The 56,420-nt window shown below is 70.3% G+C and carries 54 protein-coding genes and 1 pseudogene; 19 read left to right on the top strand and 36 right to left on the bottom strand.

Translation table 11 applies throughout. The features are described from left to right. Window positions 1-33 precede the first annotated feature (33 nt). Window positions 34-1,152: a molecular chaperone DnaJ gene (gene dnaJ / locus LWF15_RS27005; RefSeq protein ID WP_232813756.1), complete on the bottom strand. Its 1,119-nt coding sequence runs from the start codon at window positions 1,150-1,152 to the stop codon at window positions 34-36. Window positions 1,153-1,245: 93 nt separating this feature from the next. Next, on the bottom strand, window positions 1,246-2,265 hold the full coding sequence (hrcA, locus tag LWF15_RS27000) for a heat-inducible transcriptional repressor HrcA (RefSeq protein ID WP_232813755.1): 1,020 nt from the start codon (window positions 2,263-2,265) through the stop codon (window positions 1,246-1,248). 190 nt (window positions 2,266-2,455) lie between these two features. Here hrcA and LWF15_RS26995 point away from each other — a divergent pair, with 190 nt between their 5' ends. After that, window positions 2,456-3,376, top strand: a complete 921-nt coding sequence (locus LWF15_RS26995) for a DUF3097 domain-containing protein (RefSeq protein ID WP_269810890.1) — start codon at window positions 2,456-2,458, stop codon at window positions 3,374-3,376. Between the two features lie 55 nt (window positions 3,377-3,431). Continuing rightward, window positions 3,432-4,100 (top strand): DUF4870 domain-containing protein, encoded by a 669-nt coding sequence (locus LWF15_RS26990; protein ID WP_232813753.1) that lies wholly within the window; start codon window positions 3,432-3,434, stop codon window positions 4,098-4,100. A 63-nt stretch (window positions 4,101-4,163) separates the two neighbouring features. Here LWF15_RS26990 and hemW read toward each other — a convergent pair whose 3' ends face one another. Genes hemW through lepA form a run of 3 tightly spaced genes read right to left on the bottom strand, consistent with a single transcriptional unit; the run spans window position 4,164 to window position 7,926 of the window. Beyond that, entirely contained in the window at window positions 4,164-5,396 is a 1,233-nt protein-coding gene (gene hemW, locus LWF15_RS26985) for a radical SAM family heme chaperone HemW (protein WP_232813752.1), read from the bottom strand. 3 nt (window positions 5,397-5,399) lie between these two features. After that, window positions 5,400-6,071, bottom strand: a complete 672-nt coding sequence (locus LWF15_RS26980; protein WP_232813751.1) for an MOSC domain-containing protein — start codon at window positions 6,069-6,071, stop codon at window positions 5,400-5,402. 10 nt (window positions 6,072-6,081) lie between these two features. Further along, window positions 6,082-7,926 (bottom strand): translation elongation factor 4, encoded by a 1,845-nt coding sequence (gene lepA / locus LWF15_RS26975; protein ID WP_232813750.1) that lies wholly within the window; start codon window positions 7,924-7,926, stop codon window positions 6,082-6,084. 223 nt (window positions 7,927-8,149) lie between these two features. Between lepA and rpsT the strand changes: the two genes are divergently transcribed. Then, window positions 8,150-8,416, top strand: a complete 267-nt coding sequence (rpsT, locus tag LWF15_RS26970; protein ID WP_232813749.1) for a 30S ribosomal protein S20 — start codon at window positions 8,150-8,152, stop codon at window positions 8,414-8,416. Window positions 8,417-8,534: 118 nt separating this feature from the next. Here the strand turns inward: rpsT and LWF15_RS37835 are convergent, their stop codons facing one another. The 7 genes from LWF15_RS37835 to LWF15_RS37830 form a co-directional block, all read right to left on the bottom strand. Further along, window positions 8,535-9,095, bottom strand: a complete 561-nt coding sequence (locus LWF15_RS37835) for a Clp protease N-terminal domain-containing protein (protein WP_232813748.1) — start codon at window positions 9,093-9,095, stop codon at window positions 8,535-8,537. Between the two features lie 18 nt (window positions 9,096-9,113). Next, complete coding sequence (locus LWF15_RS26960) at window positions 9,114-9,332, bottom strand: helix-turn-helix domain-containing protein (RefSeq protein ID WP_232813747.1); 219 nt, start codon at window positions 9,330-9,332, stop codon at window positions 9,114-9,116. A 66-nt stretch (window positions 9,333-9,398) separates the two neighbouring features. Next, window positions 9,399-10,418 carry a DNA polymerase III subunit delta gene (gene holA / locus LWF15_RS26955; protein WP_232813746.1) on the bottom strand — a complete coding sequence of 340 codons (1,020 nt, stop codon included), beginning with the start codon at window positions 10,416-10,418 and terminating at the stop codon, window positions 9,399-9,401. 201 nt (window positions 10,419-10,619) lie between these two features. Next, window positions 10,620-12,494 (bottom strand): ComEC/Rec2 family competence protein, encoded by a 1,875-nt coding sequence (locus tag LWF15_RS26950; RefSeq protein ID WP_232813745.1) that lies wholly within the window; start codon window positions 12,492-12,494, stop codon window positions 10,620-10,622. A gap of 1,138 nt (window positions 12,495-13,632) precedes the next feature. Then, on the bottom strand, window positions 13,633-14,376 hold the full coding sequence (locus tag LWF15_RS26945) for a helix-hairpin-helix domain-containing protein (RefSeq protein WP_232813744.1): 744 nt from the start codon (window positions 14,374-14,376) through the stop codon (window positions 13,633-13,635). 209 nt (window positions 14,377-14,585) lie between these two features. After that, window positions 14,586-15,494: a DegV family protein gene (locus tag LWF15_RS26940; protein WP_232813743.1), complete on the bottom strand. Its 909-nt coding sequence runs from the start codon at window positions 15,492-15,494 to the stop codon at window positions 14,586-14,588. A gap of 50 nt (window positions 15,495-15,544) precedes the next feature. After that, a complete protein-coding gene (locus LWF15_RS37830; RefSeq protein ID WP_232813742.1) occupies window positions 15,545-16,684 on the bottom strand; it encodes a GGDEF domain-containing protein in 1,140 nt (379 codons plus the stop codon). 140 nt (window positions 16,685-16,824) lie between these two features. On the opposite strand from LWF15_RS37830, the gene LWF15_RS26930 reads away from it, so the two are divergent. After that, on the top strand, window positions 16,825-18,966 hold the full coding sequence (locus LWF15_RS26930) for a RecQ family ATP-dependent DNA helicase (protein ID WP_232813741.1): 2,142 nt from the start codon (window positions 16,825-16,827) through the stop codon (window positions 18,964-18,966). Between the two features lie 399 nt (window positions 18,967-19,365). On the opposite strand, the gene LWF15_RS26925 is transcribed toward LWF15_RS26930, so the two are convergent. Further along, on the bottom strand, window positions 19,366-19,812 hold the full coding sequence (locus tag LWF15_RS26925) for a hypothetical protein (RefSeq protein WP_232813740.1): 447 nt from the start codon (window positions 19,810-19,812) through the stop codon (window positions 19,366-19,368). Between the two features lie 416 nt (window positions 19,813-20,228). Here LWF15_RS26925 and LWF15_RS26920 point away from each other — a divergent pair, with 416 nt between their 5' ends. Beyond that, on the top strand, window positions 20,229-21,185 hold the full coding sequence (locus LWF15_RS26920) for a helix-turn-helix domain-containing protein (RefSeq protein WP_232813739.1): 957 nt from the start codon (window positions 20,229-20,231) through the stop codon (window positions 21,183-21,185). Then, window positions 21,136-21,345, top strand: a complete 210-nt coding sequence (locus LWF15_RS37825; RefSeq protein ID WP_232813738.1) for a DUF397 domain-containing protein — start codon at window positions 21,136-21,138, stop codon at window positions 21,343-21,345. Before LWF15_RS26920 ends, LWF15_RS37825 begins: the two co-directional genes overlap by 50 nt. Window positions 21,346-21,606: 261 nt before the next feature. On the opposite strand, the gene def is transcribed toward LWF15_RS37825, so the two are convergent. The 3 genes and pseudogenes from def to LWF15_RS38250 form a co-directional block, all read right to left on the bottom strand. Beyond that, the gene (gene def, locus LWF15_RS26910; protein ID WP_232813737.1) at window positions 21,607-22,122 is read right to left on the bottom strand and encodes a peptide deformylase; all 516 of its coding nucleotides are present in this window, start codon (window positions 22,120-22,122) and stop codon (window positions 21,607-21,609) included. Window positions 22,123-22,135: 13 nt separating this feature from the next. Next, on the bottom strand, window positions 22,136-22,345 hold the full coding sequence (locus tag LWF15_RS38255) for a hypervirulence associated TUDOR domain-containing protein (RefSeq protein ID WP_352396647.1): 210 nt from the start codon (window positions 22,343-22,345) through the stop codon (window positions 22,136-22,138). A 39-nt stretch (window positions 22,346-22,384) separates the two neighbouring features. Next, window positions 22,385-22,774, bottom strand: a pseudogene (locus LWF15_RS38250) (DNA polymerase ligase N-terminal domain-containing protein); the annotation flags it as partial. 1 nt (window position 22,775) lies between these two features. Here LWF15_RS38250 and LWF15_RS26900 point away from each other — a divergent pair. After that, entirely contained in the window at window positions 22,776-22,997 is a 222-nt protein-coding gene (locus tag LWF15_RS26900; protein WP_232813735.1) for an RNA-binding S4 domain-containing protein, read from the top strand. Between the two features lie 2 nt (window positions 22,998-22,999). On the opposite strand, the gene LWF15_RS26895 is transcribed toward LWF15_RS26900, so the two are convergent. From LWF15_RS26895 to LWF15_RS26845, 11 genes are all read right to left on the bottom strand, one after another. After that, complete coding sequence (locus LWF15_RS26895; protein WP_232813734.1) at window positions 23,000-23,734, bottom strand: SprT-like domain-containing protein; 735 nt, start codon at window positions 23,732-23,734, stop codon at window positions 23,000-23,002. Between the two features lie 180 nt (window positions 23,735-23,914). After that, the gene (locus tag LWF15_RS26890) at window positions 23,915-24,946 is read right to left on the bottom strand and encodes a glycoside hydrolase family 26 protein (RefSeq protein ID WP_232813733.1); all 1,032 of its coding nucleotides are present in this window, start codon (window positions 24,944-24,946) and stop codon (window positions 23,915-23,917) included. Window positions 24,947-25,055: 109 nt separating this feature from the next. Further along, the gene (locus LWF15_RS26885; RefSeq protein WP_232813732.1) at window positions 25,056-26,369 is read right to left on the bottom strand and encodes a glycoside hydrolase family 15 protein; all 1,314 of its coding nucleotides are present in this window, start codon (window positions 26,367-26,369) and stop codon (window positions 25,056-25,058) included. Between the two features lie 187 nt (window positions 26,370-26,556). Then, the gene (locus LWF15_RS26880) at window positions 26,557-27,366 is read right to left on the bottom strand and encodes an SDR family oxidoreductase (protein ID WP_232813731.1); all 810 of its coding nucleotides are present in this window, start codon (window positions 27,364-27,366) and stop codon (window positions 26,557-26,559) included. A gap of 76 nt (window positions 27,367-27,442) precedes the next feature. Then, window positions 27,443-28,156 carry a DUF3618 domain-containing protein gene (locus tag LWF15_RS26875; RefSeq protein WP_232813730.1) on the bottom strand — a complete coding sequence of 238 codons (714 nt, stop codon included), beginning with the start codon at window positions 28,154-28,156 and terminating at the stop codon, window positions 27,443-27,445. Next, on the bottom strand, window positions 28,153-28,584 hold the full coding sequence (locus tag LWF15_RS26870) for a phage holin family protein (RefSeq protein ID WP_232813729.1): 432 nt from the start codon (window positions 28,582-28,584) through the stop codon (window positions 28,153-28,155). Before LWF15_RS26870 ends, LWF15_RS26875 begins: the two co-directional genes overlap by 4 nt. Beyond that, window positions 28,581-29,261, bottom strand: coding sequence for a hypothetical protein (locus LWF15_RS26865; RefSeq protein ID WP_232813728.1), 681 nt, complete (start codon window positions 29,259-29,261; stop codon window positions 28,581-28,583). Before LWF15_RS26865 ends, LWF15_RS26870 begins: the two co-directional genes overlap by 4 nt. Before the next feature lie 255 nt (window positions 29,262-29,516). Next, a complete protein-coding gene (locus LWF15_RS26860) occupies window positions 29,517-31,022 on the bottom strand; it encodes a SulP family inorganic anion transporter (RefSeq protein ID WP_232813727.1) in 1,506 nt (501 codons plus the stop codon). Between the two features lie 113 nt (window positions 31,023-31,135). Further along, entirely contained in the window at window positions 31,136-32,389 is a 1,254-nt protein-coding gene (locus LWF15_RS26855) for an MATE family efflux transporter (RefSeq protein WP_232813726.1), read from the bottom strand. Between the two features lie 310 nt (window positions 32,390-32,699). Beyond that, on the bottom strand, window positions 32,700-33,449 hold the full coding sequence (locus LWF15_RS26850) for a DedA family protein (RefSeq protein WP_232813725.1): 750 nt from the start codon (window positions 33,447-33,449) through the stop codon (window positions 32,700-32,702). An 82-nt stretch (window positions 33,450-33,531) separates the two neighbouring features. Next, window positions 33,532-34,062 (bottom strand): GNAT family N-acetyltransferase, encoded by a 531-nt coding sequence (locus tag LWF15_RS26845; RefSeq protein WP_232813724.1) that lies wholly within the window; start codon window positions 34,060-34,062, stop codon window positions 33,532-33,534. Window positions 34,063-34,221: 159 nt separating this feature from the next. Here LWF15_RS26845 and LWF15_RS26840 point away from each other — a divergent pair, with 159 nt between their 5' ends. The 4 genes from LWF15_RS26840 to LWF15_RS26825 all read left to right on the top strand — a co-directional run bounded on the left by LWF15_RS26840 (window position 34,222) and on the right by LWF15_RS26825 (window position 37,174). Continuing rightward, the gene (locus LWF15_RS26840; RefSeq protein WP_232813723.1) at window positions 34,222-34,614 is read left to right on the top strand and encodes a GntR family transcriptional regulator; all 393 of its coding nucleotides are present in this window, start codon (window positions 34,222-34,224) and stop codon (window positions 34,612-34,614) included. Beyond that, entirely contained in the window at window positions 34,611-35,510 is a 900-nt protein-coding gene (locus LWF15_RS26835) for an ABC transporter ATP-binding protein (RefSeq protein WP_232813722.1), read from the top strand. The genes LWF15_RS26840 and LWF15_RS26835 overlap by 4 nt, the downstream gene beginning before the upstream one ends. Then, window positions 35,507-36,547, top strand: coding sequence for an ABC transporter permease (locus tag LWF15_RS26830; protein ID WP_232813721.1), 1,041 nt, complete (start codon window positions 35,507-35,509; stop codon window positions 36,545-36,547). Before LWF15_RS26835 ends, LWF15_RS26830 begins: the two co-directional genes overlap by 4 nt. Before the next feature lie 90 nt (window positions 36,548-36,637). Beyond that, window positions 36,638-37,174 (top strand): type II toxin-antitoxin system PemK/MazF family toxin, encoded by a 537-nt coding sequence (locus LWF15_RS26825; RefSeq protein ID WP_232813720.1) that lies wholly within the window; start codon window positions 36,638-36,640, stop codon window positions 37,172-37,174. On the opposite strand, the gene LWF15_RS26820 is transcribed toward LWF15_RS26825, so the two are convergent. Beyond that, the gene (locus LWF15_RS26820) at window positions 37,161-38,657 is read right to left on the bottom strand and encodes an MFS transporter (RefSeq protein WP_232813719.1); all 1,497 of its coding nucleotides are present in this window, start codon (window positions 38,655-38,657) and stop codon (window positions 37,161-37,163) included. The two genes, LWF15_RS26825 and LWF15_RS26820, sit on opposite strands and share 14 nt — an antisense overlap. A gap of 159 nt (window positions 38,658-38,816) precedes the next feature. Here LWF15_RS26820 and LWF15_RS26815 point away from each other — a divergent pair, with 159 nt between their 5' ends. The 3 genes from LWF15_RS26815 to LWF15_RS26805 all read left to right on the top strand — a co-directional run bounded on the left by LWF15_RS26815 (window position 38,817) and on the right by LWF15_RS26805 (window position 41,829). Beyond that, window positions 38,817-39,440, top strand: coding sequence for a TetR/AcrR family transcriptional regulator (locus tag LWF15_RS26815; protein ID WP_232813718.1), 624 nt, complete (start codon window positions 38,817-38,819; stop codon window positions 39,438-39,440). 9 nt (window positions 39,441-39,449) lie between these two features. Continuing rightward, window positions 39,450-40,367, top strand: a complete 918-nt coding sequence (locus tag LWF15_RS26810) for a threonine/serine dehydratase (RefSeq protein ID WP_232813717.1) — start codon at window positions 39,450-39,452, stop codon at window positions 40,365-40,367. Between the two features lie 130 nt (window positions 40,368-40,497). Further along, window positions 40,498-41,829, top strand: coding sequence for an alpha/beta hydrolase family protein (locus tag LWF15_RS26805; protein WP_232813716.1), 1,332 nt, complete (start codon window positions 40,498-40,500; stop codon window positions 41,827-41,829). Here LWF15_RS26805 and LWF15_RS26800 read toward each other — a convergent pair. Next, window positions 41,798-42,913 carry an acyltransferase family protein gene (locus LWF15_RS26800; RefSeq protein ID WP_232813715.1) on the bottom strand — a complete coding sequence of 372 codons (1,116 nt, stop codon included), beginning with the start codon at window positions 42,911-42,913 and terminating at the stop codon, window positions 41,798-41,800. The two genes, LWF15_RS26805 and LWF15_RS26800, sit on opposite strands and share 32 nt — an antisense overlap. Window positions 42,914-43,120: 207 nt before the next feature. Between LWF15_RS26800 and LWF15_RS26795 the strand changes: the two genes are divergently transcribed. After that, the gene (locus LWF15_RS26795; RefSeq protein WP_232813714.1) at window positions 43,121-44,083 is read left to right on the top strand and encodes an ATP-dependent DNA ligase; all 963 of its coding nucleotides are present in this window, start codon (window positions 43,121-43,123) and stop codon (window positions 44,081-44,083) included. A gap of 6 nt (window positions 44,084-44,089) precedes the next feature. Here the strand turns inward: LWF15_RS26795 and LWF15_RS26790 are convergent, their stop codons facing one another. From LWF15_RS26790 to LWF15_RS26780, 3 genes are all read right to left on the bottom strand, one after another. Further along, a complete protein-coding gene (locus LWF15_RS26790) occupies window positions 44,090-44,473 on the bottom strand; it encodes a VOC family protein (RefSeq protein WP_232813713.1) in 384 nt (127 codons plus the stop codon). Between the two features lie 27 nt (window positions 44,474-44,500). Further along, on the bottom strand, window positions 44,501-45,478 hold the full coding sequence (locus tag LWF15_RS26785; protein WP_232813712.1) for a dihydrodipicolinate synthase family protein: 978 nt from the start codon (window positions 45,476-45,478) through the stop codon (window positions 44,501-44,503). Window positions 45,479-45,819: 341 nt separating this feature from the next. Beyond that, a complete protein-coding gene (locus LWF15_RS26780) occupies window positions 45,820-46,608 on the bottom strand; it encodes a Rossmann-fold NAD(P)-binding domain-containing protein (RefSeq protein ID WP_232813711.1) in 789 nt (262 codons plus the stop codon). Between the two features lie 163 nt (window positions 46,609-46,771). Here LWF15_RS26780 and xylB point away from each other — a divergent pair, with 163 nt between their 5' ends. Next, window positions 46,772-48,178 (top strand): xylulokinase, encoded by a 1,407-nt coding sequence (xylB, locus tag LWF15_RS26775; protein ID WP_408624107.1) that lies wholly within the window; start codon window positions 46,772-46,774, stop codon window positions 48,176-48,178. A 67-nt stretch (window positions 48,179-48,245) separates the two neighbouring features. Here the strand turns inward: xylB and LWF15_RS26770 are convergent, their stop codons facing one another. After that, complete coding sequence (locus LWF15_RS26770; RefSeq protein ID WP_232813709.1) at window positions 48,246-49,751, bottom strand: mannitol dehydrogenase family protein; 1,506 nt, start codon at window positions 49,749-49,751, stop codon at window positions 48,246-48,248. A gap of 276 nt (window positions 49,752-50,027) precedes the next feature. Between LWF15_RS26770 and LWF15_RS26765 the strand changes: the two genes are divergently transcribed. After that, the gene (locus LWF15_RS26765; protein WP_232813708.1) at window positions 50,028-51,293 is read left to right on the top strand and encodes an ATP-binding protein; all 1,266 of its coding nucleotides are present in this window, start codon (window positions 50,028-50,030) and stop codon (window positions 51,291-51,293) included. Between the two features lie 11 nt (window positions 51,294-51,304). Further along, window positions 51,305-52,927, top strand: a complete 1,623-nt coding sequence (locus LWF15_RS26760; protein ID WP_232813707.1) for a hypothetical protein — start codon at window positions 51,305-51,307, stop codon at window positions 52,925-52,927. Window positions 52,928-52,932: 5 nt separating this feature from the next. Here LWF15_RS26760 and LWF15_RS26755 read toward each other — a convergent pair whose 3' ends face one another. The 3 genes from LWF15_RS26755 to LWF15_RS26745 are packed head-to-tail and all read right to left on the bottom strand — an operon-like array spanning window position 52,933 to window position 55,581. After that, window positions 52,933-53,643, bottom strand: a complete 711-nt coding sequence (locus tag LWF15_RS26755) for a phosphoribosyltransferase (RefSeq protein ID WP_232813706.1) — start codon at window positions 53,641-53,643, stop codon at window positions 52,933-52,935. Next, complete coding sequence (locus LWF15_RS26750) at window positions 53,640-54,314, bottom strand: dienelactone hydrolase family protein (RefSeq protein ID WP_232813705.1); 675 nt, start codon at window positions 54,312-54,314, stop codon at window positions 53,640-53,642. The genes LWF15_RS26755 and LWF15_RS26750 overlap by 4 nt, the downstream gene beginning before the upstream one ends. A gap of 1 nt (window position 54,315) precedes the next feature. Further along, a complete protein-coding gene (locus LWF15_RS26745; RefSeq protein ID WP_232813704.1) occupies window positions 54,316-55,581 on the bottom strand; it encodes an erythromycin esterase family protein in 1,266 nt (421 codons plus the stop codon). A 132-nt stretch (window positions 55,582-55,713) separates the two neighbouring features. Between LWF15_RS26745 and LWF15_RS26740 the strand changes: the two genes are divergently transcribed. Then, window positions 55,714-56,247 carry a GNAT family N-acetyltransferase gene (locus LWF15_RS26740; protein ID WP_269810895.1) on the top strand — a complete coding sequence of 178 codons (534 nt, stop codon included), beginning with the start codon at window positions 55,714-55,716 and terminating at the stop codon, window positions 56,245-56,247. The last annotated feature ends 173 nt before the right edge of the window (window positions 56,248-56,420 follow it).

The following is a 56,420-nucleotide window of genomic DNA, read 5'->3' as shown; positions in this document are numbered from 1 at the left end:
TGCTTACAGACGTCCTTGGGTTCAGTTCTGGACTCAGCGGCCGGAGAAGCGGTCGCGCAGCTTCGAGAACACACTGGTGTGCACCGGAGTCATCCGGCCTGCCGGACGGTCCTCGCCACGCAGCTTGGCGAACTGACGCAGCAGCTCTTCCTGCTGCTCGTCGAGCTTCGTGGGGGTGACCACCGCCAGGTGCACCACCAGATCGCCCCGGCCCCCGCCGCGAAGGTGGGTGACCCCCAGCCCGCGCATGGTGGTGGCCTCGCCGGCCTGGGCGCCGGAACGGACCTCGAAGCTCTCCACCCCGTCCAGGGTCTCCAGCTCGATCGTCGTGCCCAGGGCGGCCGCCGTCATCGGCACCTCGACGGTGCAGTGGATGTCGTCGCCGCGCCGGGTGAAGACCGCGTGCTGACGCTCCACGATCTCGACGTACAGGTCACCGGCCGGGCCACCGCCGGGCCCGATCTCGGCCTGGCCGGAGAGCTGGATGCGGGTGCCGGTCTCGACCCCGGCGGGCACCTTGATGGTCAGGCTGCGGCGCGAGCGCACCCGGCCCTCGCCGGAGCACTCCAGGCAGGGGCTGGGGATCACGGTGCCGAAGCCCTGGCAGGCGACGCAGGCCTGGGTGGTCATCACCTGGCCGAGGAACGAGCGGGCCACCCGCTGGGTCTGGCCCCGGCCCTTGCACACGTCGCAGATCTGCGGCTGGGTGCCCGGCTGGCAGCAGCTGCCGGAACAGACCGGGCAGACCACGGCGGTGTCCAGCTGCAGCTCGCGCTGGCCGCCGAAGGCCGCCTCGGACAGGTCGATCTCGATCCGGATCAGCGCGTCCTGGCCGCGACGCTGACGCGGCAGCGGACCCCGCGCGGCGCCCCCGGCGGCACCTCCGAAGAAGGTCTCGAAGATGTCGGTGAAGCCGAACCCGGCGCCGAAGCCACCGGCCCCGTTCGGGTCGCCGCCGTTGTCGTACGCCTGGCGTTTCTCCGGGCTGGAGAGGACCTCGTAGGCGCGCCCGACCTCCTTGAACCGTTCCGAGGCCTCCTCGCTCGGGTTCACGTCGGGGTGCAGCTGGCGGGCCAGCTTCCGGTACGCCTTCTTGATCTCCTCGGGGCTGGCCGTCCGGGAAACCCCGAGCACCTCGTAGTAATCGCTCACGGCGGTGATGTTCTCTCCAGGTCGGTGCAATGAAGGGTGCGGTCAGGTTTCAGGATTCGCGGCGGGTCGGGCCGGCCCGGCTCCCAGCATGGGTCACGATGCCAGGATCCGGGAGACGTAGCGGGCCACCGCGCGCACGGCCGCCATCGTGTTGGGGTAGTCCATCCGGGTCGGGCCGAGCACGCCCAGGCGCGCCACGACCTCCCCCTGCGAGGCGTAACCGCTGGAGACCACCGAAGCTTCCATCAGCCCGATGTGCGCGGTCTCGCGGCCGATCAGCACGCCCACGCCACCGGCGCCGTCGGCCATCTCGGTGAGCAGCTTGAGCAGCACGACGTGCTCCTCGATGGCCTCCAGGACCGGGCCGATGGTCTGCACGAAGTCGGTGCCCGAGCGCGCCAGGTTGGCCGTGCCGGCCAGCACGATGCGCTCTTCGCGCTCGATGTCGAGCGAGTCCTCGAGGGCCTCGATCACGGCCCTGACCAGGGCCGTCTCGTCCGGCGCGAACATCTCGGGCAGGGCCGCGACCAGGTCGCTGACCTCGGTCAGGCGGCGGCCGGCGACGGCCTGGTTGAGCCGGCTGCGCAGGCTCGACAGGGTGGCCTCGGAGACCTCGCCGGCCTGCGGCACCATCCGCTGCTCGACCCGGCCGGTGTTGGTGATCAGGATGACCAGCAGCCGGTTGCCCTCCAGGGCCACCAGCTCGACGTGACGCACCGTGGAGCGGCTCAGCGACGGGTACTGCACCACCGCGACCTGGCGGGTCAGCTGGGCCAGCAGGCGGGTGGTGCGGGTCACCACGTCGTCCAGGTCGACGGCGCCGTCGAGGAGCGTCTGGATCGCCCGCTTCTCGGCCTGCGACAGCGGCTTGACCCCGCTGAGCCGGTCGACGAACATCCGGTAGCCCTTGTCGGTGGGCACCCGCCCGGCGCTGGTGTGCGGCTGGGCGATGTACCCCTCGTCCTCCAGCGCGGCCATGTCGTTGCGGATGGTGGCCGGCGACACCCCCAGCGAGTGCCGTTCCACCAGGGCGCGCGAGCCGACCGGCTCCCGCGTCTCCACGTAGTCCTCGACGATGGCGCGCAGCACGGCGAGCTTGCGTTCCTCGCTCATGCCACCCCACGTCTCAGTCACGATCCATGGCGTTGCGCCGGGTCTCCGGGTGATCGGAAGACCCTGGCACTCACGCCGCCGGAGTGCCAGTTTACGGCCCTCCGGGCACCGATGTGTGTCCCCGGCGGGTCGGCTAGGTCTCTCGGCGGACGCTGGCTACGGTCGCGCCATGGTTCCCAGTCTGCCCAGGATGCCCGGTTCGGCACGTGGCCCACAGGGCGCGGGAGCGCCTCCGGGCGATCGTTACGCTGGCGACGTGCTCGCCCGTGCGCGCCAGAAACCGCAGCTCAGGACGGAGCCGGCCGAGCCCGGGCTGGTGGTGGAGGACGTCGAGACAGGGTTCGTCGGGGCTGTGGTGCGCACCGAGAAGAGCGGCGGCATGCACCTGGTCGTGCTGGAGGACCGGAAGGGCCGCACCCGTTCCTTCCCCCTCGGCCCGGGCTTCTGGGTGGACGGAGTGGCGGTGCAACTGGTTCCGCCACGGGTCGGTGGTTCAACTGCTGCCACCGGTCCGGTCCGGCCGGTGAACCTGCGCAGCGCCTCGGGATCGGTGGCGGTGACCGACCACCGGGCCCGGGTGGCGCGGGCCTCGCGGATCCTGGTCGAGGGCAAGCACGACGCCGAGCTGGTGGAGAAGATCTGGGGCCACGACCTGCGGGTCGAGGGCGTGGTGGTGGTGCCGCTGCACGGGGTCGACGACCTGGCCGCGGCGGTCGCGGACTTCGGGCCCGGACCGGGCCGGCGGCTCGGGATCCTGGTCGACCACCTGGTGGCCGGCAGCAAGGAGTGGCACGAGGCGGCCGCGGTGACCCGGGTGGCCGGAGCGCGTGAGCACGTGCTGGTGGTCGGGCACCCGTTCGTCGACGTGTGGCAGGCGGTCCGGCCGAAGTGCCTGGGCATCCCCGCCTGGCCGGTGATCCCCCGCGGCCGGCCCTGGAAGGAGGGCGTGCTGCAGGCGCTGGGCTGGCCGCACGCCGACCAGGCCGACGTGGCCGAGGGCTGGCAGCGCATCCTGGCCTCGGTGAACAGCTTCGCCGACCTGGAGCCGGACCTGCTCGGCCGGGTCGAGGAACTGATCGACTTCGTGACCGCCGACGAGCAGGATCGTTGAGCAGGGCTGAGACGTTCAATCTGTGCAGCCGTGTCGACAGGGGAAGGGGCCGGCCATGAGCCAGGAGAACGAGCCGACGCAGTACACATCGATCATCCCTGGTCAGGAAGATCTCGACCGGCCCTCGAGCATGGGCGGGCAGAACCCGTGGGCGCAGCAGGCCCGGCAGTACGAGCAGAACCCCTCGCCCGACGACGACTTCCTGCAGGGGCGCTACCGCAGCACGCCGCCCCCGGAGCCTGAGCAGTCCCAGCCCTCGCCCCAGCCCTCGCCTCAGCCCTCGCCCCAGCCCTCGCCCCAGCCCTCGCCTCAGCCCTCGCCCCAGCCTCAGTCCACCTGGAACCCGCCGAGCCAGCCTCCGGTGACCAGTCCGCCGGCCGGCTCGCTCACCCAGAAAGAGACGAACCAGTGGGCGGCCGGGGCCCACGCCGGCGGCCTGCTGGCCTGGATCCCGGTCGTGCCGCTGATTCCGGCGGTCGCGATCTACGCCGTGTACAAGGACCGCAGCCCGTACATCAAGGAGCAGGCCCTGGAGGCGATCAACTTCCAGATCTGCATCCTGATCGCCTACGTCCTGGCCTCGCTGATCGACCGCCTGCCCGTCCTCGGCGGCTTCACCACGCTGGTCTGGGCAGTCTCGGCCGTGTTCGCCGTCATCGGCGCCGTGGCGGCGTTGCGCGGTGATCGCTACCGGTACCCGTTCACCCGCCGTTTCGTGAGCTGACCAACCAACTAAGGACGCCTGTGAGCGGCAGAGGCTCACAGGCGTCCTTAGTTGGAAATCAGTTCAGGGAAGCAGAGCCCGCACCACAGCGTCGGCCAGCAACCGCCCCCGCCGGGTCAGCACCACGGTGCCCTGGCCGGCCGGTTCCGGTTCGACCAGCCCGTCGGCCAGCACCTCGGCCAGAACGATGCCCGGGTCTCCGTGCAGCCCAGCTTCTTTCAGGGGAAGCCCTTCGCGCAGGCGGGAGCGCAGCAGCACTTCTTCCAGCTGGCGGGCCTGTGCGTCGAGCACCTCACGCCCCTGGGCCGGACTCTCCCCTGCCTCGATCCGCGCCGCGTAAGCAGTGGGGTGCCGCACGTTCCACCAACGCACTCCCCCGACGTGGGAATGCGCGCCAGGACCGACACCCCACCAGTCGTCTCCCCGCCAGTAAGCCAGGTTGTGCTGGCAGGCATCGGCCGGGGTACGCGCCCAGTTGCTCACCTCGTACCAGGTCAGCCCGGCGGCCGAGATCAGCTCGTCGGCCAGCTCGTACTTGTCGGCCTCGTCGTCGTCATCCGGCGCCTTCACCTCACCGCGCCGCACCCGGGCCGCCAGCCGCGTGCCGGCTTCGACCACCAGGGCGTAGGCCGAAAGATGGTCCGGCTCGCAGGCCAGCGCCGCCTCCAGGCTCGCCCGCCAGTCGCTCAGGCTCTCGCCCGGCGTGCCGTAGATCAGGTCCAGACTGACCGACAGCCCCACATCCCGGGCCCAGCGCACGACATCCGGAATGCGTTTGGGATCGTGCGTACGGTCGAGCACGGCCAGCACGTGGCGCACCTGTGACTGCATGCCGAACGAGACCCGCGTTACCCCGGCCTGAGCCAGCGCTGCCAGCGAATCGGGCGTTACGGAGTCTGGATTCGCCTCCACGGTGACCTCGGCGCCCGGCACCAGCCCGAAGTTGTCGCGTACCCCAGAGATCAGCAACGCCAGATCACTGGCCGGCAGGAGAGTAGGCGTACCCCCGCCGACGAACACGGTGGAGACCGGTCGCTCGGCTACCCCGGCCCGGGAAAGCACCGAGGAAGCGAACGAGAGCTCTTGTACAGCGGTTCCGGCGTACGCAGCCTGACTTGCCCCACCGCCCAGCTCTTTCGCGGTGTAGGTGTTGAAATCGCAGTAACCGCAGCGCACCGCACAGAACGGCACGTGCAGGTAGACCCCGAAAGCTCGCTCTGCAGCACCGACCGCGGCCGAGGCGGGGAGGGCACCGTCGAGCGGAGCGGGCTCACCGTCGGGAGGGGGACCGGCCATTGCTCAACCTCGTCTGATTGCTCGTTGGGCCACCCGACGGATGGCCGGATCCAGTTCCAGCCCGAGCGCCGCGAATGCATCGATGAGCGTGCCCATCCGCGCCGGATCGGCCCCGGTGAGAAAATCGCCCACCACGATCCCGTGCTCCGGCCGGAACAGCACCCGCACCTCGTCACCCGCCGAGACTGCACCGGTCTGAAGCACTTTCAGGTACGCACCCGGACGGTTGGCGACACTGAAGCGCCGGACCCAGCCCCGCTCGTCCATACGTTCTGCGAAAGTACGGCAGGGGGTGCGCGGCATCGTCACCTCGACCACCACGTCCTCGCCGATCGACCAACGCTCGCCGATCTCGGCGCCGGTCACGTCGATGCCGTGGGTGCGCAGGTTCTCACCGAACAGACCGGGCTTGATCTCCCGGTCCAGCTCGGCCTCCCACCAGGCGACGTCCTCGTCGGCATAGGCGTAGACCGCCTTACCCGGCCCGCCGTGGTGCCGGCGGTCGACCTGGGTGTCTCCCACCAGCCCGAGCGGACCGACCTCGACCGGGCCGGCCACCGGACGTTTGTCGATGGCCGTCTGCTTCACCGCCTTGTTCCAGGGCAGGTCGCGCAGCTCGTACACCACCGAGACTGCGCTGACCCGGCCCCCGGCACCGTCGTGATCGGAATCCATCCGCCGACCGCTACTTCTTACGGTCTCCGGTCGGAGCGTCGCTGGACAGCGCGGCGATGAAGGCCTCCTGCGGAACCTCCACCCGGCCGACCATCTTCATCCGCTTCTTGCCTTCCTTCTGCTTCTCCAGCAGCTTGCGCTTGCGGCTGATGTCACCGCCGTAGCACTTGGCCAGCACGTCCTTCCGGATCGCGCTGATGTTCTCGCGGGCGATGATCCGGGCCCCGATCGCGGCCTGGATCGGCACCTCGAACTGCTGGCGCGGGATCAGCTTGCGCAGCTTGCCGGTCATCATCACGCCGTAGGAGTAGGCCTTGTCGGCGTGCACGATGGTGCTGAACGCGTCGACCGGCTCGCCCTGCAGCAGGATGTCGACCTTGACCAGCTTGGCCACCTGCTCGCCGTCGGTGTCGTAGTCGAGCGAGGCGTAGCCCTTGGTGCGGGACTTCAGCTGGTCGAAGAAGTCGAACACGATCTCGGCGAGCGGCAGCGTGTACCGCATCTCCACCCGGTCTTCCGACAGGTAGTCCATGCCGCGCAGCGAGCCGCGCCGTTCCTGGCACAGCTCCATGATCGAGCCGATGTACTCGGCCGGCGCCAGCATGGTGGCCCGCACGATCGGCTCGCGCACCTCGTTGACCTTGCCGCCGGGGAACTCGGACGGGTTGGTCACCGTGATCTCCGAGCCGTCCTCCATCGTCACCTGGTAGATGACGTTGGGGGCGGTGGAGATCAGGTCCAGCCCGAACTCGCGCTCCAGCCGCTCCCGGACGATCTCCAGGTGCAGCAGGCCGAGGAAGCCGCAGCGGAACCCGAAGCCCAGGGCCACCGACGACTCCGGCTCGTAGACCAGCGCGGCGTCGCTCAGCTTGAGCTTGTCCAGCGCCTCACGCAGCGGGCCGTAGTCGGAGCCGTCGATCGGGAACAGACCGGAGAACACCATCGGCAGCGGCTCGCGGTACCCCTCGAGCGCCTCGCTGGCCGGCTTGGCGTTGTTGGTGACGGTGTCGCCGACCTTCGACTGACGCACGTCCTTCACGCCGGTGATCAGGTAGCCCACCTCCCCCACGCCCAGGCCCCGGGTCGGCGTCGGCTCCGGGGAGCTGACGCCGATCTCGAGGAGCTCGTGGGTGGTCTTGGTGGACATCAGCGCGATCCGCTCACGCGGGTGCAGCTTGCCGTCGATCACCCGGACGTAGGTGACGACGCCGCGGTAGGTGTCGTACACCGAGTCGAAGATCATCGCCCGGGCCGGGGCGTCCGGGTCGCCGACCGGGGCCGGGACCTGCCGCACGATCTGGGCCAGCAGCGCGTCCACGCCGACCCCGGTCTTACCGGAGACCTTCAGGCAGTCCTCCGGCTCGCAGCCGATGAGCTTGGCCAGCTCCTCGGCGTACTTCTCGGGCTGGGCCGCGGGCAGGTCGATCTTGTTCAGCACCGGGATGATGGTGAGGTCGTTCTCCATCGCCAGGTACAGGTTGGCCAGGGTCTGCGCCTCGATCCCCTGGGCCGCGTCGACCAGCAGCACGGCGCCCTCGCAGGCGGCCAGCGACCGGGAGACCTCGTAGGTGAAGTCGACGTGACCGGGCGTGTCGATCATGTTCAGCGCGTAGGAGACACCGTCCTCCTCCCAGGGCATACGGACGGCCTGGGACTTGATCGTGATGCCGCGCTCGCGCTCGATGTCCATCCGGTCGAGGTACTGCGCGCGCATCTGCCGGGCCTCGACGACGCCGGTGAGCTGCAGCATCCGGTCGGCCAGGGTCGACTTACCGTGGTCGATGTGGGCGATGATGCTGAAGTTCCGGATGAGTTCCGGAGCGGTGGCGGACGGCTCGGGCGCCGTGTGGGCCATCGGAGACACTGCTGCGCTACCTCGATCGTGTGGCTCGACGGACTGCTCGGACTCTCCATGGTCCCATGTCCCCGGCCGGATCCGCGCATCGTCCCCCATCTGCCTGCTGGTTCGGGCGTTCCGGGATCGCTGGTAGCCTGGTAGGTCTGCGCATTGACCTAGTGCGCTGCCGGTGTGCCTACAGACCGTTGACCAGACTTAGACGATCGCGAGAGAAGATCAAGTGGCAAACATCAAGTCCCAGATGAAGCGCAACCTCACCAACGAGAAGCGCCGTCTGCGCAACAAGGCCGTGAACTCCCAGCTCCGCACCGCCGTCCGCAAGACCCGCGAGGCCGTGACCTCCGGTGACGTCGAGGCTGCGAAGGCCGCCCTGATCAGCGCCTCCAAGCAGCTGGACAAGGCCGCGAGCAAGGGCGTCATCCACAAGAACCAGGCCGCCAACCGCAAGTCGGCGCTGGCCCAGGCCGTCGCCAAGCTGGCTGCCTGATCTCTGCCTGAACGAAAGCCCGGCCCCCTTCGGGAGGCCGGGCTTTCGTGTTTTCAAGAACCGATTGAAGACGTTTGTGGGCCTGCGGTCCGGAACGTTGCGGTTCGTTCCGGGCGGGTCAGGCGCTTCGCCGGATCTCGGTGAGCACGAGTTCCGTGGCCGTCTCCTGGTCCAGCGCGACACCGGCCGCTCGCAGCACAGCGACCGCGGTGCTCTCGGGGCGGCCGAGGATGGCCAGCAGGATGTGTTCGGTACCGATGTAGTTGTGCCGCAGTGAAAGAGCGATCTTCAGGGAGTCCTCGAGGACCCGCTTCCCGCTGCGCTGGAACGGGATGTGCGAGGAGGGCAGGGGGAGCCCGAAGAGCCGGCGGCGACGCGGCTTCCGGTCCAGCGCGCCCGCCCCGAACAACGCCTCGGCCCGGCGGCGGACCTCGTCCAGGTCGATGCCGAGGGACTTCAGGGCCTCGGCATCGCCGGGCGCGTTCTTCTGGGCGACGAAGTCGCGAAGCACGGTCAGGTCGGCGCCGCTGCGGGTCAGGATCCGTTCCCCCACCGACGGGGTGGCGAGGATGCCGAGCAGGACGTGCTCGGCACCGACGTGGCCGTGCTCCAGGGTGCGGGCTTCGTCCTGGGCGGCGATGACCGAGGCTCGGGCGGCTTGTGTGAAGCGTTCGAACACGAGTTTCTCCTCAGAGTCTCAGATCCGGCGGGAGTGCTTCTTGTGGACGGCCTGCTTGGTCACACCGAGGCATTCGGCGATGTCGGCCCACGACCAGCCGAGCCGGCGGGCCTGCTCGACCTGCAGGTTCTCCAGTTGCTCGGACAGGCGGCGCAGAGCCGCGACGGCACGCAGCCCGACCGCCGGGTCGGCGTCCGTACCGCGAGTGACCAGGGCTTCCGGCGCGGGTTCGCTCATGGGGTCAACTATGGTTGACGATCTGCGATGCAGTCAACCCATGTTGACGATCTGGGTCGGTCCGGCCTACCGGCGGCTCTGGGCCACCGTCAGCACCAGGCGTTCGACGGCGTACACCGGGTCCCGGCCGCCGCCCTTCACTGCTGCGTCCGCCTCGGCCAGGGCCATGACCGCCTTGGCCAGCCCGCCCTCGTCCCACCCGTTCAGCTCACGCCGGGCCTTGTCGATCTGCCACGGCGCCATGCCCAGCGACTTGGCCATCGAGGCCGAGGCCCCCCGGCCGGCCGCGGACACCTTGGCCAGCCCCCGCACCTTCATCGCCACCGCGGCCACCAGCGGCACCGGGTCGGCCCCCGTGGCCAGCGCGTGCCGCAGCAGCACGAGCGCCTCCTCGGCGTGCCCGGCGACTGCCGCGTCGGCCACCTTGAAGCCCGTCACCTCGACCCGGCCGCCGAAGTAGCGCTCCACCGAGTCGACGTCGATCCGCGCCGTCTCGTCGTCGGACATCAGCTGCGAGCACGCCGCGGCCAGCTCGCGCAGGTCGTTGCCGACCGCGTCGATCAGCGCCCGGATCGCCGCCGGGGCGATCTTGCGCCCCCCACGCCGGAACTCCTCCGCCGCGAACTCGACCTTCTCGTCGTCACGGGTGATCGGCTGGCACTGAACCTCGGGCGCATTGATGGCCCGGGCGGCCTCCAGCAGAGGACGGGCCCGCAGCGCCCCGGAGTGCCGGATCACCACGCAGGCCTCCTGCGCCGGATCCTTGAGGTAGGCCGTGACGTCGGTGACCAGCGCCTCGTTCGCCTGCTCGACGTTCTCCAGCACCACCACCTTGCTGCCCCCGAACAACGAGGGACTGGTGGCCACGGAGAGCTTGCCGGACAGGTACCCGGCCGCCTCCATCCGCTCGACCTCGGTCTCCGGATCGGCGGCCCGGACCGCGGCCAGCACGTTGGCGACGGCCCGGTCGGCCAGCACCCCCTCGGCCCCGACGACCAGCAGGACGGGGGCCGGACGCACCTCGTCAGGGGTGACGATCGGGTTCTTCGCCTTGCCCGTCGACTTGCCCGCCGCCGACTTCGACACCGACTTCGACGCGCTCCGCGATCTCGAACCCGCTCCTGCTGCAGCCACGGATCTCACCATAGTCGCCACGCCCCGAGCCGATGCGACGCGAAAAGCTGGCTCAGTCCCTGGCCCGGCCTCGCACCACCAGCCCGGCCGCACCACCAGCGGAGCCCTGGACCACTGGAAACAACGCCGACCACACCGCTTCCGTCAACCACCTCAGCCCGAGGTGACCACCCGCAGCTCCCCCGGCCCGCCGGTGACCGCGATCTGCCCCTGGGTGTCGGTGCGGAAGGCCGCTGCTCCGATGCGTCTGAGCATGGCCAAAGCCGCTGGGGCCGGGTGGCCGTAGTCGTTGTCCGCCCCCACCCCGATCAGGGCGACCCGAGGGTGCAGGAAGCGGTACAGCTCCTCCTCCTGGTTCGCCGAGCCGTGGTGCGACAACACCACGACGTCCACCGGTTCCGTCATCCCCGGAACTGAAGTCAGTGTGCGCAGCAGAGACCGCTGGGCCTCCGGCTCGACGTCTCCGAGCGCTGCTATGCGTACCCCTCGCACCTCGGCCAGCATCACCACCGAGAGATTGTTGATCTGCTCCCCCTCCGGGTCCGATGCAGCGGCGATGCCCTGCCGCACCGCAGAGGCCGAGGGCGGGATGAGACGCCAGCGCACCTGCCACGGCGCGGCTCCCGCCGTTCCGCTGACGTCGGTGGAGACCGGAAGCACTCGGTCGGCCGACATCAGGCCCTTCACGTCGGCGGCCTGCGGGCCGGGCACGGGTACCGGGCTGACGAAGACGGGTGGACTGCCCCGCCCTTCGATCGCTCCTTCCAGACCTTCGGCGTGGTCGGCATGGAAGTGGGTGACCAGCACCAGGTCCAGGTGCCGCACGCCGAGCCGCCGGAGGCAGCGGTCGGCCAGGGTGGGGTCGGGACCGGCGTCGACCAGCACGGCCCGGTCGGGCCCGCTGCGGATAGCAGTGGCCGAGCCCTGGCCGACGTCGCACTGCACCACCAGCCAGTCGTCCGGCGCAGCGCCGACGAGAACCGGCATCCAGCGCGGCAGCACCAGGCAGGCAGCGATCAGCGGCGGCAGCATCGCGGCCGTTCGCCAGGCCCGGCGCATGAGCAGGCTGAGGCACAGCAGCGTCAGCGCGGCCAGCAGGGCAGCGCCGGGCACGCCATCGGGCCAGGGCAACGAGCCTGCCGGCACGTCCGCGGCCCGATGCGCCACCAGCGCTATCCATTGCGTGGCCAGACCACCGACCCAGGCCACCGCAGCCGCCGCATCGGGCCAGACCACCGACAACGCCGCCGCGGCGACGCCCGTGACGGTGGCCGGTGCGACCGCCGCGCCGACCAGCAGGTTGGCCGGGACCGAGACCAGGCTGACCACGGGGTCGAGCAGAACCGTCACCGGAGCCGTGGCAACCTGCGCGGCCAGCGGCACCGCAACGGCCAGCACGAGTGCCTGCAGCCGCCAGCGCTGGAGCCGGTGCAGCCAGACCGGAACCAGAAGCAGCAGGCCGGCCGTGGCCAGCACCGACAGAGCGAAGCCAAAGCTGCGGGCCAGCCAGGGATCGGCGCCGAGCAGGATCACTCCGGTGGCCGCGAGCATCGGGACGCCCGCACCACGCCGGGCCATCAACACCCCGGCCAGGCCGAGCAACCCCATCACCGCGGCTCGCACGACGCTCGGTTCCGGCCGGGCCAGGATCACGAAGCCGCCGATGACCAGGACGGTCACAACCACCTGCACCTGCCGACGCCCGCCGATCGCGCCCACGACCAGGAAGCAGGCCGCGCCGAGAATGGCCACGTTGCTACCACTTACCGCGGTCAGGTGGGTCAGTCCAGCAGCCTGCAGGTCTTCTTTCAGTTCCGGGTCAAGGTTGGAGGTGTCACCGACCACCAGTGCGGGAAGCAGACCACGAGCGTCGTCAGGCAGCCCGGCGCAGGCCTCCCGCAGCCCATCGCGCAGGTGCTCGGCGAGCCGCCAGGGCCAAGACCCCGGATCGGTGACGACCGGCGCGGACCGCGGGAAAGCCACCGCCGCCTCGGGTTGCCCAGGCTCGCCCGGCTCGAGCCTGCCCATGGCCGTGACCTGCTGCCCCGCAACCACTTCGCCCCATGCACCAGAGGCCAGCACCACGAGCAACGCATCACTCGACAGGGGGCGACCGCGAACCTCAAGGCGTTTCAGCCGAATCCGGACCACGAAAAGCTTTTCTCCACCAAATGACTCGCTAGCCACCTCCTTAGGGTCACCGGACACCTGACCGGAGAAACGCGCTGTCAGACCGGCCTCGGCAGCAACGGTGAGGGGATCCCGCTCCCGATCCAGCAACCGCAGGCCGGTAAGGGAGAGAACCGGCACAACGAGGGCCAGAATCAGCAGGAAGCCCGCCCCCAGGGCTACCGGCGGAGTCCGCGCCCGACTACGACCCGGCCCGCGGTGCCGGCCTGGCCAGTCACGGCAACCAGACCAGCCAGGCCCTACGGGCCTGCCACGTCTCTCGGGCCTGCAACGCCTTCCAAACTCGCCGCGCCCTCCAGATCCGCCACCCCCATTAAATGCGCCACACTCTCCAGGCTCACCACGTGAGTTACACCCACCGCATCCCTCAGGCCCACCGCCTTCCGAAGGCACGCCAGGCCCGCCGCGCCCAGCGGGATTGGTCATCCCATTGGGTCGACCAGGCCCTCTGAGGCCGCCTGGCCCACCGGCCCGCGAGGACCCGGCAGGCCTGGCAGGCCCGGCAGACCCGGCAGGTCTGAGCGACCCTCGCGGCCGCTCAGACCGCGCGTTGCCTGACGTTGCTCTTCGTCCGCGCCTGCGGCCAGCCCGAAAGTCCACTGAGGACGCAGCCAGGGTCATTCGCGTGGTTTGGTCAGCGCGGGGCAAGAAGGCCGGAGCAGGAGCAGGATCCAGAGCCGCGGCAGCACGCCGATCGCGAAGCACCGCAGCGAGCAGTCCAGTTGCTAACCCAAGGCCCAGCACGGCCGCGACCAGCAGAACCACGTGAGCCGGCAGCAGCAGCGCTGCCCACACCGTCAGCCAGGTCAGCCCGGCCCCAGGCAGTAGGCGCAGATCCGGATGTGGTCTGGGAACTCGGCGCCGCACGGCGGGGTCGCTGCTTCCACCGGCCCACTCCCGGATGTCGGCCCAGAAGCTCCGCTCCCCCGAAACCTCCGCCGTCGCGCTCACCCGCGCCACCCGTCCTTCATTGGATTCAGACCCGGACCAGAGGGCGCAGCTTTTCCATGGTCGCGTCGCCGATACCCGAGACTTCGTTCAGATCGTCGACCGTGGCGAATCTGCCGTTCGCCTGGCGCCATTCGACGATCCGCGCAGCCAGCACCGGCCCGACGCCCGGCAGCGCGTCCAGTTCGGTGACACTGGCCGTGTTCAAATCGATCTGCGCAGCAGAACCAGACCCGGCATTCCCGCCAGAGCCGGCGGACGCTTCCACCGAACCACCATCGGACGACTCAGCCGGAAGCTTCTGCCCGGGCTTGGGAACGAGGATCCGTTCCCCGTCAATAACTTTGCGGGCCAGGTTGATGCGGGCCAGATCAGCCCGGCCGGTCGCGCCGCCGGCCGCCTCGATCGCGTCCTGCACCCGGGCATCAGACCCCAGCGCGACTACGCCGGGTTCACGCACCTGACCCACCACATGCACACGCAAGGGCCCGGGGGACGGCGTTGAGTCCGCCACGGCAGTTACATCCGGAGCAGACGAAGGAACCGGCTGCGCAGCGGAAGTGGAAACCAGTGGCGCGCTTTCGTCGATCAGTGCTCCTTCCGAACCGCCGTCGGAGCGCAGAAGGAACACGACCACGACAGCCACCACCATGAGCGCCGCCACGGCCACAGCGATTGCCGCGCGCAGCGGAACCTCCCACCGGGCACCGCCCGGAACCCGGCCGCGGATCAGGCTCTCGCGCAGCTCACGCAGGGCCCGTTCCTCGTCCACGTCGTCGCCGGCGCTCGACCAGGTCTGCGGCCAGGGCTCGTGGCCGTGCTGGTCGTCGGCGCCGAGAACTCGCGCTCTGCGGCCTGTCTCACGCTCCGATCCCATGAATCGAAGCTAGGCGCCCATCTCAGCGAGGAGCCACCCAGAAGATCTGCCTGTGGACAAACCCCGGTTCGTACCGGTCAAGGCAGGCACGAAACCGCGGCAGATCAGCTGTCCAGGCCGCGGGCCACGACCACTCCCACGGCCCCGGGACCGACATGGGCGCCGATCACCGGGCCCACCTCCACGACCGGTACCTCGGCCAGGGAGGGCAGGTGTTCGCGCAGCCGTTCGGCCAGTTCGGTCGCCCGCTCCGGCGCAGACAAGTGATGAACAGCGATCCGGACGCCGCCGTCGTCCTCAAATTTGCTGGGATCCACCCCGTCCACCTCGCTCACCGCCAACTCGAGGAGCCTGGTCAGAGCACGCTGCGTGGTGCGGACGCGTTCGAGCGGCTCGAGCCGGCCGTCGGCCAGGGCCAGGACCGGTTTGATCGTGAGCGCGGACCCGAGCCAGGCCTTGGCCGCGCCGATCCGGCCTCCGCGGCGAAGGAACTCCAGGGTGTCCAGATAGATGTAGATCGAGCTGTTCAGCGAGCGACGGGCCGCGATCCGCGCCACGTCGGGCCCGTCGGCTCCCCCGGCAGCCGCCTCAGCGGCCGCCTGCACGCCGAACCCGAGTCCCATCCCCAGCGACCGGGAGTCGATCACGTCCACCTTCAAGCCACCCGCGGCCACCTCGGAGGCCGCCAGCCGGGCCGCGGCCACCGTCCCGGAGATGTCACCGGAGAGATGTACCGAGACCACTGCCGTGTGCCCGCGGGCCTGCAGACGCCGATACGTGTCGACGAAGACCTGGGGGGAGGGACGCGACGTGGTGACCGGCCGGTTCGCCCGCAGCGCGGCCACCACCTCGTCCGCCCCGAAGGTGATCTCGGTGTCCGAGCCGATGTCTTCGGGACGGGACACCCCACCCACGACGACCTGCAGCGGGACCACCGTTACACCTAGCTCTGCCGCCATCGGGGCCGGCAGGTAGGCGGTGGAATCGGTCACGACGGCTACGGAACCGGCCATGGTCGCCGAGGCTAGCGCGGATCTTGCCGAACCGGGACGCCGCCGGGCGATCAGGCCTCCGGTTCGGGCTTTCCGGCCTTCTCGGGCACGTCCGGCGCCGGCACGTTGGTCAGCGCCTCGTCCTCCTCAGCCATCCGCGCGGCGGCCCGGCGCTTCAGCGAGCGGCGCAGCGACAGGTCCTGGATGGCCCGCTCGAGCAGTCCTTCGAGGTCGTCGGCGTCCCAGGGCACCAGCGTGGCGATGCCCGCGCTGACCCGCCCCTGCCAGGTCTCCTTCGGCAGCTTCAGGGTCTCGGCCAGGTGCGCCCGGATCCGGCGCTCCATCTCCAGGGGCGAGGTTCCGGTGCCGGGGCCGATCATCACGAACTCGTCGCCGGCCCAGCGCGCCACCACGTCGGTCGCCCGGGTGGCCGATCCTAGTGCCTGCGCCACCGCGACCAGCACCTCGTCCCCGTCGCGGATCCCGTGTTCCTCGTTGATCCCGCGCAGCGTGTCCACGTCCACCACCAGCGCGTGCACCGCATGTCCCTGCCGGCGGGCCAGGTCGATCATCGGGCGGGCCACCAGTTCCAGCCCCTTGCGGTTGGCCACCCCGGTCAGCGGGTCCTTCACGGACTGCTCCATCACCTGCCGGTGCGCATCGACCAGGGCCATCGCCGCACTGGTGCGAGCCCTACGGACGGCTGCGGCCAGTACGCCGGCCGCGATCACCAGCAGCAGCACGTTCACCCAGCGCGCTGCCTCGTCGACGGTGAAGCCGCCCCTGGCGGCGGCGGTGGCGACGCACCCCACCCACAGTGCACCGCAGGCCGCCAGCACCGACCAGAACCAGTTCCGGGCAGAGACGACGCAGGCGGCCGCCGCGGCCACGATCAGTTCCGCGGCCGGCCAGTACTGGTCGATCAGCCCGGCCCGGGCGCAGGCCGCGCTCGCCGCCATGATCGGCACCACGGCGGCCGCGGTCTCCCGCCGCCAGCCGGGCAGCCGCCGGCTCGAGGCCATGAAGGCGATCAGCACGAACAGCAGGGCGCAGACGCCGTCGACGGCGATCAGCACCCCGCGGTACTGGATCTCCATGAACAGGCCGAGGACGGCGCTGACCGCATGGATGGCGGCGAAGCCGAGGCAGAGACGGGGCAGGCCGAGGCTGGTGGCGTCACCGGCTCTGGGCGCGAGGTAGGCAGGACTCACGAGGAGGGAATCGGCCGCGGGCGCACCCCGCTTGAGGTGACGTCCGTCCCACCGGTCCTGACCCACACGAACACCGGTTCATCCACAGGTGCGAGGTTCGGAGTTCAGAACTGTCGGAGGTGCGTGGCAGTCTCGGGTGCGTGACCACCACACCTACCGCCACCCGCAGCTCCGAGGTCCGCGCCCGTGCCGAAGAGGCACTGCGTGGGCTGGTCGGTTCGCCCCAGGCCCAGCTGCACGAAGACCAGTGGGTGGCGATCGAGGCGCTGGTGGTCGATCATCGGCGGGCCCTGGTGGTGCAGCGCACCGGCTGGGGTAAGTCCGCGGTCTACTTCGTGGCCACCGCGCTGCTGCGGGCGGCCGGGGCCGGGCCGACCATCATCATCTCCCCGCTGCTGGCGCTGATGCGCAACCAGATCGCCGCGGCCGAGCGGGCGGGCATCCGGGCGGTCACGGTCAACTCCTCCAACGCCGAGGAGTGGGCCGAGGTCTACCGGGCGATCGAGGCCGGCGAGGTCGACGTGCTGCTGGTCTCGCCCGAGCGCCTGAACAACCCGGACTTCCGCGAGCGCGCCCTCCCCCGGCTCACCGCGGCCACCGGCCTGGTGGTCATCGACGAGGCGCACTGCGTCTCCGACTGGGGCCACGACTTCCGGCCCGACTACCGGCGCATCCGCACCCTGCTGGCCGAACTGCCCGCGGGCATCCCGGTCCTGGCCACCACGGCAACGGCGAACCAACGAGTGACGTCCGACGTCGCCGAACAGTTGTCGGTCACCGGAACATCCACTCTGGACGACGTGCTGGTGCTGCGCGGCACGCTGGACCGGGCCTCGCTGCACCTGGCCGTGGTCGAGCTGGCCAACCCGGCGCAGCGTCTGGCCTGGCTGGCGGAGAATCTGCGCACGCTGCCGGGCTCGGGCATCATCTACTGCCTCACTGTGGCCGCCACCGAGCAGGTCGCCGAGCACCTGCGGGCGGCCGGGTACGAGGTCGCGGCCTACTCCGGTCAGACCGAAGAGACGCAGCGCCGGGCCGCCGAGGCCGATCTGCTGGGCAACCGGGTCAAGGCGCTGGTCGCCACCTCCGCCCTGGGCATGGGTTTCGACAAGCCGGATCTCGGCTTCGTGATCCACCTCGGGGCGCCGCCCTCGCCGATCGCCTACTACCAGCAGGTCGGGCGCGCCGGGCGCGGGCTGTCCCAGGCCACGGTGGTGCTGCTGCCCGGCCGCGAGGACCGCGAGGTCTGGAACTACTTCGCCGGCCTCGCCTTCCCGGCCGAGCACCAGGTGCGGGCCACGCTGGAGGCGCTGGCCGACCGCGAAGGGGCGATGTCCACCCAGTTGCTGGAGACCCGGGTCGACCTGAGCCGCACCCGGCTGGACATGATGCTCAAGGTGCTCGACGTGGACGGCGCGGTGCAGCGGGTGCGCGGCGGCTGGGTCAGCACCGGTAGGCCCTGGCAGTACGACGAAGACAGGTACGAACGGGTGCGGGCGGCCCGGCGGGCCGAGGAACAGTCGATGCTCGACTACGTCCACACCACCGGGTGCCGGATGCAGTTCCTCCGGCGCACCCTCGACGACGACGCGGCCGCTCCCTGCGGCCGGTGCGACCGCTGCGGCGGGGTTCAGCTCGACGTGAACGTGGCCGAGTCCGACGTGCAGTCGGCCGGTCAGGTGCTCGACCGTCCGGGAGTGCCGGTGGAGGCTCGCAAGCAGTGGCCCAACGGCCTGGCCGAGCTCGGCCTGTCCCTGAAGGGACGCATCGCTCCGGCCGAGCAGGCCGGGCCGGGGCGAGCGATCGCCGGTGTCACCGATCTCGGCTGGGGTGCGCAACTGCGGGAGCTCTTCGCCCCCGACACGCCCGACGGCGAGGTCCCGGTGCCGCTGCGGCACGCCATCGTGGCGGTGCTCGACCACTGGGAGATGCCCGAGCGGCCCCAGTGCATCGTGGTGATCGAGTCGTTGTCGCGGCCGCATCTGGTCCGCCACCTGGCCGAGGGCCTCTCCAAGTACCTCCGCCTGCCGATCGCCGCCCGCCTCGTGCCCGACCCGTCGATCCCGCCGGACGAGGGCACGGCCAACTCGGCCCAGCGTGTGCTCGCCGTGGCCAACCGGTACACCCTCGTCCCGGTCGAAGGCGCGCCTGGTCTAGAGGGACAGCCCGTCCTCCTGATCGACGACCGCACCGTCACCGGCTGGACGTTGACCGTGGTGGCCCGTCAGCTCCGCAAGGCCGGCGCCTCGGCGGTGTATCCGCTGGTGCTCGCGACCAACTGAAACGTGGCGCGGACTCCCGGGGGCGCCGGCGCTCGGCCCGCTTACAGAGTCGAAGCGGGCCGACGTGTGTCGGTGGGGTGCGGCTGCCCGCAGCTTGACGGCGGCTTTAGTGGTTGCGGTGGCTTGACGATCGGGCCCTGGCCGGGTTCCGAGCGAGGCCGGCCGCGTGTCGGGGCGACAGCGACTGGGCCCGACGCACGCCCTGTGCACAGACAAAGGCTCGGCCCTCGCCACCCCCGGGGAGAGGACGAACGCGCGGAGGGAAGCGCGTCGGCGAGGGCCGAGCCGATCAAGGGGTGTGGCCCTCCGGAAGACGACCGACACAGACGCGGCCCAGGGAACGGGCCGCTCAGCAGGGGGTGCTCCCTGGGCGAAAACCCGAGGCAGCACCACCGAAGTTCAGACCAACAGCACGACTTGCCGGCGGGAATCGTCTGTGAGGCGATAGCGGGCACTGCCCACCGTCAGCATCAACGCGCCCCGCTCCCAGGCCCAGGCCACGCTGCCCGCCACCATCGGCCGGGCCAGCAGAGAGCCGGCCACTGGAGCAACCACAGGAGCAGCCGCAGCGCCAGTCACGGCGTGATCAGCGGCACCGACCGAAGTTCCGATCGAAGTGCGGATCACCGGGCGGGAAGCAGCACCGGCCGGGCCGACTGCGGCGGAATCCATCGCATCGGACGGTCCAGCCAGCCACTCGGCGAACAACCGGCGTGACACAACGGACATCTCAACCAATTGATGCCTCAGATGCACGGTTTCACGCCGCACCTCGATCTCGGCGGGCGGCGCCGGCCAGCCACGACCGTTCAGCAGGTCGATCCGGAATCGACCGACCCATTCCATCGGGTCCACCCCGGACCAGGGATCAAGAATGCGCGGCCGACGATGCCCCGCGGCCACAGCACTCACCCCAGAAGTCGCATCAGGAACAGACCCCTGCCGCGGGAGTGCGCCGACGCCCGAAAGGTTTGGACGGGCGAAACTTCCTGCCCCCTGCGCCATTCCCGAATCACCGATCACACCAGGAACACGCGTCTCTGGACTTTCCACCGCCGAGCCCTCTCACGCGGACTGCACAACTCCCGACAGATCCCGGTTCTTCGAGATGACCTGCATCTAACTCCTTCGCCACCGAATTGACAACTATCAGAAGCGGTTTGCTGAAAAACTCGTGGCAAATCGCCGTCCGGCGATCGAACTCGTCAGTAGGTGATATTCAATTGCCTGACAAGAGGAATCAGATGGAAAGGTCTAGCGTCATGGCTGAACCGGCCGGAACCATCGGGATCGCCTTGCTGCGCCGCCACATCGGGCGGCATTTCGAGCGCCTGCGCGTGCAGGCCGGGCTCACCCAGGACCAGGCGGCCGAGCGGGTCGAGCTGAGCAAGTCCACGCTGATCCGGATGGAGAACGGCAACGACGGCGTGAAGTTCCGCGACGTGCAGGTCCGCCACATGCTCGACCAGTACAACGCCTCCGGCACCGACCGGGAGGTGCTGATGGCGCTGACCGCGGAGACCCGGCTGGGCCCGCGCAAGTCCTGGTGGCACGACTACACCGAGACCTCCCTGCCCCCGTGGTTCGCGATGTACGTCTCGCTGGAGGACTCGGCGGCGGTGATCCAGTACTACGAGCAGGAACTGGTGCCCGGTCTGCTGCAGACCAAGAGCTATGCCGAGCGGGTCATGCAGGTCCCACCCGGCTACGTCGACGAGGCCGAGGCCGCCCGCCGGGTGCAGGCCCGGATGGAACGGCAGAGTCTGCTCACCCGGCCGATGGCGCCGCGGCTGGAGGTGGCGATCTGCGAGGCCGTGCTGCACCGGCTGCTGGGCATGGGCGAGGAGGTCGCCCGGGAACAGCTCGAACACCTGCTCGACGTCACGCAGCGGATGAACGTGGAACTGCGCGTGGTGCCCTGGGAGACGGGAATGCACGGTGGTGTCGCGAGTGGTTCCTTCATTCTTCTGCATTTCCCCCGCGACCCGTTCACGGACGAGCCTCTGGAACCACCAATGGCGTATTCTGACTCGCTGACTGGCGCCATGTATCTCACGAAACCGGCCGAGGTGCACAGTTACCGACTGGTCTGGTCGGACGTTCTCAATAACGCGCTCGATCCTGGCGCCAGCCGTTCGGTACTGACCACCTTCCTGGAAGGATTGCACAGTGACGGAGAACCCCACTCCCGAATGGTTCAAGAGCAGCCGCAGCGGTAACGGCAACGCCTGTGTCGAGGTAGCCACGAACCTGCTGCCCAGCACCGGGCAGGTTCTCCTGCGGGACAGCAAGAACCCAGATGTCGCGCCGTTCGCCTTCACTCGGGCCGAGTGGGAGGCGTTCGTGGGCGGGGCCCGGGACGGCGAGTTCGACATCTGAGCACCACCGCTCTTCGAACCGTGAGGAGCTCCCGCTGATCCGGAGGCCGGCGCAACCACGTGAAGTTCGCCGGCCTCCGTCGTAGCCCGGCATCAAAAGCCGGAAAAGAATTGCTGGCCGGCTGACCGGAATTTCCATCCTTATGAAACGAACTGCGTATTCCCGGGCCCACTGCTTCTAGGCGTAGTCATCGCCGGGTGAACAGTTCCTGACGGCCGAGAGGGTTTTCACCTGGCATTAGTCGCGGACAGCGACGAACTCTCACACCGTCTCGACCTCTTGCCGGGCCCGCCGGCGCACGTCACCGCTCAGCCGGTCCAGGTAGACCTTCCCGATCACGTGGTCGCTCTCGTGCTGCAGACAGCGCGCGACCTCCCCCTCGCCGGTGATCTCGATCGGGGCCCCGGTCTGGTCCTGCCCGACCACGGTGGCCCGCCGGGCCCGGGCGGTCGGATAGCTGTGCCCGGAGACCGACAGACAGCCCTCGGGCCCGGTCTCCACCTCTTCGGACAGCTCGGTGATGCGCGGGTTGGCGACCACCGCCACCACGCCCTCGCAGTCCATCACGAAGAGCGCGTGACTGAGCCCGATCTGGTTCGCCGCCAGTCCCACCCCGCGGGCCTGGTACATCGACGCGAACATCAGCTCGACCGTCGCGGCCAGGGCCTCGTCGAACACCGTGACCGGGTCGGCCTTGGTGCGCAGGACCGGGTCGCCCAGCTGACGGACCGGAGCCGGCTTCGGGGCTCTTCTGGCTGTTGTCCTCCGCTTCGCCATCCCCGAATCGTACTCAGGAGCTCTTGGTCAGCGCCCCCGCCTTGTGCGCCGCCCGGTGGCCGCTCTTGTCGCTCTCGACCACGTACATCGGCTCGTCCTCGCTGGCCGTGAACTTCTGCTTGGCGAGCTGGAAGTCCTTCTTCTTGACCTCCTTCACCACGCCGTGGGTGGCGCCCTGCGGAGTGTTCCAGGAGACCTTGTCCCCCACCTTGATCTGCGACATTGCAGCAGCTTGGCCCGCCTGCGCAGCACCCGCGACCGGAGGCTGCTCCTTGGTGCGGTGCAGCAGCCAGTCGGTGTCGGTACGGATCAGCGCGTACCGGGACGAGCCGTCGCGCCCGTGCAGAACGAAGACGAACCGGCGGGGGTTGCGGTCTTCTTCTTCCCACCAGCCGATGTCGGCGATGAACTTGTTCTCGTCGGTGTAGGTGAGGTGGTCCAGATGGTGGTCCGGCACCGCCACGGCGAGGCGGTTGTGCCGCGGCGAGTCGGGCAGGCCGCGGGGCACGGCCCACGAGCGCAGCACCCCGTCCTGCTCCAGCCGCAGGTCGAAGTGCGGCCGGGGCACCCGATGGTCGTGCAGAACGAAGGACGGTCGGCGCACCGATGACTCCACCCTGCGATTTTGGGGCGTCCCCGGCTCACGCTGCATCATGTCCTGCGTGGTTGAAGTCGAGATCAGTGACGAGTACATCCCGCTCGGGTCGTTCCTCAAGCTTGCCGGGGCGATCGACAGCGGCGGGGACGCCAAGCTCATGATCGCCTCGGGCGACGTGGACGTGAACGGTGAGCCCGAGAGCCGCCGCGGCCGCAAGCTGCGCCCCGGCGACGTGGTGACCACTGCCTCCGGCAGCTGGACCATCACCCGGGGCTGAGCTCAGCAGCGTTCCACCTGGGCGAACGGGACCGTGAGCAGCTGCCGCCGGACCTGCACTTGGTAGCGGGTACGGCCGATCTTGATCACCTTCCCGGTGCTGCCCGAGTACTTGCCCGGGCAGATCAGCCGCACCCGGGTGCCGATCGGCAGCAGCGCCGCGGCCCGGCCGGTGACCGCCGGCTCGGGCAGCGCCCCCCGGGCGGCCACCGCCGGCTCGGGCCGGGCCGGCCGCACCCGCTGCTGCACCCAGCGCCGCTCGGCCACGTAGCTGGGGTGCATGGGCACCACCTCGCCGTTGCGCGTCCAGTCGAGCAACGCGCTCGGGTCGAAGGTGCGTGAGCACTCACCGCAGGACTGCACCCGGACCGGCTGACGGTGCCGGGTGATCGAGTGCCCCCGCGCGCAGGTGCCCTTCCACGGGCCCGGTGGACGCGGTGCGTCCACCGGGAGGGTCCGGGTGCCCGAGCAGCCGATCTGGCGGGCCTTGGCCTGCCAGACCTCGTCGTGCCCGTGGTGCGGGCCGACCAGTGCGTGGGCGATCTCGTGCAGCACGGTCTCGGTGACCTCGGCCCGGCTGTGCAGCTGGGCGAGGACCCGGCTGAGACCGATCTCGCGGGGTTCGGCCCGGCAGATGCCGGCCCGCGTCTTGGCGTTGTCGAACACGAGCCGCCAGCCGGAGAGCCCGTGATGCCGCATGAGCCCGACCGCGAGTGCCCGCGCCTGGATGAGCTCCACCCTTGCCGCTCCCTACCGACGATCCTCAAGGTGGAGATGAGACTAGGCGTACCCACCGACAACTTGGGCCTCGCCGGGCGATTCTGTGGAAAAGTTCTTCGGACGGCGAAGGTCACTGTCCGCCACCACTTTTCAACCGCAGGCAATCAGGCGTACAACGCCCTGCGAAACCCCGCAGGTCTACCGCGTGGAGCGGGCCAGCCGGATCGCGGATCTGACCTGCCGGCGATACTCAGCGCGAGCCTTCGGGTTCAGGCTGAGTGCACCGGCATGGGCCGGATCGGTGCTGTTGAAGTACGCCTCGTAGGCCAGGTTGGCCCGGTTCTCCCGGAAGAAACCGAACATCTTGCGCATGTAGTTGGCGTTGTCCCCGCCGCCGTTGCCCTTCCAGGCGTAGCCCGGGTACAGGCCCCACTCCGGCACGGTCAGCCGCTTGCCCTTGGCCTTGGCGAACCGGGCCCAGTAGCGCAGCCCCTGGTTGCCGTTGAGCTGCTTCTCCCAGCCGGCCTTGGTGGTCACCGCCGGGTATCCGTCGTAGCTGTCGATGCCCACGTAGTCCACGTACTTGCGCCCCGGCCAGGCCTTGGTGGCGTCGCTCAGCGCGTCGCCGATCCCCCGGTTCACCGACCAGTCCCAGCGCAGACCCGGGGCCTGCGACTCGGCCGAGTTGAACACGTGCCGCCAGCACTTCACGAAGTGCACCGGGTTGTAGGCCGCCCAGGCCACCCAGGTTCCGTTGAACTCCCAGGCCAGGCGCACGATCGTGCGGTCGGCCGAACCGGTCGCGGCGGCGTTGCGGCCGAACGTCTGCCAGTACTTGTTGTACTTGCCCCGGGCACAGGCGGCCAGGGTCCAGCCTCCGGTCTCGGGGAAGGGCGCGGTGCTGATCACCAGGGTCTGCGGCGCCCCCTTCCAGGTCTGCATCAGCCATTCCGGGTTGGAGATCTCGGTCCAGTTGGCCCGGCCGGCGTAGGTCAGGGCCACGTCGGAGGCCGCCCCCCGCTGCTCCCCGAAGTCGACCTGGGCCGAGGGCACGTAGTCGGGCATGTAGGCGCCGCTCGCCCAGGCCATGCCGGACTGCTTCTTCGGCAGCTTCGGCGGCGTGGCGGCGGTCGCCGACGTGGTCGTCCCGATCATGGTCAGGGTGGTGGCGGCGAGCATCGCGGCCCCCACCGCACCGACGGAACAGAGGACCGAGCGTCTGATTTTCACGACATCCCCAAAGCGCAGAGCGAGCAACGGCTTACCGTTCGTGACGGTAGCACTCCGCTCTGTAACTAAAGTGGCGGACGTGTCCCCCGGTCGGCTGAGTCACTGCTGGTCAAAGCAGGTCAGCAGTGAGCACTGTGACGGCGTCGGACCAGGCCAGCGGGGCCGGGCCGGCCGGGGCCCCAGCACTGGTCACCTTTTCCGCGATCGAGCCGTAGGCGGTGCGATGGTCGCGCAGCCAGTTCATCCGCCACGTAGCGCTACCGGTGTCGCCGATCGCCGCGCCGGTCAGGGCGAACAGGGCGGTCTGCGGCGTCCAGCTGATGCCGTCGTTGCGCCAGCCCACTCCCGGCGCCAGCCCACCGGCCGGTCGCGCCATCTCACGCCCAGCCTTACGCCAGGCCCGTACGACCGCTGGGGAGGCCTTGGCGGTGAAGGGAGGCAGCAGGAACGAGAGCGATGCGTCTGAGGCGTCCCCGCCCAGTTCCCGGGGGTAGCCGTGGGCACCGAACTCGGTGGCGATGCTCTTCTCCAGCCGATCGGCCCGGCGCTCAGCCGACCTCGCGGTAGTACGGGCGCCGAGCATGCCCTGCAACGCACTTGCCGACCGTAGGCCCAGGGCGATGGGGGCAGCAGTGCCCAGACTCAGCCGGTACATCGGCACCTCCCAGTAGTCCTGGGAGTGCGGAGGGAGGGCATCTGCCGTGTCGGTCAGGCGGAGCGCCGCGTCGGTAGAGGAATCGATCATGGGGCGCAGCGTGGTCAGAACCGCTTCGCGATCGGCCTCAGGCAACGACTCGACCAGCCGCAACGTCGCCCACAGCACCCAGCCGAGACCGTCCGACTGTTTGCCCCGGGCATCGGGCACCCCGGTCTCGTCCGGCAGGTAGCGCGCCTCGAAGACCCCGTCCGAGGGTTGCTGCCGCTGCACGAACTCCAGCACTCGCAGCGCGTCTTCCGGATGCCCCGAGACGGTGAGAGCTACGGCCACGAAGGCCGCGTCCCTGGGCCAGACGTACCGCCAGGCTCCCGGCCAGGCCGCCAGGGAGGCACCGTTGTCCAACAGGAGCGTGTGGATGTCCAGCAGCGCAGTCTCGACCATCTCCGCGTAGGGCCCGCCGGCCCCCGGAATCGTGCCTGACTCGACCCACTCCCTCTGCTGCGCGGCCAGCGCGGCTGACGCCGACGCGTCCTCTGTTGTGACTGTGGTTCTGGTCAGCAGCGCGGCCGAGTCGGGGGTAAGCACGCGGGTGCCGGGGTAGAAGTCGACCACCGATGGGTCGGTCTCGGGAGAGATGGGGATGCGAGTGCCGTCTGGTCCGATCCCCACCACCTGGGTAAGCAGGGGTGCCGCCAAGTTCGCGGATCGCTCCCGGCGCTGCTCCAGCCGCATGACCCCCGCGGCCAGCACGAGCATCACGGTCACCACCGTCACGATCCGCAGAGCTTTCTGGCTTGAGGACGCTCGTGGGCCTGGACCGTCGACGGCGGCGCCCGCCGCTGTGGTCCGGTCCCCGGCATCCGTGCCGGAGACAGGTTCGGAGGCAAGATCGACCGGGCTCACAAGCCCACTCTCCCAGGAACCACACCGCTGCTCAGCCCCAGGTCTCGACTCAAACGCGACGCCAGTCGTCCGCCTTGAGGTGCGATCCGCCCTGCGGGCCCATGTTGAGCATCCCGCCGTCCACCGACCAGGAGGCCCCCGTGACGTAACTGGCCGCCGGGGAGGCCAGGAAAGCAATCACCGCGGCCACCTCGTGGGGATCGCCCGGACGGCCCAGAGGAACCCCGGGACGACTGATCGTGTGCGGGTCCACGCCCTCGGTCCGGTTCATCGCCGTGGCGATCTCGCCGGGCGCCACGCTGTTGGCCGTGATCCCGTGTTCGCCGAGTTCCAGCGCAGCGGTCTTGATCAACGCCCCCAGCCCGGCCTTGGCCGCGTCGTAGGCCGCGGCCCCGACCCGCGGCTGATGCTCGTGCACGCTGGTGACGGCGATCAGGCGACCGCCCTCCCCGGCCTCGACCATCGCCCGCGCGGCGGTCTGCAGGCACACGAAGGCGCCGTCCAGGTCGACCGCGACCACCCGCCGCCAGGTGTCCAGCTCCATCTGCAGGAACGGCGAGGCCTGCCCCATCCCGGCGTTGTTGACGAACACCTGCAGCCCGCCGAGCCCGGCGATCAGCGCCTCGATCACCGCCGCACACGATCCGGGGTCACCGGTGTCCAGCCGGGCCAGCACCGCACGCCGGCCCCGGGCCTCGATCTGCGCCGCCACCCGGGCCGCCGCCGCCTCGTCGTCGAACCAGGTCAGCCCCACGTCCAGACCGGCCTCGGCGAGCGCCAGGGCGGTGGCCCGGCCGATCCCGGACTGCGCGCCGGTCACGATCGCGGTGCGCGGCCGGAAACCATTCGGTGCGCTCATCGTCAGCCTCCAAACACGTAAGGGCGGATCGTGCCGAATTCTGCACGATCCGCCCTGGCCACGACGTGGAGCTGAATCAGGAACGGGTTTCCTGCACCCGCTCCTTGGCCTGGACACCCTGGTCCTTGACGTCCTGCCCGGCCGAAGCGGCCTCGTCCTTCACCGTCTGGGCCGCCTCACCGGCGGTGGAGCGCACCGACTCGGCAGCCTCCTGGGCGCTCTCGCGCAGGTGCTGGCCGACTTCCTGGGCCACCTCGGAGGCCGGGCCGGTGAGGGTCGAGGCGTTCTCCTTCAGCGCCGCCACGGCCTCCTCCTCCTTGCGGGTGGCCGGCAGCAGCGAGCCCAGCAGCATGCCCGCGCCGAAGGCGATCAGGCCGGCGGCGAGCGGGTTGCCCTCGGTGCGGGCCTTCACCGCACCCGGGGCGGCCGCGATCGCCTCCTGCGAGGTGGCGGCGGCCGAGGCCACGGCCTCCTGCGACGACGAGGCCGCCGAGCCGACGGCGCTGCGGGCGTCCCCCAGGGTGGAGGACGCGCTGTTCCCGGCGCTCGAGGCGCTACCCATGACCTTCTCCTTCGCTGTGCCGGCGGTACCCATCACCCGGTCGCGGACGCTGCCCACGGCGTCGCGGGCCTTGTCCGCCTGACGCTTGGCGACATTGCTCGGCCGGACCGTCTCGGCGAGCGTGTTGACGTCGGTACTCAGTTCCTGGCGGGTGTTCTCGATCCGCGCCCGGATCTCTTCGGGGGTCTCGTTGCGCGGGGTCTCACTGCCGTAGGTCGGCTGGCTCATCGCACGTTCCCTTCGTTGCCCTTGACCGCATCCGGGATGCGCTTCACGCTGTCCGCGGTCCGGCCCAGGCCGGGCGCCGCCTTCACCTGGTTACGGCCCAGAACGCCCAGCACGGCGGCGATCACGGCGAGAACCACCGCCACGATCAGGCCGGACCAGCCACGGCCGATCTCGTTGCCCAGACCCCACCAGATCGCGATCAGCAGGAACACCACCGCGAGGTGGCCGACAACCCCTGCGGCACCGAGCATTCCGGCGCCCTTGCCCGACTGCTTCGCCGACTGCCGGAGCTCGGCCTTGGCGAGCTCGACCTCCTGGCGCATCAGGGTGGACAGGTCGCGGGTGATGTCGCCGAGCAGTTCACCGATCGACGGCGTCTCACCGGTGGGGGTGGGACGGGGCGCCTGGGCGTCGGGCGTGGTGGTCACAGCCCCTCCCGGCGATCAGCCGGGAAGCTGGTGCCCGGAACGGTCTCTTCGTAGCGCTCGTACGGCACCGGGTCGGCCAGCGGGTCGACGACCGACTCGGCCGGAGTGGGGTGCGGGTAGCCGGGCACCGGAGCCCCGGTGGTCCCGGCAACCGGAGCAGCCGGCGCGGGCGGGGTCGCGAACGACGGGCCGGTGGTGTAACCCGTTGCCGCAGAGGTGGACTGGGACTCGTTCTTGGCCTCGCTGATCGCCCCGCGGGTGAGCCGCCCGGCGATCAGGCCGGCCCCGGCCGCGATCGCCAGGAACGTGCCCGGACGGCGGCGGGCGAAGTCGGTTACCTCCTGGAGCACGCCTCCCGGGTCGCGCTGGTCCAGCCAGCCGGCCACGTCACTGGCCCGGCCGGAGGCCTCGCGCACCAGGTCGGAGGCGGGGCCCGCGTTGCCCCGGTCGGCCATCGAGGCCAGCTCGGTGCTCAGCGAGCGGATGCTCTCGGCCAGCCGCTCCTGCTGCGTGGCGGCCTGTCCCTGCAGCTCCTGACGGGTCTGCTCGTAGAGGTTCTTGGCCTGACCGGCGGCCTCCGAGGCCACGGTGGAGGCCTGCTCGGAGGCGACCGAGGCGACCCGGCGGCCGGCTTCGGTGGCGCCCTGCCCGACCTGGGCGGCCTGCTCCTTCGCCACACCGGGCGTGGACTCACTGGAAGACCCTGCAGAGTAATCGGATTCGGGGTAGGTGGTACGCGGGGGCGTACTGAACTGGTCGGCCATGTCAGCCTCACAAGGGGTTCGGTTCCTGAATTCCGAGCGGCTGGTCTGCACTCGCCGATGAGCCTCGCACCACAGATCCACCGCGCAACCGCACAGGTACCCACCAAACCGGCGGCAACCGGCCACCCGAAGGTGAAACCGGTTGCCGCGAAGTGGATCAGGAGTGGATCAGCCCAGTTTTCCGGCCAGTCTCAGGTGCATCGCCTCGCTGGTGGGATTCATCCCGACGATGGTGACCTCCTTGCCGCGGGCGGCGTACTTGGTCGAGATCGCGTCCATCGCCGCCACCGACGAGGCGTCCCAGATCTGGGCCGTGGTCAGGTCGATCACCACCCGCTGCGGGTCACCGGCGTAGTCGAACTGGTGCACGATGTCGTTGCTGGAGGCGAAGAACAGCTGCCCGTGCACCTGGTAGGTCTTCAGCGAGCCGTCCTCGCTGGTCTGCGCAGTCACCGTGACCAGGTGGGCCACCCGCCGGGCGAACAGCACGCTGGCCGCCAGCACCCCGATGATCACGCCGTAGGCCAGGTTGTTCGTGGCCACCGTGACGGCCACGGTGACCAGCATGACCAGGGTCTCGCTGCGCGGCATCCGGCGCAGGGTCGCCGGGGCCACGCTGTGCCAGTCGAAGGTGGTGGCCGAGACCACGACCATGACCGCCACCAGGGCCACCATCGGCATGTCGGCGACCACCGGGCCGAGCAGCAGCACCAGGACCAGCAGCCAGGCGCCGGCCATGAAGGTGCTCAGCCGGTGCCGTCCGCCGCTGTTGACGTTGATCATCGTCTGGCCGATCATCGCGCAGCCGCCCATGCCGCCGAACGCCCCGGCGGCCAGGTTGGCCACCCCCAGCCCGGCCGCCTCGCGGGTCTTGTCCGAGCCGGTGTCGGTGATGTCGTCGACCAGCTTGGCGGTCAGCAGCGTCTCCAGCAGGCCGACCAGGGCCAGGCCGAGCGAGAACGGCAGGATCAGGGTGAGGGTGTCCATCGTCCAGGGGATGTCCGGGATCCCCGGCAGCGGCAGGCCGTCGGGCAGCTTGCCCTCCTCCCCCACCGTCGGCACGTGCATCCCGAAGCCGATCGCCAGCGCGGTCACCACCACGATCGAGATCAGCGGGGCCGGCACCGCCTTGATGAACCGGGGGGCGAACACGATGATCACGATCGAGAGCACCAGCAGCGGGTAGACCAGGGCGGGCACGTCGAACAGGTGCGGCAGCTGGGCGCTGAAGATCAGGATGGCCAGCGCGTTGACGAAGCCGATCATCACGCTGCGCGGGATGAACCGCATCAGCCGGGCCACCCCGAGCAGGGCCAGCGCCACCTGGATCAGCCCGCCCAGCAGCACCGCGGCGATCACGAAGTCCAGCCCGTGCTCCTTGGCCAGCGGGGCGATCACCAGCGCGGTCGAGCCCGCCGCGGCGGTCACCATGGCCGGCCGGCCGCCGGTGAAGGCGATCACCACGGCCATCACGAACGAGGTGAACAGGCCCACCCGCGGGTCCAGCCCGGCCACGATCGAGAACGAGATCACCTCGGGGATCAGCGCGAACGCGGTGACCAGCCCGGCCAGCACCTCGACCCGCAGCACCGTCCAGGAACGCAGCCACTCGGGTCGGCGAACCCCCTCCGGGCCACTCACAGGGCCCGGCGGATCGGTCAGGACGGCACTCATGGTCAACCTTTCGGGAAGCTCAAAACCGAGCGTGACTCTAACGCGGCGGCACAGTTGGCTCTGGCCAAAGGGAAGTCACCGCCGAGTGAGCTGGCTCACCCGAACGTCAGGGATCAGAAATGGAGCGGCTGGGCCGGCACCTCGGCGCGCCGCCCGGATCCGCGTAGGAAGGATTCGCGCAGGAACAGGGCCCAGAGCGTGCCGGCCCCGATGACGTGGGCGGCGACCAGCCCCACGGCTGCTCCCCGCACACCGTGCAGCTGTGCCCCCAGCAGCCCGAGGCCGAGCAGGAGCAGGGCCTGCAGCAGGGCCACCTGACGCAGCAGGTCGCCGCACCGCCAGGCCCGCAGCGCCAGCCCCGGACCGGTGGCCAGGGCCAGCATCACCACGCCGACCACCGCGGGCTGGAGCACCGTGCGGGCGCCCTCCCAGGTCTCACCGGTGAGGTGCATGCCGACCGCGTCGGGCACGACCGAGATCGCCACCGCCCACAGCACGGCCACCACGGCCAGCCCCGTGCCGGTGAGCAGGGCCGGGCGGAGCAGCGAGCGCTCCTGCAGGGCCCGCAGCTCGAACCGGGCCGACAGCAGCGAGGCGGTGGCGGTGATCGCCACGTAGGCCGGGAGCAGGAACATCTGCGCGGCCCAGAGCGAGCCGACCGCGGACAGGCCGACCACCGCACCGATCAGGCAGTAGGCCAGGTAGAGGGCACCGAGGCCGAGCACGTGCTCGACGGCGGCCCGCACGCTCAGGTGCCGGTTCAGGGCGAACCACAGCCGGGCCCGGCCCACCGAGGGCAGCAGGCCGGTCATCAGGCAGCCCAGGGCCGCGGTGACCAGCGCCACGACGCCCCAGCCGAAGGTGATGGGAACCATCGAGTCGTGGTCGGCCGCGGCCAGCAGGCCGACCACCGTGAACTGGGCGGCGGCACCGGTCAGGCCGAGCATTAGGGCGGGGCCGGGGCGGCCGGCCGCGATGTAGACGAAACGCAGGGCGTCCTGCACGAGCAGGCCGGGCAGGGCCAGGCCGATGGCGAACACGGCCATGCCCAGGTCGCGCCCGGGCAGCAGCACGGCGGCCAGGCAGCACAGCAGACCGGTGACCAGGCCCAGCAGCACCGCGCCGCCGGTGGCCTCCTTGGCCGCATGCCTGCGCACCCGCGCGGGCACGTCGCTGAACTGGATCAGGAACACGTCGCTGACCATTGCCCGGGACAGGCCCAGGACGAAGCCGGAGGCGAGCAGCGCCACGCCGAACACGCCGAAGTTGCCCACCTCGGCGCTGTGGGCCACCACGAACGAGAGCCCGACCAGGGTCAGGCCGGAGAGGATCTGGTCGGCGACCTTCCACCACGCCCGCGACCGCATCGACCTCTCCGCCTGCCCCGACGGCACCGCACCGGCATCCATGAGCCGCGTCACCCGTCACTCCAGCAGCATCGGAAAACCCTTACGTGACGAGAGACTAGGCGCTCGCACCTGAGAGCGCGCTGACATGACGCCAGGGCCGGGGTTTTACACCTGTCCGGCCGAATCGGTCCCGATGCGTCTTCGGGCAAACCTGCGATACAACGCTTTTCACGTGACGAAGCCCCGCCGGAACGTCCGGCGGGGCTTTCACTGTGCTCCCGGGCGCCCCTGCGGCCGCCCGGAAGAATTCAGCGCGAGTACAGCGTTTTCAGACGCCGGTGTGATCGCGGTCACGACGCGACCGCGAGGCCGTACCGTGCCGGGAGGGCGTGTTGCGGTACTGGACCACGCGGCGCCCGATACCGAACGCGAGCACCCCGAGGATCGCGGCGTAGAGCACGTAGTCCAGGTAGTGGGCGTAGCCCTCGACCTTCTCGTACTGCGTACCCAGCGCCATCCCGGCGCCGATCAGCAGGGCGTTCCAGATCCCGGTGCCGAGCAGCGTCCAGGCGGTGAACTTCCACAGCGGCATGCCCGCTGCCCCGGCCGGGAGCGAGATCAGACTGCGGATACCGGGCACGAAGCGGCCGGTGAACACCGCCACGGAGTCGTACTTGTTGAACCACTCGGCGGAGTTGTGCACGTCGGAGGCGTCCATCAGGGGGACCTTGGAGGCGATCCAGGCGGCGCGCTCCAGGCCGATGATCGCACCCAGGTAGTAGAGGACGATCGAGCCGATCACCGAGCCGAGGGTGGCCAGCACGAACACCAGCACCATGTTCAGCTCGCCGACCTGCACCTGGTAACCGGCCAGGGGCAGGACGATCTCGCTCGGGATCGGCGGGAAGACCACCTCGAGGAAGCTGAGCGCCCCGACCCCGATCTCGCCGAGATCGGCGATCAGGTCGAGGGTGAAGCCGGTGAGTCCGCCGACGTCCCCCTCGGTCTGGACGGGTTCGGTGGCGGACGCCAGAAGCGCCGGCGGCAGATGTGTCGTCGGTGTCAGAGCGAGGGTCACAAGGGAACGACTACCACGGGGGCCGAAAAGGTTCCCAATTCCCCGGGTCAGTGCCGAGCGTCACCCGGAACCCGCAGTCCGGTCACAGCTCGTCGTTGGTCCACTCGATCTCGCCGTCCACCACCACGATCGTCGGATGCAGCCCGATCGCCCGGGCCACCCCCTTCGAGGCCCGGTGCCGCGGGTGGATGCAGGCGGTGAGCCGCTGCACCCCGTGGCCCATCAGCCAGATCGCCGTCTCGCCGGCGGCCTCCCGGGCGAACCCGTGCCCCTGCGCGTCGAAGGCCAGCACCCAGCCCAGCCGGGCCTGCTTCACGTGCCCCCGCCCGAGCGTGACGGTGGCCTGCACGGTGCCCACCAGACGGCCCGTGCGGTGCCGGATCATCCAGTTCAGCCAGCCCTGCAGCCCGTCCGGCGAGTGCCCCTCGGCCTGCCGGCGGAACCGCTCGCGCAGTTCGTCCAGCGAGCCGGGCCGGCCACCGGTGAAGGCGTGGATGCGCTCGTCGGACATCCACGGATAGGCCTCTTCGGCGTGTTCCGGGCGCAGCGGCTCCAGATCCAGGCGCGCGCTCTCCAGGTAGGTCGCGACCGGCCACGACAGCTGAGTACCCATCACGTCTCCCCCCCAGACGCCCGGCAGTCCCCCCACCATGCCGCACCCGCGACCGTCCCGCAGCGCGGAACACCGGGACGGACGAATCCGCACCTGACTCTCGTCAACGATCAGTGGGTCTACCTAAAGTGCTATTGCCCTACACCAATGGAGGAACCGATGATCGAGTTTCACCTCGACGGCCGGTCCGGGGTGTCTCCCTACCTGCAGATCGTCCAGCAGGTCAGGCACGCACTCCGGCTCGGCCTGCTCACCGAGGGCGACCAGCTGCCCACGGTCAAGGACGTGGTGGCGGTGCTCGCGATCAACCCGCACACCGTGCTCAAGGCCTACCGCGAGCTCGAGCACGACGGTCTGGCCACGGCCCGGCCGGGCGTCGGCACCTTCATCACCGGTTCCCTGGCCACTCCGGGCCTGGCCGTGATGCGCCCGCTGCGCCGGGAGATCGACGGCTGGATCGGCCGGGCGCGCGGCGCCGGGCTGGACGACGAGAGCATCGAGGCCCTGTTCCTGGCCAGCTTCCGGGCCTCGGCGGCGGAGGGTGTGGCATGACCGGCGTGCCCGCGCTGAGCGCCCACGGCCTGGGCAAGCGCTACCGGCGCCGGTGGGCCCTGCAGGACTGCGACCTCGAGGTCCCCACCGGCCGGGTGGTCGGACTGGTCGGCCCCAACGGCGCCGGCAAGAGCACCCTGCTGAACCTGGCGGCCGGTCTGCTCACCCCCACGAGCGGCAGCATCGAGGTGCTCGGCGGCCGGCCCGCCTCCGGTGCCGAACAGCTGGCCAAGGTCGGCTTCGTCGCCCAGGACGCCCCCACCTACAACAGCCTCAGCGTGGCCGACCACCTGCAGCTCGGCGCTCGTCTCTATCCCCGCTGGGACGCGGAGCTGGCCTCGGCCAAGATCGAGCGGCTCGGCCTGGACCCGAGGCAACGCGCCGGCCGGCTCTCCGGTGGCCAGCGGGCCCAGCTCGCCCTCACCCTCGGCGTGGCCAAGCGGCCAGAACTGCTGCTGCTCGACGAGCCGGTGGCCAGCCTCGACCCGCTCGCCCGCCGCGACTTCCTGCAGGACCTGATGACTTCGGTGGCCGAGCAGGAGCTGAGCGTCATCCTCTCCTCGCACCTGGTCTCCGACCTGGAACGGGCCTGCGACTACCTGATCGTGCTGGTCGGCTCGCGGGTCCTGCTCAGCGGTGACATCGAGGAGCTGCTGGCCGCCCACCACCGGCTCACCGGGCCGCGGCGCGACATCTCCCGGCTGCCCGCCGACCAGCACGTGATCAGCGAGCGCCACACCGACCGGCAGACCACTCTGCTGATCCGGACCGACCAGCCGGTGCTCGACCCGGCCTGGACCGTCACCCCGCTCACCCTCGAGGACCTGGTGCTCGCCTACCTGGGCAGCGACCGTCCGAGCACCCCGGCCCGGCCCTCTCTGGAGGTTCAGCGATGATCTGGCTCCACTACCGGCTCTCCCGGCTGCAGCTGCTGATCGGGCTCGGCGCCCTGGCCGTCGTCGCCCTGGCCCTGGCTCTCACCGGGCCCGACCTGGCCGACCTGTCGAGCTCCGAGAACTTCCTGCAGCAGGCCGCCCGCCACACCCCGAACAGCTTCCTCTACGTCGCCACCATCCTGCTCACCTATGCGGTGCCGGCCCTGCTCGGCGCCTTCTGGGGAGCGCCCCTGGTGGCCCGCGAGGTGGAGGCCGGCACCCATCGGCTGATCTGGGCCCAGGGCGTGGGCCGCACCCGCTGGCTGGCCTACCGGCTGGGCCTGGGGGCGGCGGCCGTGCTGGTGATCAGTGGGCTGCTGACCTTGGCGATCACCTGGTGGGCGGCGCCGATCGACGCGGCCGTGCCGAAAGAGGGCCCGACCGATGTCTTCTCGTTCAACCGGATGAGCCCGTTCCTGTTCGGCGTGCGCGGTCTGGTGCCGATCGGCTACGCACTGTTCGCCTTCACCCTGGGCGTGGTGCTCGGCATGGTGCTGCGCCGCACCCTGGTCGCCCTCGGCCTGACCATGGCGTTGATGGTGGTGCTGCAGGTGTGCATGCCGCTCTTCGTCCGCGCGCACCTGGCCGCCCCGATCGACACCCGGCTGGCCATCACCCTCGACAACCTGCGCGGCCTGGAGGGCACCGGGTCCCCACAGAACCCGCAGCACAAGACCTTCCACATCTCCGGGGCCGGGGCCGCCGACTGGGTGCTGAGCGACGAGACGGTAGACCGCAGCGGCACCGCGCCGGCTCAACTGCCCGACTACGTACCCGACTGCATGCCGGAACCCGGGCAGGACGACTCCGCGTCGGCCCCCGGAGGTGAGCGCGACCGGTGCATCCAGCAACTGGCGGCCGACGGCTACCAGCAGCACATCGTCTACCACCCCGAAAGCGCCTTCTGGACGTTGCAGTGGCGGGAGACCGGCCTGCTGGTCGGGGGCGCGGCCCTGCTCACCGGCTTCGCCTTCTGGCGCATCCGCCGAGACCTGTGAGCGCCTCCACTAAGCCCTGTGAGCGCATCCGCAGAGGCCTGTGAGCGCCCGCCCGGTGGCCCGCCCCAGAAGACCTCGTAGGGTGCGGGGATGGCATCAGCTTGGTGGGATTCAGCGCTTCGTCTGCTCGGGCTAGGACGGCCCGAGCAGACTCCCCGACGGAACCGGTCCGGCCCAAAGCCCAAGCCCCCGGCCGCAGCATCGACCAGCACCAGCACGGCCTACGCGGGTGACTTCACCGGCAAGGCCAAGATCACCTATGCCCCGGAGGCCGACGGCGCCCCGGACCCGGGCGAGGTGGTCTGGGCCTGGGTGCCGTACGAGGAGGACCACAGCCAGGGCAAGGACCGGCCGGTGCTGGTCGTCGCCGAGCACCGCGGCCACCTCCTGGGCCTGATGCTGACCAGCAAGGACCATGATCGTGACGCGGCCCAGGAGGCCCGGTACGGACGCCGCTGGATGGACGTCGGCCCGGGCGCCTGGGACCGCCAGAACCGGCCCAGCGAAGTGCGTCTCGACCGGGTGCTGCAGCTGAACCCGGCCGCCGTGCGGCGTGAGGGAGCCGCTCTGCCCCGTCCCGTGTTCGAAAAGGTCGCCGCCGGCGTCCGTGAGGTCAACGGCTGGTAGTTCCGGAGGGAATCACCCGCCAGGCCACCAGCCCGGCCACCACCACCAGCCCGGCGGCGATCCACGAGGTGGCCTGCATCGCCTCGGCGAAGGAGTGCCGAGCCGCCTCGAGCAGTTCGCCGTCGGGCAGGACCTGGGCCGCCCGCGCCAGCGAGTCCTGCACGGCCGCCCCGGCCCCCTCGGGCAGGTGGTTGCGGTAGAGCACGCCCTGCAGCGAGCCGAGCACCGCGATACCCACGGCAACCCCCAGCTCGTAGGACATCTCGGAGATGGCCGAGGCCGATCCCGCCCGCTCGCTGGGCACCGAGCTCAGCACCGCGTCGGTCGCCGCCGCGAACACGACCCCCACGCCCAGGCCGATGATCACCAGGCCCAGCGCGAGACCCGCGTAGCCTTCGACCGTCTCGAACACGGCCAGCACAGCCAGCCCCAGAGCCGTGAAGAACAGCGAGAAACCGAGCGAGCGCCCGACCCCGAGCCGGACGATCAGCGGCACCGCCACGACCACCACCGCGATCGAGGCGATCGTCAGCGGCAGTTCACGCAACCCCGCCTGCAGCGGCGAGTAACCCTTGACCAGCTGCAGGTACTGGGAGAAGAAGTACAGCAGCCCGCTGAACGCGAAAATGGCTATGAACTGGGCCAGTACGGTGCCCGAGAAGGCCGGCCGCCGGAACAGGGTCACGTCGACCAGAGGATGACTGAGCCGCCGCTGCCGCTGCACGAAGATCCAGCCGAAGGCCACCCCGGCCAGCGCCGCGCCCAGCCCGAAACCGTCTGCCCCCTCGTGCGCCAGGTGCTTGACCGCCCAGACCAGCGGCACGATCGCGAGCACCGACAACAGCGCGCTGAGCAGGTCGAAGCTCCCCGGCCGGGGGTCACGGGACTCCGGCACCAGCCAGAGCACGGTGGCCACCATCAGCGTCATCACCGGCAGGTTGATCACGAAGACCGAGCCCCACCAGAAGTGCTCGAGCAGGAAGCCACCCACCACCGGGCCGAGCGCGGCACCACCGGCCGCACCGGTCGACCAGATCGCCACCGCCCGGGTGCGCTGCCGGTCGTCCGGGAACAGGTTGCGCACGATCGACAGGGTCGAGGGCATCAGCGTGGCTCCGGCCACACCCAGCAGGGCGCGGGCGGCGATCAGCCAGCCCGGCCCGGGGGCGAACGCGGCCAGCAGCGAGACCAGCCCGAACCCGACGCCGCCGATGATCAGCAACCGCCGCCGGCCGATCCGGTCGGCCACCGTGCCCATCGTGATCAGCAGGCCGGCCAGGGCGAACGAGTAGATGTCGCCGATCCACAGCAGCTCGGTGCCGGAGGCGTTCAGGTCGGCGGTCAGCGAGGGCACGGCCAGCGCGAGCACGGTGCCGTCGACTGCCAGCAGGGTCACGGCCAGCGTGAGCGGCACCAGCGCGGCCCACTCGCGGGGTCCGGCCGACTTCGCCGGCCGGTCGGTGGGCAGGACGGGAGTACTCATGCCCTCAGGTTACGGACCACATGGTCGGTTAAGCAAACCATTTGGTCGGCTATTAGGCTGTCCGAGGGCAACCCCGATCTGAGGACGTCCGTGGACACCGATGCTGGACCGGTCTCCTGGTCAGGGTGGTCGGCTGAGATTCAGAACAGAGGAGGCCAGGTGGCCGAACGAGAGCGGGATCCGGCGCGGACCCGACGCGCCGTGCTGAGTGCAGCGGCCCGGGTGGTCGCCGCCAAGGGCGCCGGGGTCAGCATCGACACCATCGCCCGGGAGGCCGGGGTGTCGAAGGGCGGCCTGCTGCACCACTTCCGTTCCCGCGACGAACTGCTCCTGGCGGTGTGCGAGGACCTCCTCGAGCAGTTCACCTCCACGGTCCTGGCTGCGGTGGACCCGGCCGACCGGGCCCCCGGCCGCAACCTGCGGGGCTACATCCGGGCCTCGTTCGACATCCTGCGCAACGAGCCGTCCCCGGTCGAGCACGTGGCCCTGGTCTCGGCCCTTTCCAACGTCCCGGGAGTGGGCGAGCTGATGCTCCGGGACAAGCAGCAGTGGAAAGACCTCTTCGCCCCGGACGGTCTCGATCCGCAGCGCGTGCTGCTGATCATGAGGGCCGCCGACGGCGCATCCATCGCCGGCCTGTACGAAGGCGGTCACCAGCACGAAGAGCTGGAGTACACCCGCCAACTGCTGCTGGCCCTGACCTACGCCGAGGAACCACTGGTGCAGCTGCCCGACGCACCGCCCTGGCCGGCCTCCCTCAGCGACGGCACCGAGCCCGCGTAGGGTGAATCGGTGATCACGCGAGACGACGTCCTTTCTGCCCGCACCCGCATCGCCCCCTACATCCGCCACACTCCCCTGCTGGCGGCCGAGGGCCTCTGGTTCAAGTGCGAGTTCCTGCAGAAGACCGGCGTTTTCAAGACCCGTGGGGCGTTCAACCGGCAACTGGCGGCCCAGGAGCGAGGCGAGCTCGACCCGCAGACCGGCATCGTCACCGCCTCCGGCGGCAACGCAGGCCTGGCCAACGCCTACGCCGCCTCGGTGCTGGGCGTACGCGCCACCGTCTTCGTGCCGCAGACCGCGCCCGCGGTCAAGGTGGCCCGGCTGCGCGGGTACGGCGCCGAGGTGGTGCAGGTGGGCACCGAGTACGCCGAGGCCTACGCCGCCGCCACGGCGCACGTGGCCAGCACCGGCGCGCTCTTCTGTCACGCCTACGACCAGCCCGAGATCGTGGCCGGGGCGGGCACCCTGGCCGAAGAGATCCTCGACGACGCCCCCGACGTGGACACGATCGTGGTGGCGGTGGGCGGGGCCGGCCTGTTCGCCGGCATTGCCGCCTCGGCCGAGCACCGGGCCAAGGTCGTGGCGGTCGAGACCGAGCACTGCCCCACGCTGCACTCCGCCCTGGCCGCGGGCGAACCGGTCGACATCGCAGTCTCCGGCGTGGCCGCCGACTCGCTCGGCGCCCGCCGGGTCGGTGACATCGGCTGGAACCTGGCCCAGCGCACGTCCCCCACTTCGGTCCTGGTCTCCGACGAGGCCGTCGTCGAGGCCCGGCACCAGCTTTGGCGCGACTACCGCATCCCCGCCGAGCACGGCGCGGCCACCGCCTACGCGGCCCTTACCTCCGGCGCCTACGTTCCGGCCGAGGGCGAGAAGGTGGCCGTGGTGATCTGCGGCGCCAACACCGACCCGGCCACCCTCGTCTGACCAGAGTCTGATGCGGCTCAGCCCACAGGCTGACGCCCACCCGGAAGTCAGCCCCCAAGATCACCCCGGGGAGTGACGCTCCGTCCCCTTCGTCCCCACCAAGCTGGTGGCGACCTAGGGGATGGATGAAATGACTCTGCTCGAAAATCTTTTCGTCGGCAGCGCAATAGTCTGCGTGGCCTGCACCGTGGTGCCGGCCCGGATGCGCCGCTCAGCCGCTGCCGGCGCCGCAGTCGTGTTCGTGGCCGCGTCGGTCGCGGTCCTCCTGACCCAGGGTCTGCGCTGGCAACTCACCGGCGTACTGGTGGCGGGCGTCCTCAGTCTGGCTCTGGCTGTTCTCCGCATCGCCACCGGCCGGCCGCGCGGCTGGGTGGGCGGCACGTTCTTCGGTCTCGGGGTCACCGCGGCGCTCGGCTCGATGCTGGTCGGGGCGATCAGTCTCTGGGGTTTCCGTCCGCTCGACCTGCCCGAGCCCGGCGGCGAGCACCCGGTGGGCACCACGGTCGCCTACTGGACCGACGCGAAGCGGCCCGAGCCGGGCACCCCCGAGAAGGACGACAAGCGCAACGTCACCGCGCAGATCTGGTACCCGGCAACTGCTTCCGGAGCGGCAGCACCGTATCTGGGGCAGCAGGCCGAACTGGTTTCGGAAGGGCTGGGCAGCTCGCTAGGAGTGCCGTCGTTCCTACTCAGCGAGGCGGCCAAGGGGCACAACCACTCCACCACCGATGCCGAACTGGCCACCGGCGGCCAGTTCGGTGTGGTGCTGTTCTCCCCCGGCCTGCTCGGCGTGCGCACCCAGAACACCGCCTGGGCCGAGTTCCTGGCGGCCCGTGGCTACGTGGTGGTGGCACTGGACCACCCCTACGACTCGGCCACCACCGTCACCCCCGACGGCCGGGCCATCCGCTCGACGCTGCAAGCCACCGGCGATGAGGGGCGGGACGAGGCCAACACCAACCGGGCCACCGGGATCCGCGCCGCCGATCTGAGCTTCGCCCTCGACCAGCTCGTCGCCATGCCGATGTTCCAGAACCGGCTCGACCTCGACCGGGTCGCGGTGGCCGGTCACTCCGCCGGGGGCGCCGCCGCACTCCAAGCCGCAGCGCACGACGGGCGATTCCGGGCTGCGATCGACATCGACGGGCTCCCCCGCAACAACGCCCGGCCCAGTCAGCCTGTTCTGGTTCTGGTGGCCGGCGACGGCACCGGCAACCCCGAGAACGACGCCGAGTATGCGGCCGCCGTGGCCGACGTGGTCAAGAATTCTTCCGGCGGGCGCGAGATCACCGTCGAGAACACCAAACACCTGAGCTTCACCGACGCGCCGTTCTTGCTACCCCCCGTCCCCACGCTCTTCGGCAGTAAAAGCCCGCAGGCGGCCTACGCCGCCACCACCAGCGCGACGCTGCAGTTCCTGGACAAGGTGTTCAGCGGGCCCGATGCCGGCGCTTCGGAGTGACGGGCGCCCAACGAGTCACCCAGGCCGCGTGCTTGAAGCTCATTGATGGCTCCTCGACGAACTTCCACGACAGCGCCGACACTCCGGCGGTCAGCACCAGCGTGAGCACCACGAAGGGGAAGTGGGTGTAGTCGGCGATTCCCAGCGCCACCAGAGTCTGAGCGATCGGCCAGTGCCAGACGTAAAGCCCGTACGACAGGTCCCACTTGGGCTCCCAGAACACCGGCATACGCACCATCAGGTACAGGCACAGGTAGGCGAAGGCCGGGGCGCCCACCACCCGGTAGTCGTGAAAGATCAGCAGAGAAGCGACAAGAACGGCGAGACTGCCCAGGGCCAGGAAACCGTTGATAGGTAGCGAGTCGGCGAACAGCAGTGCAGCGGTGCCGAGCAGGAACACCAGGCCGAAGCGCAGCAGATAGCTGGATCCCACGTCGATGCCGGCCGCCGCAGCCACCGTGGCGGCCCAGAGCACGCCGATCAGGACCAGCACCAGTTCGGGCCGGTGCCTGAGCACGCCGGTCACTCCCAGCAGCGCGATCAGCCCGTAGCAGGCCGCCTCGTAGAACAACGTCCACAGCGAACCGTTGATCACGTCCGGGTTGCCGCCCACCCCGGGCAGGCCGGAGATGCCGAACTGGTGGATGAACAGGGCCGCGTTGGACACCAGATAGCTGAGCGCCGAGTTCTCGCCGGTGAACACTGAGGTTCCGGGCCGCCCCATGATCACCGCGAGCACCGGCGCCACCAGGAAGGCGGTGATCACCAGGCACACCCAGAACCCGGGCATGATCCGCAACGCCCGGTGCCACAGATAGCGCGGCAGCGACTCGATCCTCAGGAAGCTGCGCGCCACCAGGAACCCGCTGAGCACGAAGAACGCGTCCACCGCCAGGGCGCCGACCTCGGTCACGCCGATGTGCGGCTGGTGCCCGAACCCCAGGAACATCGCGTGGACGACCGCCACCAGGCCCGCCAGCAGCAGCCGCATGATGTTGAGCGCGTTGTTGCGGGGGTCGAACTCGGTGGCCAGCGTGGCCGGTCGGGTGGCGTTGTGGCGAGCGAGGCTCAGCTGGTCCAGCACTCGAAAACTCTAACCTTACGTAAGGGGAGAGTTAGCTGAGAGAGGCTCGAGCGTTCGCGGTTGCGCACGATCGTAGGAGCTGCTGGGCCGAATGGGTGACGTAACGGGACAGTTGAACGGCCTGCCGGTACCCCTGCGAAGGTGCCCCGAAGCGTCCGTACATCTCAGCTCCCCAGCGCTGAGGATCTGCCGTGGCCGGCTGAGCCCATGCTGAGTAAGGCCGTGGACCATCTGCCCACCGCCCGCGCACTGCCCGGGGGCTGCCTGTACGAACCAAAATGGGACGGGTATCGCGGGCTTGTGGGGGTCGGTCCCGGTGGCGGGGTGATGATTCGCTCGCGGCGCCACACCGACCTCACGCCGATCTTTCCCGATATTGCCGACGCGGCAGCGGCCCAGCTTCCCCCGGGCACCCTGCTCGACGGGGAACTGGTGATCTGGGCTGGCGACCGACTCGACTTCAGCGCCTTGCAGAGCCGTATGGCCTCGCGCTCGCGCATCAGCGAACTGTGCCGCAAGGCCCCGGCCTCATTCGTGGCTTTCGATGTGCTGCAGTGGGACGGGCAGCCCTACGCGCCGGAACCGCTGCGCGTGCGCCGTCGCAAACTGCAGGCTTTGGTCACCCGACTCTCCCCGCCGTTCGCCATCACCCCCGCCACCCGCGACCAGGAAGTAGCGGCGAACTGGCTGCGTGACTACGCGGACGCCCGGGTGGGCATCGAGGGGCTGGTGATCAAAGGGCTTGCGGTGCGCTATCAGTCGGGCCGCCGGGCCTGGCTCAAGCTCCGCATCCGGGACAGCAACGAGGCCCTGGTGGCGGCAGTGACCGGCACCCGGGCCCGGCCCGAGCGGCTGATCCTGGCCCGGCCCGGCGAGGACGGAACCCTGCACATCGCGGGGACCACCACCGACCTCAGCCCGAGCCAGCGCCGCGAGCTCACGCGACACCTGCGAGTGGCCACGGCGGAGCACTTCCTGCCCGACGACCACATCTCCAGCGGCCGGCTCGGGGCCTGGACCAACCCGCGGCGCCTGCCGATCGTGCGGGTGGAACCGGACGTGGTGGTCGAGGTGCACGCGGATCTGGCCGACCAGGGCGGCTACTGGCGCCACCCCACCCGCTTCCTGCGCGTGCGCCTCGACCTGAGCCCGGACGATCTGCGCCCCTGACTGTGATCAGTCGCCACCCTCGATCAGGATGGCCATGTTGCCGTCCTGGTCGGGGAAGGTGAACATGGGCGGCGCGAAATCGGTGTAGAGCACCTCCTGGTGGGGCGTTACCCCCGCCTCGCGCAGGGCCCGGTGGGCGGCCTCGGCGTCGGGTGTGCTGTAGCGGACGCCGATCGGAAGCCCGCCGGCCCGGGTGACCAGGACGATGCCCACCGGCGAACCGGGCGCCACGACCTCCAGATAGCGGGCACCGGGCCAGGGCTCGGCATCCACCCGCACCTGGCAGCCGAGCACGTCCCGGTAGAAGGCCAGGGCCTTCTCCTGGTCCTGCACCTCGATCGACACACTGAGAACGGCGGTGATGATGTCCATGAAGGTAGGACCGGTCATCACCGCCGTCCTCATCGGCGACCGGGCTCAGACGGTGAGACCCGAGGGGGCCTCGGCCAGGTCGGCCAGCTGACGGGCCTCTTCCAGCACCGAGCGCACGTGCTCGCGCCGGCCCTCGGTGACCGGTGTCATCGGCTCGCTCAGCGCATCCGACGCAATGACGCCCTGCTGCACCAGCGCCGACTTGAGCGCGCCGATCGCCGTGCTGTTGGGCCCGCGCTCGACCTCGGTGGGCACGTAGACCTGCACCAGGATGTTGAGGACCCGCAGAATGCTGGACAGCTCGGCCCGGCGGCCCCCGGCGTGCGCGGCCATTGCCCCGGCGAAGTGGTCGGCGGCGATGTTGGACAGGCCGGTGACGGCGCCGTTCGCCCCGATGTCGAGCGCACAGTCGAGCAGCGTGTCCGAGCCGGTGAAGATGAGCTTCTTGTCCACGTTGGGCACCTCGACGGTGACCCGGCGCAGGTTGGTCAGGTCGAGCGAGCTGTCCTTGATGCCGACGATGAGGTCCTCGGCGAGCAGCTCGATCATGTTGTGCGCGGTGAGGGCGTAACCGGTGTTGCTGGGCATGTTGTAGGCGAGAACCGGCACCGGAGAATGATTTGCGATCAGCTCGAAGTGCCGCAGAATTTCCGGCTCACTGACGTTGGCGTAGAACGGGCCGGTGACCACGATGCCGTCGACCCGGTCCGAGACCAGACGGTCTATTCCCTCCAGCACCCGCGGGGTGCTCGGCTCCACGATGCCGACAAGCAGTGGCTCGTCGTGCTTCTCGGCGGCCAGCGTCTCGACCACCTGGATCGACTGGCCAGGGGTGAGGTAGTGCCCCTCGCCCATGGTGCCGAGCGCGAAGATACCGGCGGCGCCCTGCCTGATCAGGTGGGCCCGCAGGTTCCGCAGCGAGTCGAGGTCGAGCTGCCTGTCCGGCGTGAGGGGGGTGCAGATCGGCGGGACGACCCCACCGATCGAACTGAATAGGGCCGATGTGTCTGTACTGTCCGCCACCATGATCGTCAGTCCCGATCTTCTGTTGTTCGCCTTTGTCCAATGTCCGCAGGGGCGTGCGCCATTGAGCAGCGCCCATGCTGTTGCCTGGCCGCGCGCCTGAGGCGGCTTACCTGCACCTATCGGCACGCGGGCACGGAAAACCCAGGTCATCAACAGTGATTTCACGCCACTGAATACGTGGCGCCCCGGGCCGCCGCTCGTGGGGGCTGCCGGGTCCAACAGGCGATCGTCGGGCCGTGCAGAACTTTCCGCCCACGATGCTCAATGTTAACCCTTTCGGCCCCGAACGCAGTCACAAACGGGCAGGTATTCTCACTCGGCCCGGCCCAGAACGGGTTTCAGCCCGAAATCGGCACTACGCCGTCGGCGCCCAGCAGGTAGGCCGAAGCCAGTCGCTCACCGTCACCGGCGCCCGTACGGCCGCGTCCCAACGGGTCACCAGCAGCCAGAGCAGCGAGTCGCACCAGCTCAGAACCAAGTTCCAGCTCGGTCAGAACTGGGCCCAGACCCGCCACCAGGGCCGCCACACTGCTCCAGGCCGAACGCCCGATGCCCCCGGCCCGCTCCCGAAAACGGTGCACCAGCCGTACCTGGTCACCCGGCGGCACCAGGACGCAGACGAAGCGCAGATGCACTCCCAGGTGCTGCGCCTCCCACGCCACATAGGCCGCCAGCGGCTCCAACGAGTGAGAGAAGGCTTCCACCCCAGCCGATGTCGCCCCGGCGGCCGACCCCGTCAACCCCACCGTCTCGGTCAGTTTCATCGGAGTGATCGATCCCGTCGAGTCGATCAGTTCCGTCGACGCAACCGGCTCAACCGCCTCGACCGGCTCACCGGAAACAGCGAAGACCGTGGCCGGCTGCCCGCCCCCGGAAGCAGCGACCCGCAGGGCGGCAGCCGCCCAGTCGAACGCCTCACTGGGGTCGAGCCGACGGTCCGTCCCGTCGAGCGAGGTAGAGGTGATCACCAGCAGTTCGGGACGATGAAGCCGGAGCAACTCCTCACCACAGGCCACGCCGGCACCGACCACCTCGGCCCCGGCCTCGGTCATCGCCTCCTCGACGGCGCGCCCGAACCCCCGGGCGCTCCCGGTGACCACGACGGTGACTCCGTCCAGCTCCCCCACGTCGTCCCCCGCCCCTCGCCGGCCTCTTCAGTAATGACGCGGGCGAGGCCGGGAACTCATCGCCCGACCGGGGCCCGGCCGTCACTTCTGACCCGCCGGTATCCTGAGGACAACCGTGGTCAGCGGCCAGAGTCGACCGAACAGCTGATCGTTCAGGAGCATGATGACCCTCGTCGCCGGTGTGGACTCCTCCACCCAGTCCTGCAAGATCGTTATCCGCGATGCCGACACCGGAGAGCTGGTTCGCTCCGGCCGGGCCCCGCACCCCGACAGCACCGCCGTGCACCCGGGCAAGTGGCTGGAGGCGTTCCAGACCGCTGCCGCCGAGGCGGGAGGCCTGGCCGACGTGGCCGCGCTCTCGGTCGGCGGCCAGCAGCACGGCATGATCGCCCTCGACGAGGCGGGCGAGGTGGTCCGCGACGCCCTGCTGTGGAACGACACGCGTTCCGCCCAGGCCGCCACCGACCTGATCGCCGAGCTGGACGAGCAGCAGTGGGCCGACGCGATCGGCTCGGTGCCGGTGGCCTCGCTGACCGTGACCAAGCTGCGCTGGCTGCGCGACGCCGAGTCGGAGAACGCGGCCCGCACCCGCGCGGTGGCCCTCCCCCACGACTGGCTGACCTGGCAGTTGGCCGGCGGCCAGAACCTGCAGAACCTGGTCACCGACCGCTCCGACGCTTCCGGCACCGGCTACTGGTCGCCCCGCACCGAGTCCTACCGGGAAGACCTGCTCGAGCGCGCGCTGGGCCACGGCGCGGTCCTGCCCCGGGTGCTCGGCGCACACGAAGGGGCCGGAACGGGCACGACCGGGCTCTACCAGGGTCTGCTCGGTCCGGGCGCCGGCGACAACGCGGCCGCCGCCCTGGCCCTGGCCCTGCAGCCGGGCGACGTCGCGGTGTCGATCGGCACCTCCGGCGTGGTCTCGGCCATCGCCGACGCCCCCACGGCCGACGGCTCCGGCATGGTCAACGGTTTCGCCGATGCCACCGGCCGCTACCTGCCGCTGGCCTGCACGCTGAACGCCGCTCGGGTGCTCGACTGGGCGGCCGGCCTGCTCGGGGTCGACCACAAGGGTCTGGCCGAGCTCGCCCTGAAGGCCCCGGCCGGCGCCGAAGGCCTGGTGCTGGTGCCCTATTTCGAGGGCGAGCGCACGCCCAACCGGCCCCGCTCCACCGCTGCTCTGCACGGCATGCGGCTGTCCAACACCACCCCGGCGCACATCGCCCGGGCCGCGGTGGAGGCGCTGCTGTGCTCGCTGGCCGACGGCATCGACGCGGTGCGGGCCGCGGGCGTGCCGGTGCAGCGGGCCTTCCTGATCGGCGGCGCTGCGCAGTCCGAGGCCGTGCAGCAGCTCGCGCCCGGCATCCTCGGCCTGGACGTGCTGGTGCCCACGCCGGGTGAGTACGTGGCCGACGGTGCCGCTCGTCAGGCCGCCTGGGTGCTCTCCGGCAAGCCCGAGCAGCCCGAGTGGTCGGCCAGCGGCGCCCCCAAGGTGCTCGCCGCCGACCAGCTCACCCCTCAGGTCCGCGAGCAGTACGCCGAGGTGCGCGAGCTCACCGCCGACCGCTGAGGTAAAGCCCGAACCCTGAGGACGTTTGTGGGCCCCCAAAGGGGCTCACAAACGTCCTCAAGTTGTTTCAGTCGAATTTCGGCGAGGCGTTCAGCCGGGTGAGGAACTCCCGCGCACCGACCTCGTGGATCAGGGCCAGCTGCTCGGTGTACACCGTGGCGAACCGCGGGTCTTCGGCCAGGTCACCGAACCAACGGGTGGAGCGGGCCAGAGCGAGCGGATCTTCGCCCTGCCGGGCGCCGCGGGCCAGCACGTCGTCCTTCTCCACGTCGACCAGCTCGATCGGGCCGCCCTGCTCGTCGACCGCCTCGGCGTAACGCGCCCAGGTCACCGCGATCGCGATCGCCCGGGTGCTGATCTTGTCCTCGGCCAGGTTGGCCCGGATCACCGGCACCACGAACTTGGGGATCCGGTCCGAGCCGTACGAGGCCAGCCGGGCCAGCGTGTCGCGCACCTGCGGGTTGGCGAAACGCTCGACCAGGGTGTCGCAGTAGGCGTCCACGTCGATGCCCTCGACCGGGGCCAGGGTGGGCCGGGCCTCTTCCCAGTAGTCGCGCAGGAACTGCACGAACAGCGGGTCCTGGGCGGTGTCGTGCGCGTAGGTGTGCCCGACCAGGTGCCCGGCGTAGGCGATGGCCTGGTGGCCGGCGTTCAGCAGCCGCAGCTTCATCAGCTCGTACGGCTCCACGTCGGCCACCATCTGCACGCCGACCTCCTCCAGCGGCGGACGCCCCTGGCCGAACGCCTCCTGCAGCACCCACTGGGTGAACGGCTCGCAGGCCACCGGCCAGGCGTCGTCGATGCCGAACCCGGCCACCGCCTCCAGCACGTCCGGGGTGGTGACCGGGGTGATCCGGTCGACCATGGCGTTGGGGAACGGAACCTCGGTGCGGATGTGCTGGGCCAGCTCCGCGTCGATCAGCCCGGCGAACGAGGCGATCGACGAGCGCGCCACGTCACCGTTGGACTGGATGTTGTCGCACGACATCACCGTGAACGGCGGGATGCCCCGCTCCTGCCGCAGCCGCAGTGCCTCCGCGACGTACCCGTACATGGTCACCGGCGGCTCGCCCCGGCCGTGTCCCTCGACCTCGGCCCGGATCACCGGGTTGTCCACGTCGAAGGCGCCGGTGGTGTTGTCGATGTTGTAGCCACCCTCGGTGACCGTCAGCGAGACGATCCGGGTGGTCGGCGCGGTCATCACCTCGAGCACGCGCTGCGGGTCCTCGGGGGCGTAGACGTAGTCCACGATCGAGCCGATCACACGCGCGTCCAGGTGCCCCGAACCGTCCTTGACCAGCAGCGTGTACAGGTGGTCCTGCTTGTGCAGGGCCTCCTGCATGGTCTTGTCGCCAGGCATCACGCCCACCCCGCAGATGCCCCAGTCCAGGGCCTTGCCCTGGTTCATCAGTTCGTCCAGGTACATCGCCTGGTGAGCCCGGTGGAAACCGCCCACCCCGAAATGGACGATCCCGACGCTGACCTGGGACCGGTCGTAGTGCGGGCGGGCCACCCGCGGGTCGAGGTCGGCGAGCGTCTTCTGGCTCAGCGGCGTTGCTTTCACAGATTCCACGTCGATCACGATAGGACTTCCGCCCGGCCGGCCCCAGACATGCGGGCGAAGCGGTCAGCGTTTGGGCGCAAACGGTCATCCGGTGCCTGTCCGTGACCATCCGCCCACCTGGTGCGATGCACTGTGGTCGGCCCGGCGACCTGCCGATGTCGGTGCGGTGCAGCCGCCTCCCCGCCGTCGCCGGGAATGCTCCCAGTTCTCCGGACTCGTCGGTACTGTGCAACTGCGAGTGAACGGCGAACGTGCGGATGCGGTGGACGAGAGGGTGTCAGGCGGATGACGGTGGACAGGTCGGTGTTCCAGGCCTTGGAGAGCGCGGCGGCGAACATGGCGCCCACCGACCCGACGAGTGTTCCGCTGCGGGTGCACCTGGCTGGGCTGTATCTCTCCGCGGGCGAGGCCGAGCAGGCGCTCAAGCACGCGACCGCGGCCCTGGCGGCGGCTCCGCACGACACCACGGCGCTGTCGGTGGCTGCGGCGGCGGCCTCGGCCACCGGTAACGAGCAGCTCGCCGACGGGTACCGCGCGGTGCACACGGCGTTGCTCTCCCCCGAAACCGCCCAACAAAGGACGCCCGAAGCGCCTCCCGTACAGAGGCCCACCGAGAGCGGTGGTCACCAGCCTCCGGTCCCGGTTCTCGAGCCGGTGGCCGAACCGGGTGGCTGGGACTCCAGCGAGCCCAACCTGGTCACCCTGGCCGACGTGGCCGGGATGAACGACGTGAAGCAGCGGCTGCAGCGTTCCCTGCTCGGCCCGATGCAGAACCCGCAGCTGCGGGAAGCGTTCGGCAAGCAGCTGCGCGGCGGTCTGATGCTGTGGGGGCCGCCCGGCACGGGTAAGACGTTCATCGCCCGGGCACTCAGCGGTGAGCTGGGAGCCAAGTTCTTCTCCGCCACCCCGGCCGACATCTACGGCAGCTATTTCGGCCAGAGCGAGCAGAACATCGCCCGCCTGTTCATCGAGGCCCGCCTGGAGACACCGGGCGTGGTGTTCCTCGACGAGCTCGACGCCATCGGGGGCCGCCGCTCGCGCCGCAACACCGACCAGGCCCGGGCCGTGGTCAACCAGCTGCTGGTCGAGCTCGACGGCATGTCCAGCAACGACGGGGTCTACGTGCTGGCCGCCACCAACGCGCCGTGGGACGTGGACGAGGCGCTGCGCCGCCCGGGCCGTTTCGACCGCACCGTGCTGGTGCTCCCGCCCGACGCGCCGGCTCGGGAGGCGTTGCTACGTCTGCAGTTCAACGGCCGTCCCATCGCACCGGACATCGACGTGACCGCGCTGGTGCGGGGTACGGAGATGTTCTCCGGCGCCGACCTGGTGCGCCTGGTCGAGGCCGCCACCGAACGGGCGCTGGAGCGCTCGATGCAGGTCGGCCTGGTCAGCCCGGTCACCAACGCCGACTTCCAGGCCGCGCTGCGCGACACCCCGCCCTCCACCCGGGCCTGGCTGTCCACCGCCGCCACCTACCTGGCGCACGCCGGCACCGGCGAGGACTTCGACGAGCTGCGGGCCTACCTGCGCACCCACAAGATCGGCTGAGCCCGGCAGAGATGGCAAGCACCGGCATGCCCGGGCCGATCATGGTCCGGCGGCCCACCTGGGCCCTGGATTCCTGGCACGACGGCACCTACCTGGGCACGTACCTGCTGGCCGGGCCCGCGGGCTGGGAACGCTGGTACGACGCGCAGGGGCCTTTGGACACCCGGCGTCTGCCGCTGGCCCTGGACGCGGCGCCCGACGCGTTGCGCCGCCTCGGCGACATCCCGACCCACCTGCGCGGGCTCTCCCTGGTCGGGCTGCCGGCCACCGACGACGACGTGCGGCTGATCGCCCGGCGCTGCAAACAGCTGCGCTGGATCGATCTTCGCGGCACCCAGGTCACCGCGGCCGGCCTCGACGAGCTGCGGCGGGTCCGGCCGCTGCGGCACATCGGGGTGGATCCGCACCTGCTGCTCTCGCGCGATCCCAACGGTCGTCAGCAGCTGATCAGTGGTTCGCAGCCGCTGATCCCGGTGAGCACCGGAGTGCCTGCCCCCGACGTGGCCGGGCTGCACGAGACGCTGCGCAAGGCGGTGAAGAACAACCCCGGGGCCGGGGCGGTCGACCCGGACGAGGCCACCGCCCGGGCCCGCGTGCTGCTCGACGCGGGCACCTCGGAGTCGGCCCAGGCCGGTCTGGCCCTGCTGGCGCCGTTCCTGGCCACCGGTGATCCCGCGGTGCTGATCGTCACGTCCCGGTGCCTGCTCAAGCAGAACCTGCCGCTGCAGGCCCTGGCCGCGCTGGCGCAGGCTCCGCCCACCGGCGCCGTGCTGGCCTGGCGGGCGGTGGTGCTGACCACGATCAACCCCTCCGAGGCGGCCCGCGTGGCCCGGGCCGCGCTGCGCGAGACGATCGAGAACCAGGTGGCCGAGTGGGCCCTGGTCACCGCCTACCTCAACCGGGCCCAGCTGGTGCTCGCCGAGGAGGCGCTGAACCTGCTGCGCTCGCGCACCTACGACGAGATCGACGAGGCCAAGCTGTCGGCCCGGCTGGCCCGGGCGAAACGGCGCTACAACGAGGAGGCGACGGCCTGGCAACGGCTGCTGGCCGTGGTGCCGGACGACGCCGACGCGCTGGCCGGCCTGGCCCGCGCCCAGCGCTCGGCCCGGCCGTACTCGCTGCGCTGGGTGCACACCCTGAACCGGGCGGCCACGGCCGACGTGGGCAAGTACGGCCGGCGGATGATGGAGCAGGTCAGCGGGCACCGGTTCACCACCGCCCTGGCCGCCGCGGCGCTCTCCTGGCCGGTGTTCATGATCGCCGGGGCCAGCTGGGAACCGACGCAGCGGCACGTCTGGGGCTGGTCGCTGGCCGGCGTGATCCTGGTCGGCAACCTGGTCAGCCTGGCCATCTGGTTCACCACCCCGCGAGAGGTGCGCCGGGTGATCCGCAACAGCGACCGGCTTACCGGCCAGCATCACGGCCCGAGCCGCCGGGCGATGCTCACCGGTGCCGTGATCGCGGCCTGCGCCGTGCTTCTCATCCCCGCCAACAATCCGGACCCCGATCCCTTCACCCCGACGGGTCCACAGCGGGTGCCCACCTTCGACTTCACCCCACCGCCGTCGCCCACCTTCTCGTTCTCGTTCCCCGACACCACTTTCTCGTTCCCCGACCTGTCCGAGACTCCCTAGGGCATCTAAGTGCTGAAGCGGCGCAAGGTCTCGTCCACGTCCTCATCGGTGAGTTGCCGGAAGTCCTCGTACCACTCCCCCACCGCCCGGAAGTCCTCCGGTTCCTGCAGACACACCACTGCGTCGGCATCTTCGGCCACCGCAGCATGGGCCCGGCGTGAGCCGACCGGAGCCGCCATCACCAGATAGGCCGGCTCGTGATCGCGCAGCCAACGCAACGTGGCCCGCGCCGTGACCCCGGTGGCCAGCCCGTCGTCCACCACGATCACCATGCGCCCCTTGGCCTCTACCGCCCGGCCCTTGCGGTAACGCTGCACTCGGCGCTTGGTCTCCGCACGCTCGCGCTCCACCGCTCCCATCAGATCGCCCTCGGTGAGCCCCAGCGTCGTGAGTGCCGAACCATCGAAAACCGGTGGTCCATCCTCGGCCAGCGCCCCGATGCCGTATTCCGGCTGCTCCGGCGCGCGGATCTTGCAAGCGACCACCAGGTCCAGATCGCCGTCCAGCGCAGCCGCCACGTGCGTGGCCACCGGCACCCCGCCCCGCGGCAGAGCCAACACCAACGGCCGCAGGGCCCCCGGGGGCCGTTGCGCATGTGCCGCCGGACTTCCGTCGTCCGGTTCACCCGGAGCATCCGGCACCAGGAACCCGAGCCGGTCGATCAGATACCGGCCCAACTGGTGCCCCGCGTCGTCGCGGTCTGCGAACTTCGTCATCCGGCCTCCCCGAGATAATGCTCGAACCACGCTCCCGCCCGGTCCGAGACCTCTTCCAGTGCGCCGCGTTCGGTGAACAGATGAGTGGCCCCCGGAATGACGTGCAACTGGCTGGGTGCACTCATCACGGCCTGGGCCTGCTCGTTGTAGTCGAGCACGTTCGTGTCGGCGCCCCCGACGATCAGCAGCGTGGGCGCCCGCATCTCTTCCAGCGCGGGCCCGGCCAGGTCGGGCCGGCCGCCGCGCGAGACCACGGCCTGCACTTCCTGGGGGCGATAGGCCGCGGCCGCCAGGGCGGCGGCGGCTCCGGTGCTGGCCCCGAATGCGCCGAACGGCAGCCCGGCCAAGGAGGGTTCGGCGCTGGCCCAGTCGACCACCGCGATCATTCGCTCGGTGAGCAGGTGGATGTCGAACCGGAACTCGGCGGTGTGACTGTCGATCTGCTCCTCCTCGTCGGTGAGCAGATCGGTGAGCACCGCCGCGAGCCCGCGCCGGTTCAGCTCGGCGGCCACCGCCCGGTTACGCGGGCTGAACCGGGAACTACCGCTGCCGTGCGCGAAAAGCACGACCCCGGTGGGGCTCTGCGCCGGATACTGATCTGGGAAGAGCGTGTCCGAGCCCAGATCTACCCGGCCCGCCGGGATGCGGCAGGCGGCCGTGGCTGTGGTCATTTCAGACTCCTGTCGGAAAGGTCTCCGGTTCCGTGACGTCGGTGAAGAACGTGTGCAGCGGCCGCACCGCGTGCGACTCGTCGCACCAGACGAACGCGTCGTACCGCTCGCCCAGCATGGTGGGCACGTAGTTGCCCCAGCGCTCCCAGTCCGGGCGGTAGACCACACCGATGGCCCGGTGGCCCAGCCGGTCGCGCAGCACCGCGGGCTGCTGGGCCCGGGCCGGGAAGACGAACAGCGACTGATCCGGAGCAGTTTCGTGCAGGACGTGCTCGAGGGAGTCGCGCCGGGCCTCGGGCACCGGCATGACCTCCATCGGCCGGCCCCAGTCCTCCCCGGCGACCACAGTGCCGTGGTGAGTGCCGAAACCGACCAGGACCACCCCGTCCTCACCGTAGCGCTGCCGGGCCAGCGTGCCGATGGTGGTCTCGCCCTGTTCGGCCATCACCGAACCCCACGCGTCTCCCACGTGAGTGTTGTGCGCCCAGACCACAGCCTTGGACTGCGGCCCGTAGTGGTCCAGCAGCCGGGCCAGCGTCGCGTCCATGTGCCGGTCACGCACGTTCCACGAGGCCGCGCCGCCCTTGACCAGCGACCGGTAGTAGTGCTCGGCCCCGGCCACCACCTCGGCGTTCTGCCAGGCGTTGAAGTCGTCCGAGCGGCGCAGGGCGGCCAGCAGCCCGGAGACCTCGCAGCTACACCCCGCGGGCCGGGTGTGGATCGACCGGGCGTACTGCTGGGGCTGATCGACGAACGGCTCGAAACAGTGAAAGGCGTCCAACCCCAGCGGAACCAGCTCAGGGTGACGCTCGCGCAGGTGAATCAGGATCTCGTCCAGCGATTCCCACAGCGAGTACACGTCGAGGCCATGGAAACCGACTCTCCGGGCCGGTTCCTGGAACTCGTTGTGTCCCCGCAGCCATCGGGAGAAGTCGCTGACTTCCTCGTTCGCCCACATCCAGGTGGGCCAGCGCCGGTACTGCTGCAGCGCCTCGCGGGGATCGGCGTCCTCGGCGAAACGCACCGACTGATCCACCCGTTCGCAGTCCGGCCAGTCGCCCTCGACCGCCACGAACGTGAAGCCCAGTTCCTGGATCAGGCGCTGGGTGATCCGTGATCGCCAGTCGTAGAACTCGTGCGAGCCGTGGCTGGCCTCACCCAGCATGACCACCCGGGCATCACCCACCCGGTCGATCAGGACGTTCAGGTCTTCGCTGTGCTGGAGCGGCGTGGCCAGGCCGGCCACCTCGTCACCGTAGCGGCCCATCAGAAAACCCTCCTCCGAGTCGGGTTCGGCTCCACACTGCCACCTCGGCCGGGGGTGCGCATCCACCTGTCAGGCGACTACCGGGAAAATCAGAGGACGGGCGAACGCTCGCCTGGTCATCATGGCCGGGTGCTGATCACCTGGCGCCGGCTGACCGAGGAAGACTTCCCGATGATCCGCGACTGGCTGAGCGAGCCTCGGACCAGGCGCTGGTGGAATCACGAGACCACCCCCGAGGCCGTGCAGAACGACTTCGGCGCCTCGGCCCGCGGCGAGGAGCCCGGCCAGGACTGGCTGGCCCTGCTCGACGGGGTCCCGTTCGGCCTGCTCCAGCGCTCGGCGTTCAGCGACTACCCCGAATACCTCGACCCGCTGTCCGAGATCACCGAGGTCCCGCCGGGCGCGATGAGCCTGGACTACCTGGTGGCCACCGAGTCGCTGCGGGGCCAGGGCCTCGGCGTGCAGATGATCAAATCGATGCTGGCCCGGACCTGGGCCGAGTATCCCGACGCGCCCTGCGTGGTGGTGCCGGTGGCGGCCGGCAACCGGCGTTCCTGGCGGGCCCTCGAGAAGGCCGGATTCCACCGGGTGGCCGAGGGCGACCTGGAACCGGACAACCCGATCGATCCGCCGCTGCACTACGTGTACCGGATCGACCGGCCCTAACGGTCCAAACTCGCACAACCACAACCACACCCACACCCACGCCCTGCCCGCCACTGTCCTGCCCAACGCCGCCCCACCCAACGCCGCCCCACCCAACGCCGCCCTGCCCAACGCCGCCCTGTCCTACCTCGCCATGCCCACCCGCGCCCTGCCCTGCCCACCGCGTCCTGCCC

It is taken from the genome of Kineosporia rhizophila, from assembly GCF_021277265.1.
In the GTDB taxonomy this organism is placed as follows: domain Bacteria; phylum Actinomycetota; class Actinomycetes; order Actinomycetales; family Kineosporiaceae; genus Kineosporia; species Kineosporia rhizophila.
This window is presented reverse-complemented; position numbering and strand designations above follow the sequence as displayed.

Bases quoted from the DNA above. Each gene is read 5' to 3' on its own strand.
- lepA (WP_232813750.1), bottom strand. From the start codon at position 7,926: ATGGCCCACACGGCGCCCGAGCCGTCCGCCACCGCTCCGGAACTCATC.
- LWF15_RS26745 (WP_232813704.1), bottom strand. From the start codon at position 55,581: ATGGGCCGCTACGGTGACGAGGTGGCCGGCCTGGCCACGCCGCTCCAG.
- LWF15_RS26750 (WP_232813705.1), bottom strand. From the start codon at position 54,314: ATGACCACAGCCACGGCCGCCTGCCGCATCCCGGCGGGCCGGGTAGAT.
- LWF15_RS26755 (WP_232813706.1), bottom strand. From the start codon at position 53,643: ATGACGAAGTTCGCAGACCGCGACGACGCGGGGCACCAGTTGGGCCGG.
- LWF15_RS26995 (WP_269810890.1), top strand. From the start codon at position 2,456: ATGCCCGGTTCGGCACGTGGCCCACAGGGCGCGGGAGCGCCTCCGGGC.
- LWF15_RS26900 (WP_232813735.1), top strand. From the start codon at position 22,776: ATGTCCTGCGTGGTTGAAGTCGAGATCAGTGACGAGTACATCCCGCTC.
- LWF15_RS26855 (WP_232813726.1), bottom strand. From the start codon at position 32,389: ATGCGGTCGCGGGCGTGGTGGAAGGTCGCCGACCAGATCCTCTCCGGC.
- LWF15_RS26820 (WP_232813719.1), bottom strand. From the start codon at position 38,657: ATGAGTACTCCCGTCCTGCCCACCGACCGGCCGGCGAAGTCGGCCGGA.
- LWF15_RS26875 (WP_232813730.1), bottom strand. From the start codon at position 28,156: ATGAGCCAGCCGACCTACGGCAGTGAGACCCCGCGCAACGAGACCCCC.
- LWF15_RS26840 (WP_232813723.1), top strand. From the start codon at position 34,222: ATGATCGAGTTTCACCTCGACGGCCGGTCCGGGGTGTCTCCCTACCTG.
- LWF15_RS38255 (WP_352396647.1), bottom strand. From the start codon at position 22,345: ATGTCGCAGATCAAGGTGGGGGACAAGGTCTCCTGGAACACTCCGCAG.
- LWF15_RS26925 (WP_232813740.1), bottom strand. From the start codon at position 19,812: ATGGAATGGGTCGGTCGATTCCGGATCGACCTGCTGAACGGTCGTGGC.
- hemW (WP_232813752.1), bottom strand. From the start codon at position 5,396: ATGGCCGGTCCCCCTCCCGACGGTGAGCCCGCTCCGCTCGACGGTGCC.
- LWF15_RS26835 (WP_232813722.1), top strand. From the start codon at position 34,611: ATGACCGGCGTGCCCGCGCTGAGCGCCCACGGCCTGGGCAAGCGCTAC.
- LWF15_RS26980 (WP_232813751.1), bottom strand. From the start codon at position 6,071: ATGGATTCCGATCACGACGGTGCCGGGGGCCGGGTCAGCGCAGTCTCG.
- LWF15_RS26940 (WP_232813743.1), bottom strand. From the start codon at position 15,494: ATGGCCGGTTCCGTAGCCGTCGTGACCGATTCCACCGCCTACCTGCCG.
- LWF15_RS26825 (WP_232813720.1), top strand. From the start codon at position 36,638: ATGGCATCAGCTTGGTGGGATTCAGCGCTTCGTCTGCTCGGGCTAGGA.
- def (WP_232813737.1), bottom strand. From the start codon at position 22,122: ATGGCGAAGCGGAGGACAACAGCCAGAAGAGCCCCGAAGCCGGCTCCG.
- LWF15_RS26920 (WP_232813739.1), top strand. From the start codon at position 20,229: ATGGCTGAACCGGCCGGAACCATCGGGATCGCCTTGCTGCGCCGCCAC.
- LWF15_RS26765 (WP_232813708.1), top strand. From the start codon at position 50,028: ATGACGGTGGACAGGTCGGTGTTCCAGGCCTTGGAGAGCGCGGCGGCG.
- LWF15_RS26990 (WP_232813753.1), top strand. From the start codon at position 3,432: ATGAGCCAGGAGAACGAGCCGACGCAGTACACATCGATCATCCCTGGT.
- LWF15_RS26880 (WP_232813731.1), bottom strand. From the start codon at position 27,366: ATGAGCGCACCGAATGGTTTCCGGCCGCGCACCGCGATCGTGACCGGC.
- LWF15_RS26760 (WP_232813707.1), top strand. From the start codon at position 51,305: ATGGCAAGCACCGGCATGCCCGGGCCGATCATGGTCCGGCGGCCCACC.
- LWF15_RS26805 (WP_232813716.1), top strand. From the start codon at position 40,498: ATGACTCTGCTCGAAAATCTTTTCGTCGGCAGCGCAATAGTCTGCGTG.
- LWF15_RS26830 (WP_232813721.1), top strand. From the start codon at position 35,507: ATGATCTGGCTCCACTACCGGCTCTCCCGGCTGCAGCTGCTGATCGGG.
- hrcA (WP_232813755.1), bottom strand. From the start codon at position 2,265: ATGAGCGAGGAACGCAAGCTCGCCGTGCTGCGCGCCATCGTCGAGGAC.
- LWF15_RS26860 (WP_232813727.1), bottom strand. From the start codon at position 31,022: ATGAGTGCCGTCCTGACCGATCCGCCGGGCCCTGTGAGTGGCCCGGAG.
- LWF15_RS26950 (WP_232813745.1), bottom strand. From the start codon at position 12,494: ATGGGCAGGCTCGAGCCGGGCGAGCCTGGGCAACCCGAGGCGGCGGTG.
- LWF15_RS26845 (WP_232813724.1), bottom strand. From the start codon at position 34,062: ATGGGTACTCAGCTGTCGTGGCCGGTCGCGACCTACCTGGAGAGCGCG.
- LWF15_RS26790 (WP_232813713.1), bottom strand. From the start codon at position 44,473: ATGACCGGTCCTACCTTCATGGACATCATCACCGCCGTTCTCAGTGTG.
- xylB (WP_408624107.1), top strand. From the start codon at position 46,772: ATGACCCTCGTCGCCGGTGTGGACTCCTCCACCCAGTCCTGCAAGATC.
- LWF15_RS26795 (WP_232813714.1), top strand. From the start codon at position 43,121: ATGCTGAGTAAGGCCGTGGACCATCTGCCCACCGCCCGCGCACTGCCC.
- LWF15_RS26960 (WP_232813747.1), bottom strand. From the start codon at position 9,332: ATGAGCGAACCCGCGCCGGAAGCCCTGGTCACTCGCGGTACGGACGCC.